Origin of the sequence: Chryseobacterium sp. WX (genome assembly GCF_029542485.1) — a bacterium.
Taxonomy (GTDB): domain Bacteria; phylum Bacteroidota; class Bacteroidia; order Flavobacteriales; family Weeksellaceae; genus Chryseobacterium; species Chryseobacterium cucumeris.
The window spans coordinates 3746894-3804564 of record NZ_CP120710.1; the positions used below are offsets into that span (position 1 = coordinate 3746894).

Annotated in this window: 38 protein-coding genes, 2 tRNA genes and 2 riboswitches (1 of these 42 cut by a window edge); of the genes, 30 read left to right on the forward strand and 10 right to left on the reverse strand. The window is 36.8% G+C overall.

Annotation, left to right across the window (positions count from 1 at the left end; genetic code table 11):
* From infB to pckA, 9 genes are all read left to right on the forward strand, one after another.
* Positions 1 to 2113 carry the 3' portion of a translation initiation factor IF-2 gene (gene infB, locus PZ898_RS16910; RefSeq protein WP_062673450.1) on the forward strand. Its footprint begins 875 nt before the window's first position, so 2113 of the gene's 2988 nt are visible here — the last part of the coding sequence; its start codon lies beyond the left edge, outside the window; it ends in the stop codon at positions 2111 to 2113.
* A 305-nt stretch (positions 2114 to 2418) separates the two neighbouring features.
* Positions 2419 to 5253, forward strand: coding sequence for a SusC/RagA family TonB-linked outer membrane protein (locus PZ898_RS16915; protein WP_062673452.1), 2835 nt, complete (start codon positions 2419 to 2421; stop codon positions 5251 to 5253).
* Between the two features lie 12 nt (positions 5254 to 5265).
* Positions 5266 to 6729 carry a RagB/SusD family nutrient uptake outer membrane protein gene (locus PZ898_RS16920; protein ID WP_277693813.1) on the forward strand — a complete coding sequence of 488 codons (1464 nt, stop codon included), beginning with the start codon at positions 5266 to 5268 and terminating at the stop codon, positions 6727 to 6729.
* 289 nt (positions 6730 to 7018) lie between these two features.
* Positions 7019 to 8956, forward strand: a complete 1938-nt coding sequence (locus PZ898_RS16925) for a putative porin (protein WP_277693814.1) — start codon at positions 7019 to 7021, stop codon at positions 8954 to 8956.
* 12 nt (positions 8957 to 8968) lie between these two features.
* Positions 8969 to 10555: a bacillithiol biosynthesis cysteine-adding enzyme BshC gene (bshC, locus tag PZ898_RS16930; RefSeq protein WP_277693815.1), complete on the forward strand. Its 1587-nt coding sequence runs from the start codon at positions 8969 to 8971 to the stop codon at positions 10553 to 10555.
* 38 nt (positions 10556 to 10593) lie between these two features.
* Entirely contained in the window at positions 10594 to 12567 is a 1974-nt protein-coding gene (locus PZ898_RS16935; RefSeq protein WP_277693816.1) for a LysM peptidoglycan-binding domain-containing protein, read from the forward strand.
* A 70-nt stretch (positions 12568 to 12637) separates the two neighbouring features.
* A complete protein-coding gene (gene fabD, locus PZ898_RS16940) occupies positions 12638 to 13513 on the forward strand; it encodes an ACP S-malonyltransferase (RefSeq protein WP_123278549.1) in 876 nt (291 codons plus the stop codon).
* A 9-nt stretch (positions 13514 to 13522) separates the two neighbouring features.
* The gene (locus PZ898_RS16945; protein ID WP_062673463.1) at positions 13523 to 14428 is read left to right on the forward strand and encodes a GYDIA family GHMP kinase; all 906 of its coding nucleotides are present in this window, start codon (positions 13523 to 13525) and stop codon (positions 14426 to 14428) included.
* A gap of 127 nt (positions 14429 to 14555) precedes the next feature.
* Positions 14556 to 16172: a phosphoenolpyruvate carboxykinase (ATP) gene (pckA, locus tag PZ898_RS16950; RefSeq protein ID WP_062673465.1), complete on the forward strand. Its 1617-nt coding sequence runs from the start codon at positions 14556 to 14558 to the stop codon at positions 16170 to 16172.
* A 50-nt stretch (positions 16173 to 16222) separates the two neighbouring features.
* Here the strand turns inward: pckA and PZ898_RS16955 are convergent, their stop codons facing one another.
* A complete protein-coding gene (locus tag PZ898_RS16955) occupies positions 16223 to 16663 on the reverse strand; it encodes a hypothetical protein (RefSeq protein WP_277693817.1) in 441 nt (146 codons plus the stop codon).
* Positions 16664 to 16737: 74 nt separating this feature from the next.
* On the reverse strand, positions 16738 to 17145 hold the full coding sequence (locus PZ898_RS16960) for a type II 3-dehydroquinate dehydratase (protein ID WP_062673468.1): 408 nt from the start codon (positions 17143 to 17145) through the stop codon (positions 16738 to 16740).
* Positions 17146 to 17388: 243 nt separating this feature from the next.
* Positions 17389 to 17487: riboswitch (SAM riboswitch) on the forward strand.
* Between the two features lie 83 nt (positions 17488 to 17570).
* Here PZ898_RS16960 and PZ898_RS16965 point away from each other — a divergent pair.
* Together PZ898_RS16965 and PZ898_RS16970 are read left to right on the forward strand one after the other, a co-directional pair.
* The gene (locus PZ898_RS16965) at positions 17571 to 20504 is read left to right on the forward strand and encodes a TonB-dependent receptor (RefSeq protein ID WP_277693818.1); all 2934 of its coding nucleotides are present in this window, start codon (positions 17571 to 17573) and stop codon (positions 20502 to 20504) included.
* Positions 20505 to 20522: 18 nt separating this feature from the next.
* The gene (locus PZ898_RS16970; RefSeq protein ID WP_277693819.1) at positions 20523 to 22016 is read left to right on the forward strand and encodes a RagB/SusD family nutrient uptake outer membrane protein; all 1494 of its coding nucleotides are present in this window, start codon (positions 20523 to 20525) and stop codon (positions 22014 to 22016) included.
* A 95-nt stretch (positions 22017 to 22111) separates the two neighbouring features.
* Here the strand turns inward: PZ898_RS16970 and PZ898_RS16975 are convergent, their stop codons facing one another.
* The 4 genes from PZ898_RS16975 to PZ898_RS16990 are packed head-to-tail and all read right to left on the reverse strand — an operon-like array spanning position 22112 to position 31073.
* Positions 22112 to 22786: a hypothetical protein gene (locus tag PZ898_RS16975; RefSeq protein ID WP_131797504.1), complete on the reverse strand. Its 675-nt coding sequence runs from the start codon at positions 22784 to 22786 to the stop codon at positions 22112 to 22114.
* 7 nt (positions 22787 to 22793) lie between these two features.
* Positions 22794 to 29726, reverse strand: coding sequence for an RHS repeat-associated core domain-containing protein (locus tag PZ898_RS16980; RefSeq protein ID WP_277693820.1), 6933 nt, complete (start codon positions 29724 to 29726; stop codon positions 22794 to 22796).
* Between the two features lie 6 nt (positions 29727 to 29732).
* The gene (locus tag PZ898_RS16985; RefSeq protein WP_062673478.1) at positions 29733 to 30200 is read right to left on the reverse strand and encodes a hypothetical protein; all 468 of its coding nucleotides are present in this window, start codon (positions 30198 to 30200) and stop codon (positions 29733 to 29735) included.
* Positions 30201 to 30206: 6 nt separating this feature from the next.
* Complete coding sequence (locus tag PZ898_RS16990; RefSeq protein WP_082798767.1) at positions 30207 to 31073, reverse strand: hypothetical protein; 867 nt, start codon at positions 31071 to 31073, stop codon at positions 30207 to 30209.
* Between the two features lie 364 nt (positions 31074 to 31437).
* On the opposite strand from PZ898_RS16990, the gene PZ898_RS16995 reads away from it, so the two are divergent.
* The 19 genes from PZ898_RS16995 to PZ898_RS17085 all read left to right on the forward strand — a co-directional run bounded on the left by PZ898_RS16995 (position 31438) and on the right by PZ898_RS17085 (position 55207).
* Positions 31438 to 31761, forward strand: coding sequence for a DUF6660 family protein (locus tag PZ898_RS16995; RefSeq protein ID WP_082798768.1), 324 nt, complete (start codon positions 31438 to 31440; stop codon positions 31759 to 31761).
* 147 nt (positions 31762 to 31908) lie between these two features.
* The gene (locus PZ898_RS17000) at positions 31909 to 36270 is read left to right on the forward strand and encodes a CusA/CzcA family heavy metal efflux RND transporter (protein WP_277693821.1); all 4362 of its coding nucleotides are present in this window, start codon (positions 31909 to 31911) and stop codon (positions 36268 to 36270) included.
* Positions 36271 to 36352: 82 nt separating this feature from the next.
* Complete coding sequence (locus PZ898_RS17005) at positions 36353 to 37582, forward strand: efflux RND transporter periplasmic adaptor subunit (RefSeq protein WP_277693822.1); 1230 nt, start codon at positions 36353 to 36355, stop codon at positions 37580 to 37582.
* Positions 37583 to 37713: 131 nt separating this feature from the next.
* Positions 37714 to 38595 carry a bestrophin family ion channel gene (locus tag PZ898_RS17010; protein WP_123278541.1) on the forward strand — a complete coding sequence of 294 codons (882 nt, stop codon included), beginning with the start codon at positions 37714 to 37716 and terminating at the stop codon, positions 38593 to 38595.
* A 16-nt stretch (positions 38596 to 38611) separates the two neighbouring features.
* Entirely contained in the window at positions 38612 to 39508 is an 897-nt protein-coding gene (locus tag PZ898_RS17015) for a cation diffusion facilitator family transporter (protein ID WP_277693823.1), read from the forward strand.
* Between the two features lie 17 nt (positions 39509 to 39525).
* Positions 39526 to 39945, forward strand: a complete 420-nt coding sequence (locus PZ898_RS17020) for a transcriptional repressor (protein ID WP_002983024.1) — start codon at positions 39526 to 39528, stop codon at positions 39943 to 39945.
* A gap of 45 nt (positions 39946 to 39990) precedes the next feature.
* Positions 39991 to 41973, forward strand: a complete 1983-nt coding sequence (locus PZ898_RS17025; protein ID WP_277693824.1) for a heavy metal translocating P-type ATPase — start codon at positions 39991 to 39993, stop codon at positions 41971 to 41973.
* Between the two features lie 404 nt (positions 41974 to 42377).
* On the forward strand, positions 42378 to 42740 hold the full coding sequence (locus PZ898_RS17030; RefSeq protein ID WP_062673489.1) for a hypothetical protein: 363 nt from the start codon (positions 42378 to 42380) through the stop codon (positions 42738 to 42740).
* Positions 42741 to 42951: 211 nt separating this feature from the next.
* The gene (locus tag PZ898_RS17035; protein ID WP_062673491.1) at positions 42952 to 43227 is read left to right on the forward strand and encodes a YHS domain-containing protein; all 276 of its coding nucleotides are present in this window, start codon (positions 42952 to 42954) and stop codon (positions 43225 to 43227) included.
* Complete coding sequence (locus PZ898_RS17040) at positions 43214 to 43891, forward strand: SCO family protein (RefSeq protein WP_123278799.1); 678 nt, start codon at positions 43214 to 43216, stop codon at positions 43889 to 43891. The genes PZ898_RS17035 and PZ898_RS17040 overlap by 14 nt, the downstream gene beginning before the upstream one ends.
* Before the next feature lie 189 nt (positions 43892 to 44080).
* Entirely contained in the window at positions 44081 to 44755 is a 675-nt protein-coding gene (locus PZ898_RS17045) for a superoxide dismutase (protein WP_062673492.1), read from the forward strand.
* A gap of 4 nt (positions 44756 to 44759) precedes the next feature.
* Positions 44760 to 45128, forward strand: coding sequence for a hypothetical protein (locus tag PZ898_RS17050; protein WP_065119602.1), 369 nt, complete (start codon positions 44760 to 44762; stop codon positions 45126 to 45128).
* A gap of 200 nt (positions 45129 to 45328) precedes the next feature.
* A complete protein-coding gene (locus PZ898_RS17055; RefSeq protein ID WP_123278539.1) occupies positions 45329 to 46159 on the forward strand; it encodes an MbnP family protein in 831 nt (276 codons plus the stop codon).
* Positions 46152 to 47201, forward strand: a complete 1050-nt coding sequence (locus tag PZ898_RS17060) for a cytochrome c peroxidase (RefSeq protein ID WP_277693825.1) — start codon at positions 46152 to 46154, stop codon at positions 47199 to 47201. The genes PZ898_RS17055 and PZ898_RS17060 overlap by 8 nt, the downstream gene beginning before the upstream one ends.
* Before the next feature lie 12 nt (positions 47202 to 47213).
* Positions 47214 to 48161 (forward strand): transporter, encoded by a 948-nt coding sequence (locus PZ898_RS17065; protein WP_277693826.1) that lies wholly within the window; start codon positions 47214 to 47216, stop codon positions 48159 to 48161.
* A 92-nt stretch (positions 48162 to 48253) separates the two neighbouring features.
* A riboswitch (cobalamin riboswitch) is annotated at positions 48254 to 48439 on the forward strand.
* 109 nt (positions 48440 to 48548) lie between these two features.
* A complete protein-coding gene (locus PZ898_RS17070; protein ID WP_277693827.1) occupies positions 48549 to 50582 on the forward strand; it encodes a TonB-dependent receptor in 2034 nt (677 codons plus the stop codon).
* Positions 50579 to 51712, forward strand: a complete 1134-nt coding sequence (locus tag PZ898_RS17075; RefSeq protein ID WP_277693828.1) for a DUF5074 domain-containing protein — start codon at positions 50579 to 50581, stop codon at positions 51710 to 51712. The genes PZ898_RS17070 and PZ898_RS17075 overlap by 4 nt, the downstream gene beginning before the upstream one ends.
* Positions 51713 to 51726: 14 nt before the next feature.
* Entirely contained in the window at positions 51727 to 52920 is a 1194-nt protein-coding gene (locus tag PZ898_RS17080; RefSeq protein WP_062673507.1) for a hypothetical protein, read from the forward strand.
* Between the two features lie 28 nt (positions 52921 to 52948).
* Positions 52949 to 55207 (forward strand): DUF5074 domain-containing protein, encoded by a 2259-nt coding sequence (locus PZ898_RS17085; RefSeq protein ID WP_277693829.1) that lies wholly within the window; start codon positions 52949 to 52951, stop codon positions 55205 to 55207.
* A 165-nt stretch (positions 55208 to 55372) separates the two neighbouring features.
* Here PZ898_RS17085 and PZ898_RS17090 read toward each other — a convergent pair whose 3' ends face one another.
* From PZ898_RS17090 to PZ898_RS17105, 4 genes are all read right to left on the reverse strand, one after another.
* Entirely contained in the window at positions 55373 to 56161 is a 789-nt protein-coding gene (locus PZ898_RS17090) for a T9SS type A sorting domain-containing protein (protein ID WP_082798770.1), read from the reverse strand.
* 224 nt (positions 56162 to 56385) lie between these two features.
* Complete coding sequence (locus PZ898_RS17095; protein WP_082798771.1) at positions 56386 to 57159, reverse strand: T9SS type A sorting domain-containing protein; 774 nt, start codon at positions 57157 to 57159, stop codon at positions 56386 to 56388.
* Positions 57160 to 57455: 296 nt separating this feature from the next.
* A tRNA-Glu gene (locus PZ898_RS17100) sits at positions 57456 to 57527 on the reverse strand.
* Between the two features lie 64 nt (positions 57528 to 57591).
* Positions 57592 to 57663: transfer RNA gene (locus tag PZ898_RS17105), tRNA-Glu, on the reverse strand.
* Positions 57664 to 57671: the final 8 nt, after the last annotated feature.

Below are 57671 nucleotides of genomic sequence, written 5' to 3' on the forward strand. Positions count from 1 at the left end.
TAATAACGGTGGACAGGGACAAGGTGGAAACCGCCAGGGTGGTCAGGGAGGTCAGGGAAATCGTCCTCAAGGTCAAGGTGGCCAAGGTGGAAACCGTTTTGGAAATAACCAGGGTGGTGGAAATCGTCAAGGTCAAGGTGGTGGCTTCAAAAAAGGAGGTCAGAACAACAGACCTGGACAAAGAGTTATGCCAGTTGAGCTAACTGATGAGCAAGTTAAAAACCAGATCAAAGAAACATTAGAAAAACTTACTAATAAAGGAGGGAAATCTAAATCTGCAAAACACAGAAAAGACAAGAGAACTTTCCGTAGAGAGCAGGATGAGCGTCAGCAGGAGCTTGAAGCACAAGACAGAACTCTTAAAGTAACAGAATTCATCACAGTAGGTGAATTGGCAAGTTTGATGAATGTTTCCCCAACTGAAGTAATTTCTGCTTGTTTCTCATTAGGTGTAATGGTTACCATGAACCAAAGACTTGAAGCCGATACCTTATTATTAGTAGCAGATGAATTCGGTTATAAAATTGAATTCTCAGATGCTGATCTTGAAGATACGGATGCAGAAGATGAAGTAGATACCGAGGAAAGCCTATTACAAAGAGCTCCTGTAGTTACTGTAATGGGACACGTTGACCATGGTAAGACTTCATTGTTGGACTACATCAGAAAAACAAACGTAATTGCCGGTGAATCCGGAGGAATTACTCAGCACATTGGTGCTTATAACGTGAAACTGGAGAACGGTCAGAGAATTACTTTCTTAGATACACCAGGTCACGAAGCCTTTACTGCAATGAGAGCGAGAGGTGCACAGATTACGGATATTGCAATTATCGTAATTGCGGCCGATGATGATGTAATGCCACAAACAAAAGAAGCAATTGCTCACGCACAGGCTGCAGGAGTACCAATGATTATTGCTATCAACAAAGTAGATAAGCCGAATGCAAACCCGGACAACATCCGTCAGCAGTTATCAGGATTAAATCCACCGGTTTTAGTAGAAGAATGGGGTGGAAATGTTCAGGCACAGGAGATCTCGGCTAAATTCGGTAATAACGTAGATGTATTGTTGGAAAAAGTTTTATTACAGGCTGAAATGCTTGAGTTGAAAGCGAATCCTGACCGTGCAGCAAACGGAGTTGTTATTGAAGCATCTTTAGATAAAGGTAGAGGTTATGTAGCAACAATGTTGGTACAGACCGGAACTTTAAGAGTAGGTGATTATGTAGTAGCAGGTAAAAATCACGGGAAAGTAAAAGCTTTGCTTGATGAAAGAGGAAAAAATCTAAAAGAAGCTGGGCCATCAATTCCTGCAACAATCTTAGGTTTGGATGGAGCGCCTACTGCAGGTGATAAATTCCGTGTGTATGCTGATGAAAGTGAAGGTAAAGCAATTGCCAATAAGAGAGAGCAGCTGCAGAGAGAATTATCAATCAGAACCAAGAAGCATACAACCCTTGAAGAATTGGGTAGACGTATTGCTTTAGGAGAATTCAAAGAATTGAACATTATCCTTAAAGGAGACGTGGATGGTTCTGTAGAAGCTCTTTCTGATCAGTTACAAAGATTATCAACAGAAGAAATCAGTGTTAAAATTCTTCACTCAGGTGTTGGACAGATTACAGAATCTGATATCAACTTAGCCGCAGCATCCGATGCTATTATCATTGGATTTAACGTGAGAGCAGGTGCTAATGCTAAAGAACTTGCAGATCGTGAGGAAATTGAAATCAGAACGTATTCTGTAATCTATAAAGCAATTGATGAGGTAAAAGAAGCGATGGAGGGAATGCTTTCTCCGGAAATTCAAGAGCAGGTGATTGGTAATGTTGAAATCCGTGAGGTTTTCAAGATTTCTAAAGTAGGAACAATTGCAGGTTGTATGGTTCTTACCGGAAAAGTAACGAGACAGTCTAAAGTACGTTTATTAAGAGACGGTATTGTTAAATTCGATGGAGAACTTGAAAGTTTGAAACGTTTCAAAGATGATGTTAAAGAAGTAACGAAAGGTTACGAATGTGGTCTGAATCTGAAAGGTTATAATGACATCGAAATCGGAGATATCCTTGAAGTATACGAAGAAGTAGCGGTCAAGAAAAAACTAAAATAAATATATCCTAAATATGTGAAAACCACTTTTTTATAAAGTGGTTTTTTTATTTTTCAAACTCGTTTAATTTGTAATCATTCTAAATAATTTTTTTTGAATTATTAATAATTTGTTAAAATGAATAAGGTCTGTAAAAAAATTATTTTTTATTGAATAAAAACTGTCTATTATTATTGAATCTTATTTGTTTTGTGTAAATTTTAAATGAAACAGTAAAAAAAATAGTCGTTTAAACGTTAGTTTAATTTGTGGATGTTAATATTTATTAACATATTTGCCCATTAAATATATTAAAATTTGTTAATATGAATGTTAAACTACGTGTATTAAGCGCCGGAGCTCTGTTTTTCCTAGGACAAGTAGCTTATGCGCAAAAAGCAAAGAAGGATACAGCTAGAGCTACTGAGATTGATGAGGTAGTAATGGTCGGGTTCGGACAGAAAAAATCTGTTAAAGAAGTTACTGGTTCTGTGAGTACAGTTAAAGGTGACAAACTTAATGATCTGCCAGTTTCATCTCCTGATAAGGCCCTAATGGGTAGAGTTACCGGGGTACAGACTGGAGCTGCTTCAGGACAGCCAGGGGGAATTGTAAACATCCGTGTTAGAGGTAATACTTCTGTTAATGGAAATAATAGCCCGATCTTTATTGTTGATGGAGTAAGAATTGCTTCAGGAGATCTTACAAGCTTAAACACAACGTCAAATATCTTGGCGAATTTAAGTTCTGATGATATTGAATCAATGACTGTACTTAAGGATGCAGTTTCAACGTCATTATATGGAGCAGATGCTGGTGCCGGGGTAATCATTATTACTACAAAGTCTGGTAAATCTGGTAAACCAAGATTTCAGTTCTCAAGTAATTATGGGGTAAATAAAACAGCTTTTAAATTACCAAATTCATTGACAAAAGATCAATGGCATGGCTTAGCAGCTCAAACAATGGCCAATACACCATCCGTATTTGGTTATGGATCTTATCAGGAAGCTTATGATGCCTTATTTGATCCAGACCAGGATCCACTAGGATATGCAGCTTATGGTAATGTAAATACTAATTGGCAAAAGGAATTAACTAGAAATAGTGCTAACCAAAGTGAAACAAACTTCTCAGTTAGCGGAGGAAGTGATAAATTCAAATATTACTCTTCTATCGGTATGTTCAACCAGGAGAGTATCTATAAAGGGAGTGATTTCAAAAGAGTGAATGCTTCCACTAAAATTGAATATAAAGCAACTGATAGATTAACAATTAATACAGATTTCCAGTTTTCAAACAGTAAAATGCGTACTTTGAACAATGGTGGAGATTTTGCTAACCCATTGATCGCACAGTACTTTAACCTTCCTGTTGATCCGGTAAGAAACCCTGATGGTAGCTGGTATTATGGAGTTAATAACTCATTGCCTTCTGGAAACTTTAACGTAGCAGCACTACAGGATATTAACTCTAGAAAAGCAAACACAAGCAGAGTATTTGCCAACTTGGGAGTAAATTATAAAATTCTTGATGGGCTAGTTTATAGAATGAATTTCGCACCTGAATATATCAACGTAGAAGAAGATGTTTACTTATCTCCTCTTCATGGTGATGGATACTCAGCGAAAGGTGATTTGACATCCAATGCAAGAAGATTTTTTAACTTCAACATACAGAATATCTTAGAATATTCTTTCAGAATTGGAGATAAAAATAAATTCGTTGCAAGAGCAATTCAGGAAGCTTATAAGTCTGATATGAGAGCTGTTAATGCTGAAGGACAAGTTGTTGCTCTTTCTTCTCTTCAGACTTTAGATAGTTTTGTTAAGCCTGTTGCAGCTGGTGGAACAAAAACGATTACTTCAAGATCTGGTTATGCAGGACAGGTAAACTATAACTATGACAATATTGTTAACTTAGATTTATCTTACAGAAGAGATGCAATGTCAAACTTCTTCCCAGGTCAAAAAGGAGGTAACTTCTATTCTGCGGGAGCGAGTGTTGACTTAGCAAGAATCTTTATCCCTGATAATGATTATTTAACATTGTTGAAACTTAGATCTTCTTATGGTAAATTAGGAAATCAGATTTCAGCGTCTCCTTATGCTACATACAGCTACGGTATCAATTATAATAACAATGCTGGTGCAAGTTATGGAGGTTTTTATAATCCAGGACTTAAGTGGGAAACTGTTAAACCTTTCAACGTAGGATTTGATATAGGACTATTAAAAGATCGTATATCGTTAACAGCTGAATACTATAACAAACAAACTGAAGATCTGATCTTTACTGTTCCATTATCTCTTGCTCAAGGTATTTCAGGTTACACAGATAATATCGGTACATTGGTTAACAAAGGATTTGAATTCAGTATCAATGCAGATATCCTAAAACCTGAAAATCCAAAAGGTTTTGCTCTTAGCATGGATGCTAACTTATCAACGCTTAATAATGAGTTGACTAAAATCTATGGAGGAAAAGATATCATTTCCGGAGCTACAATCTTAAGAGAAGGAGAATCTATCAACAGCTGGTACATGAGAAAATGGGCTGGTGTAGATCCTAATAATGGAGATCCATTATGGTACCTAAATGGAGTTGATGGTGAAACAACCAACGACTACAACAAAGCTCAAAGAGCTATTCAAGGTAATCGTTTAGCGAAATACTTTGGAGGTGTTGGTATTAAAATGTCTTATCAGAACTTCACAGTATCTGCACAAGGAACATATAGCTTTGGAGGTAAAGTATATGATGACTGGGCAATCTATACAATGAGTGATGGTCAGTACAGTTTATTCTATCCTGGATATGAGGATCAGCTAGATTATTGGACTCCAAACAATACTAATGCATTGAACCCAAAACCAATTTATGGTGGAAATAAACTTGCAAACAGAACGTCTACAAGATTCTTATATAAAGCAGATTATTTGAGATTAGCTAACTTAAAAATAGCTTATACTTTTGATTCTAGCTTCTTAAAAGGTTCAAACCTTAATAAAGTAACAGTTTACGTTATGGGTAACAACCTTTGGACACATGCTTATGATAAAAATTTAAGATATGATCCGGATATTGCACTTGCAGGAACAACAAACCTGAACTTGCCTCCTTTGAAATCTTATTTAGTTGGATTTAATGTTGAATTTTAAAAATTGAAAAAAATGAAAAAATACTTAATAGCATTTTCAGTTATTGCCCTTACTTCTACTGCGGTTACTTCGTGTGGTGAGGACTTTGTAGATACTGAATTTTTCCAAAGTAAACCTCAGGAAGATATTAAAACAATAGAAGAACTTCAGTCTTTTGTATTCGGAGCTTATGGTACTATGAGAGGTGCTTCTTATTATGGATGTGATTTTGTAACAATTCCTGAATTAAGAAGTGATGCAATGTATTCTAATAACCGTTCAGGATATTATAGTACAGTTTCAAACTATACAATGCTTTCTGGTGATGCTTACGCTTCAGGACCATATACTGCGATGTATACAACAATTGCTAAAGCAAACATCATTCTTGGAACTTCAAATAACCTAACTTGGGGAGAAACAGTTGATCCAGCACAGATTGCGTTGAAAATAAAGCAACTTAAAGGACAGGCTTATGCAGTAAGAGCTCAGGCTTTGTTTGATGCTTTAAGATTATTTGGGCAGCAATATTCTGGTGGAACTACCGGAGTTGTTGTTCCTCTTCAGTATAATCCTTCTGCAAATATGGCTCGTTCTTCTGTTCAACAGACTCAGGCTCAAATTGAAGCAGATTTTAATAGTGCATTAGCTAATCTTACGGGAAATGCTAATCAGGTTTATAGTGATAAAACTGTATTGAATGAATTCTCAGTTAAGGCTTTAATGTCCAGATATTATCTATATAAAGGAGATTATGCTAAGGTACGTTCGTTAGTAAACGATGTAGTAGCATCTGGAAAATATAGTGTAATTCCTCGTGATTCATATTTAACAAGCTGGACACTTAATAATGCAGCATCTAACTCAGTATTTGAATTAGCTGTTGGACCAATTGCTGCTTTAGGTTCTACAAGTATTCACTACAAAATTGCACCGGCTAACTCATATGTAAACATGCCAGTTAAGTCAGCTGTTGTATCATCTATTTCTGCTCAGGATATCAGACGTTCTATATTTAGTGCAAGTCAGAACGCTGCTGGAACTTATATTGCAGCAAAGTATCCTAATGATAATGGAGAAGATAATATCAGAGTTTCTAGATATGAAGAGATCATCCTTAATGGTATTGAAGCAGAACTTAACGGAGGTAGCGCTGCTAAAGCTCAGACATATTGGGAAATGATTTTGAAAAATAGATTAACTGATATTCTTGATGCTAATGGTAATGTAGTAACAAGTGTTGCAGCGCAAATTGCAGCTTTAGGACCAATTGATATGACTAAGCTTAAATCTGAAAGAAGAAAAGAGCTTGTTGGTGAAGGTTTCAGAATGTGGGATTTACTAAGATGGGGAGGACCTATTCCTAAAAATGCTACTAACGGTAACGTAACAGCTAACATTGCAATTGGAGATAACAAATTGGCATTCCCAATTCCTTTGGCAGAAACTAACGTTGCTGGAACTTTGGTAAAATCAAACCCTGGTTACGATAACTAATTATCAAATCAGATAAATAAATAAGAGCCGCCTTTTATAGGTGGCTTTTTTTATTGACAAAATCATTTTAGGATTTAAGTAAGCTCTTTATAAAATTAATTATATTGATTTTTGGGCTGTATTATAGTTTTTGCACATCAATTCGAAAACTTTTAAGATTTTTTTCAGGAAGGTTGCTATCATCAATATAATATTCATTGGGAATGTTATTATGGTTTCAAATAGCTATGAAAGAATCAAACAATTTTATGTCCTTTTATTTCTTATTTTTGCTGTACAATAATGAATAATGAAGTACATCCTTTTCATACTCTTCTCTTTAGGTTTTGTAGCCAAGGCTCAGGTCGTTAATAAAGCAGAAACAAAACCTCAGCCTAAAAAAGAAGACACTCTTGTAATAGATTCCGGGAAAAAAGATTCCCTGAAAATTTTCAAACCTACTATAAATGATTATCAGTATCAGACCCAGTTTTCTGAAAAGAAAGTTTTTGATACGGTAATGACTTTTGATAAGACCTACATCTTTTCGCAACACAATAATAAAGATAACTTCGGAAGAGTACAGCCTGCCAACATTGGTTCAGGATTTAATCCTCTTATATTTGAAGTTAATGATGAACAAAATCTTTCTTTATTGCCATTCAACAAATCTTACATGATTATTGGAGCAAATGATGTGAAATATTATGACGTAAAAACACCTACAGCTACATTCTTATATCATAATGCTATGCGAAACGGGGCGGCTCTAAAATCCACCTATACTCAGAATATCGGAAAAAGATTCAATTTTGCGCTTGAATATATGGGGCTTCGTTCACAGGGACTTTACAGAAACTCCTTGTCAGCTAACAACAATACTTTATTTTCAGGACACTATGTTTCAAAAAATGGAAACTATGAGCTTTTTGCCCATTATCTTCACCAGAATGTAAATAATCAGGAAAGTGGAGGGATTACTGAAGATAACCTGTTTCAGAGTGGAGACAGCAATTACAGTAACAGACAAAACGCACAGGTAAATCTGGCCTCTTCAAGTTCACAGTTTTCTTACAGAAGATATTATCTGAGCCATCAGTTTACTCCATTCAATTCTGAGAAATTTCCTTTCAGCATAAGACATATTATTTCTCATCAGGGAAACAAATATTACTATAACCAAACTGCTTTGGAGCCGTATTGGTATGACGCTCCTACAGATTTAGTAAATGGCTTTCCATTGACAACCAAAAAATATTCTGAGAATTTCAGCAATACCGTAAGTCTGATTTTTAATAATGAAAAATTCAAACTGGATGCCGGGGTACGTTATCAGATGATTAAATTCGGGATAAGAGATGTTGTTGCACTTAACAACGTGCCTTTTCCTGGTGAGCTGAAAGAAAACAGAATCGGAGCTGTAGGAAACCTGCAGGTAAAACTTTGGGACAAAATTCAGTTGAATTCGTTTCTGGAATTTTCAAACGGAAGCCAGTTTAAAAGTTATCTGAAGACAACCAATAATCTGAAGTTTGAACCTATCAAAGATTATTTCGTTAATGCCAAAGTAAACTTCCAGAGTGCCTATCCTTCATTCAATTATCTATTGAATACTTCTGTTTATAATAACTTCAATTATTATCTTGAAAATGCGAAGAATCAGTCTGTAATGGAAGTAGGAGGAAGCATCAATCTGAAATGGTTTAAAACAGAGATTTTCGCCAATTATTTCAGAATCGATAACTATACTTATTTTGACAGCAACGGAAGTCCGAAACAAAGTGACAATTCAGTAAATATATCTCAGATTGGAGGAGATGCTACTTTCAGCTTCAACAAATTCCACCTGAATACAAGAGTGCATTTCCAGAATACTTTAACGAATAAAGAACTACTTCCAATGCCGGGCTTCATCGGTAGAGCCAATTTCTTCTATCAGACCCAGGCTTTCAAAAAAGCAGCAGAAATTCAGGCAGGGGTTAAAGTATATTACTTCTCTAAATTCGCTTCAAGAGAATATTTCCCTGTTCTTAATGAATATATTCTTCCAAGAGCAGATTCATTTTCAATTGGAGGGCAGCCTATCGCCGATATTTATATTAATATGAAAGTGAAAAAAATGTTCTTTTTCATAGAAGGACAGCAGATAGGAACTGTTATTTCCAATAACAAAGCATATGCATTTCCACATTATCCGGTGTATGATTTCAGATTGAATATCGGAATTGTGTGGTATTTGTTCAACTAAAAACGATACAGGTTGAAAACAATTAATAAAATATCATTTAACGATATAGAAAGTATTCCTCAGCTGGTAAAAGATTTTTTAAATCAGAAGATTGAGGGGTTTGAAAATAATACATTTTCCTTAGATCATTTCAGGCAGCAGATTCATCTGAAGAAAGATTCTTTTACCTCTGAAAAAAGAAGCATTTTAGCTGATGTGTTTGAAGCACAGTTAGAAACTCTTTCTCTATCTTCAGAGCAGAAAGAAAACCTTGAGAATCTTAAACAGCCCAACACGTTTACGATAACAACAGGGCATCAGTTGAATCTGTTTTCAGGACCTGTTTTCTTTGTATATAAAATTCTTCAGACCATAAAAACATGTACTTATCTGAAAGAAAATTTCCCAGATTTTAATTTTGTTCCGGTGTATTGGATGGCTTCGGAGGATCATGATTTTGCAGAGATCAATCATTTTAAAACCGAAAATAATTATTACGAAACCAATGAGAAATCCGGAGGTCCGGTAGGAAGAATTGAAATCAGTGATACCTATTTTATTTCGGAATTTGAAAAAGAATTCAAAGATTCCATTTTCGGTACAGAGCTGATTTTAATGATGAAGGAAGCTTATAAAGCTGGAAACACTTTAACGGAAGCTATTAAAATTCTTGTCAACCGTCTTTTCTCAGAATTCGGACTTTTGATTCTGGATGGAGATTCTAAGGAACTTAAAAAACAGATGAAGGAGATTTTTAAAGATGAACTTCTTCATTTCAGCTTACAGAAAACTTCTGAAGATAAAGTCAAGTTTCTGACAGAGAAATATGGGAAGGTTCAGGTAAACCCTCGTGAAATAAATCTTTTCTACCTTTCTGAAACGAGAGACAGAATAGAATTTAACGGACACAAGTATAATATTGTAGATAAGCCTATCCAGTTTACAGAAGAAGAAATTCTTGTCGAATTGGAAAACCATCCTGAAAAATTCAGTCCGAATGCGCTAATGCGTCCGGTATATCAGGAAAATGTACTTCCTAATTTATCCTATATCGGAGGAAATGCCGAAATCATGTACTGGCTGGAATTGAAAGATTATTTCTCAAAAATTAATATTCCTTTCCCAGTTCTGATTCCAAGAAACTCTATGCTTTTCCTGAAAGAAAAAACATTGGGAAAAATTGAGAAACTAGATCTTAAAATAGAAGATTTTTTCCAGAACTTCTCAGTACTTACCAATCAGAAGGTTTTAAAAGATAATCCCATTGTAGAATTACTTGAAGAGAAAGAAGAATTATTGATTAGTAATTTTTCTGCATTGAGAGCTTCAGCAGAAACTACTGAGAAATCCTTCGGGAATATGGTAAAGGCAGAAGAAGTACGACAATTAAAGTCATTCAAAAGAATGAAAAAACGTCTGCTTCATGCTGAAAAAATAAAACAGAATGAGTTGCTGGAAAGACTTGAAAATCTGTTTTTAGATGTTCATCCTGCAAAAACATGGCAGGAAAGAGTGTATAACTTTAGCGTATTCTTTTCAGATTATGGCTATTCGTGGCTTGAAAATTGTTTGGAAGAAATGGTGGTTCAAGATTCAAAATTAATAATTGTTGCCATTTAATTTTAAAGAAGTATTTTTGTAAATTATAATTATCGAATATGATAAAGAGGTTTTTTATTCTATCCAGTTTATGTATGGTTTTGGGAGTTTCAGCTCAGAAATCACATACGGTTGTGCAAGGTGACAATCCTTACAACATTGCCAAAAAGTATGGAATGACTGTAGATGAATTGCTGAAGCTAAACCCAAAACATAAAGATGGCAAACTGGCGATCGGTGATGTTTTAACTATAAAATCAGATAAAGCAGCCACTCCGATTGTGACAAAAACGACTCCTGCAGAAAAAGTAACTTCAACAGCAAGTACTTCTTCTCTAGGTAAAATTGTTTTACTGCCAAAACAAACGATTTATGGCATCACAAAACAATATAGAATTTCTGAAACTGATCTGAGAAAACTGAATCCTGAACTGGATTCTCATATGAAGATCGGAGATGAAATTACTTTGCCTCTTGCCAGTATTAAGAAGTATGGTGGTGCTCAACAGGCTGTAACACCGGAAAAACACGTTGAAACTCCTGTAGAAAAAGCAACCGCAACAGCTGCTACATCTACATCTGCTAGCAATCCAGCAGCAGAAGGAGAATCTTATGTGATTCAGGCTAAAGATAATTATTACAGAATTACAAAACAGTTTGGCATTAGCCAGCAGGACCTTTATGCTTTAAATCCAGGATTGGAAGAAAAAGGACTGAAACCTGGGGATACCATTAAAATAAAAAGAACAAATACGACTGCCAATACTGATACCGTTGCAGAAACTACAAATCCAAAAGCAAAAATGGATTCAGGGAACGAAAAATCAACAGCTGCTTCCAATGTTGCAGTAGGTGATGATTATGTAACCTATACAGTGCAGCAGGGAGATACAGTATTCTCTATCGTTAATAAATTCGGTGTTTCTATTGATGAGCTTATCGCTCTCAACCCGGATCTTTCACACGGTTTGAAAACCGGAATGGTTTTAAAGATCAAAAAGCAGGATGCAGCTTATATAAAGAAAAATGGTGATGCTTTAAGCGTTATCCTAATGCTTCCTTTCGGGTACAGTACCAATGAAACTCAGTATAGAGCAATGGCACTTGACTTTTTGACAGGAGCTAAGCTTGCTATTGAAAGAAATGCAAGAGGAGGACAAAAACTGGATATCAAAGTTGTAGATTCAGGAAATGAAGCTTCATTCAAAAACTCTTTGACACAGATCAATCCTGATAATACAGATCTTATTATCGGACCTTTCTTTAAGTCCAATGTAATTGATGTTCTTGATTTTACCAAAAATCAGAAAATCCCGGTTGTAGCACCATTTGCTAACTCTCCGGAACTCTATAACTACAGCAACTTGATTATTGTCGAAACCAATAATCAGACCTATGCTGATAAGATTGTAGAAGAAGTAAAAGGTGTGTATTCAGATCAGAAGATATATATAGTGGCGGATGCTAAAAAAGAAGATGCCAACTATATCAAAGCAGGACTTGAAAAAGCAGTAAAAAATCCTAATATTATTATTGTTAATTCTCCGGCAGATATTCAGCCGGATCAGAATATGATGACAGGGCAGTCTGCACCGGTTATTGCCATTTTAGCGAATGATGATAATGCTGCAGGAGATGCTTTTGCCAACAGAATGATTGCTATTTCTAAAGAAGTACAGGGTATCAAAGCGTTCAGTATGTTCTATTCTCCTGTTTTTGAGAAGAAAGTGGATGAGCTGAGCCAGGCTAGTCTTGTATATCTGATGGATAGAAAGATTAACACAGACGGTAGCTTTGAGAAAGAAATTCTGGCAGCTTATAAAACTAAATACTGCAAAACCCCGCCAAAATATGCTGTTGTAGGGTTTGATGTGGTAAATGACATGTTGACCAGAGAGAATAAAAAAGGAGAAATCTTTAAGCAGATGAATAAAGTTCAGACTCAGCTTGCTACCAAATTTGAGTTTGTAAAATCTAAAGCTAACGGTGCATATGTAAATACAGGTTACAGAGTAATCAGGTTAGTACCATAAATGATTTATAGCACTTAGAACGAATATTGTTAACATTATAGTTATATTTGCATAATATTTAATTCAATACATGAAAGCACTTGTATTTCCAGGGCAGGGTTCTCAGTTCGTAGGAATGGGAAAAGAATTGTATGATTCTAGAAAAGATATTAAAGATCTGATGGAATCTGCCAATGAAATTTTAGGTTTCGACATTCTTTCCATTATGTTTAACGGTACGGATGCGGATCTTAAGAAAACAGAGGTTACCCAGCCTTCAATATTTATACATTCAGTAGCAGCATTAAAAGCAGTAAATGGTCTTGGTGCCGAAATGGTAGCAGGACACTCTTTAGGAGAGTTTTCAGCTTTGGTTGCCAACGGAGTTTTATCCTTCGATGATGGTTTGAAATTAGTTTCTGAAAGAGCGAAAGCAATGCAGGAAGCTTGTGATGCAAATCCAAGTTCTATGGCAGCTATCTTAGGATTAGACGATGCTAAGGTTGAAGAAATCTGTGCACAGATCAGCGGAATTGTTGTTCCTGCAAATTATAACTGCCCGGGGCAATTGGTTATTTCAGGAGAAACTCCTGCAGTAGAAGAAGCTTGCGCAAAACTGAAAGAAGCAGGAGCTAAAAGAGCGTTGCTATTGCCAGTAAACGGAGCTTTCCACTCACCATTGATGCAGCCTGCACAGGAAAGACTGGCCGCAGCTATCGAAAAGACAAAATTCAGAAAAGCAACTATTCCTGTATACCAGAATATCACGACAACAGCGGTAACCAATCCTGATGAGATCAAACAAAACCTGATCGCTCAGCTTACCGGTCCAGTAAAATGGACACAGTCTGTTCAGAATATGATTAAAGATGGTGCCTCTAACTTCGTGGAAGTAGGACCAGGAAAAACCCTTCAGGGATTGATCAAAAAAATTGACGGATCAGTAGAAGCTGCTTCTGCAATCTAAACAAAAAATATGAACGCGATATTTTCACCGGGCAAGCTTATGCTTACTTCAGAATATTTCGCAATAGATGGAGCTCTTGTCTTAGCGGTACCTACCAGGCTGGGACAAGAGTTTTTCTTTGAAGAAAAACAAGATGGAAAATCCCTTGTTCTTTGGGAAGCCTATCATCAGAATAAACTATGGTTGAAGGCTGTCATTGATTATAAAACCTGGCAGGTCTTAGAAACCAATATTCCATCAAGTGCTGAATTTATTACCAAAACATTACAGAATGTTCAGCTGCTTTCTAATAGTAAATTCAAAACTGATCTTACTTACCATTTAAAAACCAATCTTCAGTTTCCAGCGGATTATGGGCTTGGGAGCAGTTCTACGCTGATGAATAATCTTGCGGAATGGGCAGAGATTAATCCTTTCCATCTTAACTCTATCAGCTTGGGAGGAAGTGGATATGACATTGCAGTTGCAAAAGAAAAGTCCGCAGTGCTTTTCCAAAGTAAGCCTGAGATAAAATATGAGAAAGTAGATTTTAGTCCGTCCTTTAAAAATGAACTGATTTTTATTCATTTAAATCAGAAGCAGGATAGCAGAGAGGGAATCAATTTTTACAAGTCCAAAAAGAAGTCTCCGGAATTAGTTGACGAATTTTCAGATCTTACAAAAAAAATATTGTTATGTCATGAATTGGAAAATTTTTCCGAATTAATGATGACTCATGAACATAAAATTGCCGATTTTCTTGAAATTCTCACAGTTAAAGAAAGGTTATTCTCAGATTGCCCTTCATTTGTCAAAAGTTTAGGCGCATGGGGGGGAGATTTTGTAATGAGTGCCAAATTTGGGGACTATAAGAACTATTTTTGGGAGAAAGGTTTTACAACTATTTTTGAATGGGAAAATATAATTGATTTGTAATCAAGCAGTTATAATCCTGTTTTTTTATTTGCCATTCTGACTTATATCAGTATATTTAAACCACCTTTAACAAATAATTAATATTATTTTTGTTGAAAGCAATAAAGAAATAGAAAATATAAGTAAAATGAAAAACACTAAAATCATCCAGGATTTAGAGAAATTAGGGATTAAAGGAAACTATGAAGTAGTGTATAATCCTTCTTATGAAGAATTATATCAGGCTGAAGTTTCTCCTGAAAATCAGGGGTTTGAGAAAGCTGAGCTTACAGAATCAGGCGCAGTATCAGTAAAAACAGGAATTTTCACAGGTCGTTCACCTAAAGACAGATATATTGTTCAGGATGATGTTACAAGAGACACAATTTTCTGGGATGGTAAAGTAAACTTACCTACAACAGCAGAAATTTTCGGGTCTTGTAAAGAACTAGTGCTGAACCAGCTTGCAGAATCTAAAAAGATTTATGTAGTAGATACATTCTGCGGAACGAATGCGGATACGAGACTTAAAGTAAGATTTATCGTTGAAGTGGCATGGCAGGCGCATTTTGTTACTAATATGTTTATTCGTCCTTCTCATTACGAACTTGAAAACTTCGGTGAGCCGGATTTCACAGTAATCAACGGATCAAAGACTACCAACCCGAACTGGGAAGCTCAGGGATTAAACTCTGAAAACTTCATTATGTTCAACCTTACTGAAAAACTACAGATTATCGGAGGTACATGGTACGGAGGTGAAATGAAGAAAGGGATGTTTGCTATGATGAACTACTATCTTCCATTAAAAGGTATGGCTTCTATGCACTGTTCTGCTAACGTAGGAGAAAAAGGTGATGTAGCTTTATTCTTTGGTCTTTCAGGAACTGGTAAAACAACTTTATCGGCAGATCCTAAAAGATACCTTATCGGTGACGATGAGCACGGATGGGATAACAACGGAGTATTCAACTATGAAGGTGGATGCTACGCTAAAGTTATCGACTTATCTGCAGAAAAAGAACCGGATATCTTCGCTGCCATCAAGAGAGATGCTCTTCTTGAAAACGTTGTTGTTAACAATGGAGTAGCAGATTATACAGACGGATCTATCACTGAGAACACAAGAGTTTCTTATCCAATCTATCATATCAACAAAATTGTATTGCCGTCTAAAGCAGGTCATGCGAAAAAGATCGTTTATCTTTCAGCAGATGCATTCGGAGTACTTCCTCCGGTTTCTATCCTGAATGAAGATCAGGCGCAGTACCACTTCCTTTGCGGTTATACCTCAAAATTGGCAGGAACTGAAAGAGGAATTACAGAACCTCAACCATCTTTCTCACCTGCATTTGGTGAAGCATTCCTTACCTTACACCCGACAATGTATTCTAAAACATTAATCGGCAAAATGAAAGAGCACGGAGCTAAGGCTTATTTGGTAAACACAGGTTGGAATGGTACCGGAAAGAGAATTTCTCTTAAAGATACCAGAGCAATCATTGATGCCATCATTGACGGTTCTATTGATAATGCTCCTAAAACTCAGGTTCCAATTATGAATCTTGAAATTCCTACTGAATTGCCAAACGTTTCTACAGGTATTCTAGATCCTAGAGATACTTATGAGAGCGCTTCAGAATGGGAAGAAAAAGCAAAAGATCTTGCTTCAAGATATATCAAGAACTTTGAGCAGTATTGTGATACTGAAGAAGGTAAAAAATTAGTAGCTTCAGGACCTCAATTGCAGGAACAAACTATCTAATAGTTACCAATCAACATACAAAAAGCCTCATCAGTGATGAGGCTTTTTTTTTATTCATATTTTTTACAGTTTTCAATCAGTTCGTTCTGTTCATCCAGTTTTAGGACGGTTGATTTGATTGATTCTTCAGTGAGGTATTTTATAATCATAAAGTGTTTTGAAGAAAAGTAAGACTCTTTGTCCAATATTTTATCTAAATACTGCGGGGTAGTGAAGGTCATCCCATATTTTGTTTTGTCGGAAAATTCAATACTTACTTCTATAGCATCAGATTCAATATTTTCAATTTCATCATCAATATGAATAGAAGTTATTTCCGGTTCATTGTTTAAACTAAAATAAAAATCAGAATACCACCTCAGTCTTCCTTCGTCATTCCAGATTCTTATATTTTCCGCATTTTTTTCTTCAACGATATAGTTTTTTCTTTTCGTCAATTGTCCGGAATATATTCCAATGTCTTTGCAATAAACCTTATCTTTTATCTTCATAAATTACTCTGTTACTTATCCATAATTATCTGTAGAAATCTGTGCAATTCATGGGAAAAGGATAAGTAACAAAATTACTTCAAGCTTAATAAAGCCAGCCTATATCCATCCATTCCAAAGCCTGATAAAACGGCATCTGTATTGGCTGCCGTTACAGATTTCTGTCGGAATTCCTCTCTTTTATAAATGTTACTGATATGTACTTCTACTTTTGGCTTGCGAATGTTTTTCAAGCAATCAGCAATAGCATAAGAATAATGAGTAAAAGCTCCGGGGTTAATTACTAAGGCATCAAAATCATCCTCCTGAAGTCTGTTGATAAGTTCTCCTTCAATATTAGACTGGTAATATTTTAATTCATGGGTATGGAACTCGGATCTTAAATTTTCCAAATAGCTTTCCATAGAAACATTTCCATAGATTTCCGGTTCTCTTGTGCCTAACAGATTGAGGTTAGGGCCGTTGATGATCAAAACTTTCATACCATAAAATTAAAAACTTTTTTCAATTAAAGATCAAAAATTTCTGGACAGATTTAATTTGTTGTATTGAATTATTGATAATGATATTTGTCATGTTTAAGAAAGTGGCAAAGCTTGTAACTCTTTATTGTGATGGGTTTTATTAAAAAATTACGTTAATTTTTGAAAATTTATCATGAAAAATAAATAAGTCTACTTGTTTTGTAGACTAAAAGTTTTTAGCTTTGCAACCATATTTCGATCGGCTTATAAAGAAAGATGGAGGGAACTGACCCTGTGAAGTCTTGACAACCTACCCGTGGGGCAAGGTGTTACGTTCAGCCTTTTAAGGAAAAATAAGCATTTGGTTTATCGTATTTATCGATGCCCTTTGCTGATTTTTCTGCAAAGGGCTAAATTTTAATATATGATAACTAAAATTGATTATGATTAGCAAAAATTTATTCAATTCTAAAGCGTGGATACCTCCGGTTGCTGCTTTTTTTCTGGGAGTAACCAGTGTAAGTGCACAGAATTCCAGACCGAAAAAAGATAGCCTTCATGAAAAGGAGATTGATGAAGTAGTAGTGGTGGCTTACGGAAAAGCTAAAAGAAACAGCTATACCGGCTCTGTAGCGACCATTTCAAGTGATAAGATTAATAACAGACCTGTAACCAATATCACCAAAGCATTGGAAGGCCAGGTTGCGGGGATTCAGACCACCAGTGCATCAGGACAGCCAGGTGCGGTTTCTACCATCAGAGTCAGAGGTATTGGTTCCATCAGTGCTTCCAGTGATCCTTTATATGTAGTGGACGGAATTCCTTTTGATGGAAACCTGAACTCCATTAGCCCAAGCGATATTGAATCTATAAGTGTTTTAAAAGATGCTACAGCAAGTGCTTTGTATGGTTCAAGAGGAGCCAACGGGATTATTATCATCACTACAAAATCAGGGAAAAAAGGAGAAGCCAGAGTTAATTTTAATATCAGTCAGGGATTCTCAGGACGAGCTGTCAAAGATTATGAACAGGTAAACACGGAGCAATACTTTCAATTATATTGGGAAGCATTAAGAAACGGATATCAGTCCGGTAAAGTTTCTTCTCAGCAGGCTGCTCAGATGGCAACAGATAATCTTGTTTCTACCCTTGGAATTAATCCATATGGAACTGCTTATCCAAAACCGGTGGGAACAGATGGAAAATTATTGCTTGGTGCATCACCACTCTGGAATGACGACTGGAGAGATATTTTACAGAGAGTGGCATCAAGAAACCAGGTGGATCTTGATATCAGCGGAGGTAGTGATAAAAGTAATTACTTCTTTTCACTAGGGTATCTGGATGATAATGGGATGGCGATTGAATCCGGTTTTAAAAGATATAATACCAGATTAAAAATCAATTCGGAAGTGAAGAAATGGTTAAATGTTGGAGCAAACTTAAGCTATACCAACAGTATTCAGCAGGCACCAACTTCTTCAGATTCCAAGGCGAGCAATATCATCAATGCCGCAAGGTTTATTCCTTCTTTCTATCCTTATTATGAAAGAAATGCTGACGGAACTTACGTTTTAGATGCTGACGGAAATCCGATTTATGATTTTGGAAAGTACAGGCCCACAAATGCACTTCAAAATCAGAATGCGGCTGCAACTTTACCATTAGACAAAAACGAAAATAAAGAAGATAACTTTTCAGGAAAAGGATTCATGGAATTCACTTTCCTGCCGGAACTGAAATTCAAAACAAGCTTCTCAGTTGATTTGGTGAATTATAACGGTCATTATTATTCAAATCCATTACTTGGGCAAGGAGCGGAAATTGGAGGTTCAGTGACGAAAACCAATACCAGAACACTATCTTATACAACCAGTAATATCCTTACGTACGATAAAAAGTTTGGAAAGCATCACGTTAATGCACTGGCAGGACACGAATTCTACAAATACGATTATCAGACGATATCAGGAACAAGAAGTCAGTTTTCACTGCCTTATTACTATGAGCCGGATGCTGCTTCTTTGCTGGGAAGTTTCAGTGGAAACAGTAATAAATTAAGCTTATTGAGTTTCCTTGGAAAAGTAGAGTATGACTACAATAATACTTACTTTTTATCTGCATCGGGAAGAGCAGACAGCTCTTCGAGATTTGAAAAAGATAACAGATGGGGGAGATTCTGGTCAGTAGGAGGTTCATGGAAAATATCCAATGAGGAATTTATTAAAAGCCTGAATGTATTCAATCAATTGACATTGCGTGCCAGCTACGGAGGACAAGGAAATGATAAATTACTTAGACCTAACGGACAACCGCTTTATTATGCTTATCAGGAGCTGTACAGATTTATCAGCCTTGGTGGAGAACCGGGTACAACTCTTGAAAAGACTTCCACTAATAATGTGAAATGGGAAACCAACCTTAATTTAAACGTAGGATTGGAATTTGCTATTTTGAATAACAGAGTTAAAGGGAATATCGAATACTTCAAAAGAAAAAGCCAGGATCTTCTGTTTAATATGCCGGTGGCACCATCGTTGGGTATCAGTGATTATCCTGCCAATATCGGAACCATTCAGAATACAGGATTTGAATTTTCACTATTCACAACCCCTGTTAAAACTGAGGATTTCCAATGGAATGTTGATGTTAACCTAAGCACTTTAAACAACAAAGTAACCAAATTACCGGGAGGTTCTCTTGTGGTGGGAACAAAGTTATTAACGGTAGGAGGTTCTGTATATGATTTCTTTATTCCGGAATGGGTGGGTGTAGATCCAGGCAATGGAAAGCCATTGTGGAAAACAGTTTCTACCGATGCTAGTGGAAATTCAGTGGAAGGAACTACTTCGGAATACTCAAAAGCAACAAAACTATTGCAAGGTTCCGCATTGCCGAAACTGACAGGAGGAATCAGTACAAGCATTACCTATAAGAATTTTGACTTTTCAGGATTACTGACATTCAAAATCGGGGGTAAAATTTTAGATACAGATTATACTTCCATCATGCATAACGGAAGTGCGGGAGGACGTGCGTGGAGTTCTGAAATACTGAACAGATGGACACCGGATAATCCATATACAGATGTTCCCGCATTGAGCACAACAACGAATAACTGGACTTCAACGTCTTCAAGATTCCTGTATTCAGGTACTTATGCAAGACTTAAAAATGTAAGCTTGGGATATACACTTCCTGAGGATTATTTTGAGAAAATAGGATTGAAAAAATTCAGAATTTATATTCAGGCAGAAAACCTTCTGACCTTCTATAAACATAAAGGAATGGATCCTGAGCAGGCTTTGGACGGAACCACGTATTACAGATATCCTGCCATGAGAACCATCACTTTTGGTCTTCAGGCAACTCTTTAACCTTTTAAAATTGAAACAATGAAAAAATTAAAATACATATCATTTGTACTTATCGGATTTTTGTCGTTGGCAAGCTGCGAAAGCGAGCTGGATACAGCTCCTACTGATCAGGCCAGTAGTGTAGAAGTTTTCAAAACAGCCGAAAGTGCCGAAACAGTGGTAAACGGTACCTGGGCAAAATTTAATAATGACGGAACAACCTATGCCAATATCGGGTATTCCACTGTGTTGAGAGCCAGTGATGCCATGGGAAGTGATGTGGCAGTATTGACCAACAAATATGGTTTCGCTTCTACCTATGCCTTTACAGAAATGGTGAACAGTACAGCAAGCCGCCCGCTGTTTATCTGGACGATGTTGTATTCTACTATCAATAATATGAATAATGTGATTACAAGAATTGATGGAACAGAAGGTAGTCAGGAGAAAAAAGATCAGGTGAAGGGACAGGCAAAAGCATTACGTGCTTTCTGTTATCTGAATCTGGCAAGCTTTTATCAGTTCAGCTACCTGAAAGACAAATCAGTTTTGACAGCTCCCATTTATACTGAACCTTCCACAACAAGCACGGTAGGGAAGAAAAGAGCAAGTCTTGAAGAAATCTATACATTGATTAAAAGTGATCTTACGGATGCTGATAACCTGTTGAAAAGTTATACAAGAAATAATAAGGATAAGATCAACCGTGCTGTAGTGAACGGGCTTTTAGCAAGAACTTACCTGAATACCGGTGAATGGAGCAAAGCTTCGGCATCTGCGAAAATTGCAAGAGAAGGATTCCCACTGATGGCTCCGGAAAAATATAAGGATGGATTCAATGATATCAACAATGCAGAATGGATCTGGGGACACGGGCAGACGCAAGAACAATCAGATGCGAGCTATGCCTTCCACTATCTTGATGTATCTTCATCAGGAAGTTATTATTACAGCTTTATGGCAGATCCTTATTTTAAAGACCTTTTTGATACTAATGATATCAGATCTCAATTGTTTTCATGGGATGGACAGAAAGGAAGAGAAGGATTGCTGAGATATGCAAAGTTTAAATTTAAGCCAACCCTTATTGCAGATATCGTGTACATGAGAGCTGCAGAAATGTACCTGATCGAAGCTGAAGCCGAAGCAAGAAACGGAAATGTTTCTCAGGCAGTCACAGTATTGAATCAGTTGAAATCTGCCAGAAATGCTAATATTTATTCTGGATCATTTTCACAGAATGCAGTAGTAGATGCCATTCTGATTGAAAGAAGAAAAGAATTATTCGGAGAAGGATTTTCCCTTTCAGATATTATCAGAACGCAAGGGACAGTAGTAAGAAAACCTTTTGTAGACGCAGATGGAAAACCGATAAAAGTTCAGATCACTACACCGGACGGAACCGTGAAAACAGTAGACGGTAAAGGACATTCTGTTCTTGATTTCCCGGATAAATCTGCTTTTACACCCAATAGTAACTATTATTTATTCAGTATTCCACAAAGAGAATTTGAGAATAACCCGAATTTATAAAGTATAGTCCATAATTAGATTGATTTTTTTAAGCCACTGCTTTTGCGGTGGTTTTTTTGTGAAATAAAAATCCCCCAAATGATTGGGGGATTAAACTATGGATTATTGTAAACTTTATAAATCAAAGGGATCTTATTTGAATATATTTGCCCAGTAAATATGGTAAACTGTTGTTCCTTGTCTTTATTATGTAGTACACTGTAATATCTAAACATGATCTCCTGTGGGTTTTGTAAACTTACTTGGAAATAATAATCTTTGGAGTTCTCCATGTTAAAATACCTTCCCATATAACTTGGAAAATTAACTTTAGTACTGAAGGTTTTCTTTTCTTTGGATTTTATTATGATAATTTTTTTTGAAATTCTATACGCAATCTTCATCTCGTATTCATCGTATTCTTTTAAAAACTGCCTTCTGAATTTTTGAAATTCTTCTGAGCTTAGATCAAATTGAGGATGACAATTGGTTTTACTGGCTCCAAAAGAAAACATTGGTGATAAAAGTGTATTTTTTTCATAGAGATAATAATCAGGTAATCCAATGAAAAAGGGCTCTACTGTATATTCAGGATCTTCATTGAATTCCTCATTATCTAATACTAATAAATAGTTTTTTTGTGAATTATTAGTAATTGTGTACACAATATTATTTTGATCAAAATAGGAACTCTTTTTTATTGTATCATTTAAAATTTTTATTTCGAGGTCATTTTGTCCAAAGTAATAGTTTGAAGTTAAGAATAGTAATGCTATTAATATATTTTTCATATTTATTTTAGTAAAATCTATTAGATTTATACTCAATTTTATAAGTGGTTTTGAGTATGTTTTCATATTTCGCTAATCCTGCCTTACCATGAATAGTATTTCCCATTTCAATTTCCCAACTATATGCTTCAATTTCAGAAATATTAAATCCAGCTCTCCAACTTTTTTTAGTAAATTCTCTTATTTTGGAGGTCAAAGATACATTGTGATAGACATGAATCATTTCGTGTCCTAATGTGATGGCTAAATCCCAATTTGTTAAATTTAAACTTTTAGATATAAGTACATTATTGCCCTTAGTTAATCCCATGTCTAAACTTCGAGTATTCATATCTTCTCCTGGAATATATTCAATAGCTCTTATTACAGCTGTTTTACCTCCAAGTTCGAATAGTCTTCTTAGCTCAGGAACTGTATCAATCATTTTTTTTATTCCGGTATCAGAGAAGTCAGGTTTGCCGTCTAGCCCATATCCAGCTTTATCTAATTGTTCTTTTAAATTAGCTTTGAATGCTTTCATAGGTACTTGATGTAAATAATGATTAAGTCCTGCTACTATACCTCCAATTACAGCGCCTTTCCAGAAATTTCCTCCTGTTAATTCAGATGCAACACCACCTAAAATCATTCCTGATGCTACAGTGCCCGCTGCGCTATTAGCAAAACTACCAGCAAAAGCACCAAATAAAGAAGCTCCCCAGCTTCCAGAAGCACCACTTGCAAATCCATGTGTGAAGTTTGCCCCCTGCATTAATGATAAAGTACCTTGTGCAAAACCATGCACCAATCCCTGAGCCATAGCACTTGCCACTTTATCTGTTAAAGTTAGTACAGTCCCTGCGGTAGAAGTAAATGCGCTTCCTATTCCAAATGTAACGGCTCCACTTATACCTCCCCAAAACATGGATTTAAGAGCTCCTCCCAATTGCCATTTACCGCCACTTATCGCAACTCCTAAAGAATAGGCAGCCAAACCAACTGCTGTACCAATAACTGCTGCTGTAATAACTCCTGCTAAAAACACATGAGCTGCTGCCCAAGTTGCTCCCAAGAACCAAATAAATTCACCACTTGGATCATTAAACATTAATGGATTATTCAATACATACCCATACTTATTATAGTTTTGTGTATTGAATATATCTTGTATATTTTCGTCTGCATTTAAGAATCTCCTTAATAGTGGATCATACAACCTTCCATTCATATGGATAATTCCGACTTCAGCAAAATGTTCATGGCTGGTATAGCCTCTTTCCAATAACAACGCAGTGTTGTCAATGATATTTTTATCTGTAATAATAGCTCCGTTTCCGATCTGAAGATGGGTGAAATTACCCCATGAATCGAAGTGTCTTTGTTCCAATTTGTTTCCGGCTTCATCAGTGATAGCTAAAATACTTCCGATATAATCTTTATGCAAAAATTTGTAAGAACCGCTATTCTCCGTAAAGTTTTTTAAATATACAATATTACTTTCATAAGGAGTACCTCCAATATAAAGAATATGCTTTTCCTTTCCAGTTGTATTATCTTTTATCACTTCATAACTCCCATCCTCACTATAAAACTTAGTGAATTTACCGTCACCATCGACACTGAAATTACCTCCATAAGTTACTCTCTGTCTCATTGAAGATAATCCATACTGGAAAGCTGCATCTCCTTTCATCCCATCAATGAATACAGGGTCATTATTCTCATTATATGTAATGCTTTGTATTAAATCATTATTATAATTCTGTTCTCCGGTAGCATTTAATGTCATTCCTGTAGCTTGATAAATCTTAGCAGGGTTTTCAAACTTGATCGTTCCTACCTGGTCGTTTTGGGTAATTCTTCCTTTAACATCATAGACGTTTCTGTTCGTTGTTGGCTTGATTCCTGTTACTGGATTTGTCCAGTTTACCAAACGGTTATTGTCATCATAATCAAAAGACTCAGTAATGTTAAAATCTCCTCCGGTAGTTCTGCTCTTGAGTTCATTTTTGATGGCATCAAATGAATAAGATAATTGCAAGATACCTGGTTTTACCTGTGAGGAATGATTAACATTTGTCAGGAAACCATTGGTATCATAGATGTTATTAATATCTGTTGCTCCTAACTTGGATTTTAATACCTGTCCTTTGACGTTGGTTTCTTTAAGTTCCCACAATATCTTTCCTGCTGCCTTATCTTTAACTTGGTACAGCTCGCCATTCCAGACACTGTATACATTCTCAATCTGAACTTTAGTAAGGGTACCAGAAGAATAGAGCTGCTTTTCATAAGAGACTACCCTGGCTTTATCATCATAAGTAATTCCTTTTTGGATAAAATATTTTCCATTGCTGCTTTCTGAGGATGATATTAATCTTCCCTGTGGGTCATAAGAAATATTGTAGTTGTAAGCCTGTCCTTTGGAAGTTCCTGATTTGGAAATAAGTTTACCTTTGTTATCATATGAATACGAAATCAATTTATTGGTTGCTTGTCCACCGTCTGTTGAGGATAGCTCCTTTTGGGAAATGAGCTGCCCTAAACTATTATAGGTAAATTCTTTCGTTCCTTTTGGGCTTATTATTTTTTTTGGTTGTCCGAATCCGTCATATTCATATTGATATAATCCGTTGGAAGGATCATTGAATTCGGATTTCCTTCCCCAAGAATCGTACTTAGTGGTAACAATATTTTCAGCATACTGTGACTTTATTTGTTCGCCTGCTGCATTATAACTAAACTGAATTGTTCCGCCTTTATCGGTTGAGGAAATTATATTTCCTAATACATCGGAAGTTTTGGAGGTAGTTCTTCCATAACTGTTCAATTCTTTAATAGTTGTGATTAAACCAGAAACAGTAGTTTCCATTTTCTTCCCATTGAATGCTGTAGCAGTTGCTTTGGCAGGAAATACAGAATCGTCGTACTCTATTGTATTCCATTGATCTACCCCTTGTCCTTCATAGAAGGGTTCCGATTCTTTGATCTTTCTTCCTAATATATCATATTGAGTAGCTTTTAAAACCGAATTACCTTGCTTAAAAGCTTTAATGGAAGTCATGTATTCCTGCCCTAATATATTAGTATATTTCTTTGAAATATTTCCGTCGGGATCGTTTTGGGTAACAATAATATTGTCATTATTATCCCTTTCGTACTCATAGGTAGTTGTACCTTTTAAATTAGTTTTTGAAGTTAATATTTTACCCCATCCATCATAGGTATTTGTGATGATATTTCCTAATGGATCAGTTTGCGTTAAAACCTGTCCCCAGTTGTTGTAAGTAATAAGCATTTCTAATCCTAAATTATCGGTTTTCTTTACCACATACCTTCCTTTAGGATCATATTCACTTGTAGTGAATTGGGTTTGGGAATTAATACTATTACTTATGGTTTTTCCAGTAATATTTCCAAATCCATCATAATTATAGGTTTCCTGTAAATATCCTGTATTATCCCTATTCCATGTTTTTAGAGTCTTTACAAGATCATTTTCATAAGTATATTCTTCTTTTGCTGATTTGATGTCTCCATATACTTGGACCACATCAATCTTTGACTTTGGTCGTCCTATGTAATAATTGGGGCCTACTCCGGCTGGGTTGTGAGTGTATTCAGATGTTGATGTTGTGATAGCATATCCATTATTGACATTTGATATGCTTTGGGTGGGAAGATAATACTCTCCATAGGTTATGGTACTTTCAGTAATTGTGCTTGTTAAAAAGTCTTTAACCTTACTGATCTTAGGAGAAACTACTGTTACTATCTTTGGTTTATCAGAGTCTGCGATAGTAGTCATTATCTGTCCATTTAATAATTTATCTATTTTGTAATTAGTAGATTTAAAACTTAATAATTGAGTATTATTCTCTGAAATGTCTGTTGGGAATATTTGATTTTCATTATTCGTTCTGATAGACCATTCTTTTACAGGAACTCCTTCCTGTAAAGGATCCATCTCAGTACCTGACCATATTTTGGTATTCTCAAAGCCATCAGCATACCAGGAAGAACGAGCGGTTTGACGAAAACCGGCTACTCCTTTCCCATATAAATTAACAATGTATCCCCTATATCGGAAATCCTGTTTTCGAACAGTTTGGCCATCAGTTTGACGAAGTTGAGAAACACCAAAAGTCTGAGATAATCGATCCATTTCAACAAATGGATATTGTTCCTTTTTTATAGGGGCATAAATACTAGAATTAACAGAGGGGTCAAGTTCTTTATAATCTATATGATAATTTTGGGATCCTTGTGATATTAATGAGATATTTTTATCGGGATTGAGACTATAATGTCTATAACTTATGATTTTTCTTTCATTATTACCATTAATTCCTTTTACCAGAAATAATATTTTGGAAGAAGAACTATTAACTCTGAAGTCTCCAAATATAGGACTTACCACTACTTCATTCCTTACTGAACTAAAGATTCTTTTTTTTGTAAATGACCATTTAAATTGTGAATTATTTGGGTCGTATGAAGTTTCACCATAACTATCAATGTACCATGATGAATGATAGGATCCATTACTTGGAGTAATATCGGGTCCAAATGACACATGAGAATTGATAATCTCACTTTTCCCATCATTATCCAAATCCATTAATTTTGGAATTGTATATGAATAATTATCAGTATTGCCAGGTGTATAAGGAAAATAAGGCATAAGACCTTGAATATCTTCTTGTAGCCCATTGCCAGTATTTAAATAGATAGCCCATCCTTGAAGACGGTTTATGTAATGTTTACCAACAGGTAGTAGAACTTCAATATTTCTATCACCATTTAAATCACCAAATTGTAGCCCATCTGGAAATCCTTTAATGGAAATTGTTTTCTTTAAATTAAGAGTGTAATTATTCCCTACCTTTTTTAATTCATATTGTTTTAAATCATTTAAAAGTGCCTCAGTAGTAAGAGATACAGGCGAAGAATCATTACTTACTGAATTAGTGGCTTGGGTATAAAATGTTACATTAACTTTCGAGTCCGTTGGCTCAAGAAACATAATGTCCTGTTTTCCATCATTGTCAAAGTCCATAATACCTCCTTTACTCAAAATGTTTTTAGAAGTAGTTCCTTGGATGATACTAATGGTATTATTTTGTATATTATAATTATCTACAACAATATATCTATACCCTAATGTCTTACACTGCCATCTTCCTTTTGGTGGATCGGGTGTTATAACAACATATTTACATTTTTTGTCTTCTATTGGTAATACTAGTTCAGATATCCCATCTGAATCAATATCTACTTCTTTTAATACTGATAATCCGGATTGATTAAGCCCTCCAAGGTATTCAGGATCAGTTTCCGGTGGATATAGAGAGCTGTCAAATAAATAATTATTACTTTGTATCGTTTTTGAGTATTCAAATACTAGAGGATTGTTATATGTATTAATAACAGATGCATCACTTTTGATTGAGTAATATGCTAATTCTATATTTCCCGTAGATGGAGGGTTAGATCCTACATTTGCTTTTGTTATTACTAGTCCTTGTCTTGGCTTAATAAAATTATCTGTTGATTTTATATTAACTGTAGTTAGGTAACTGCTTGGCCAAAAAAGACTTGTAGCGCCTAAATAAACAAAAGAAGAATTACTGTTGTTTAGAGTATTAAAATATAAGTAATAACCTTCTGGGCGAGAGTTCTGAGCTGGTTGCCTGACAATAAAATCTACAAGTCCATCACCGTTATAATCTCCTGTTGTGATAATATCATCATACTCCCCAAAATCAAATTCATTTGAACCTGTAAGTAATGGGTTTGTTGATAATGTTATAGGATTGGCTTCCTTTCCTTCCGAGTTGATTTCAATAATCTTTTCAACAAAATCATAATTAATTTTATTGTTAGAATCATTATTAACAATATTTTGTGTTCCAGAATATTGAATTGAATAACTTTTGAATGGAGAATCATTAGTCTTAACTTTTATTTGATCTAATATTTTATCCTGCTTGAATAATATTCCTTTCACATAAGATGTCTCAATATTCTTTCTGGGTAAATAAGCAAATTCAATGGTATTAAAATTAACTTTACCTAAGGTTTCATTCCCTCCCCAGCTAATACTCGAAAGTATGGCTACATTATTAGAACTGTTCTGACTATAATTATAGACAATATAATTTCCTTTTACATCTTTCCATTTAACAATATTGTATTCTAGCGGTGTTCTGGCTGTACTACTTCCCGAAACAGTAGCCCCATACCAGGCCTGGGATCCGTCCTCAAAAGTTATTTCCCAATATTCAGGTCCTTGCCATGCTTGCCCGGTTATAGATCCAACAGATTTTATTTTGAGGTTAGAATACTTTTCGGTTACATATTCTGCACCATCCTTGCCATATTCTCCGGATTTTAGTACTAATCTCTGCCCATTGAAGCTATAATAATCGGAATAATCCAATTGTATTCCTTTTACTTCTCCATCTTTATCAATATTTTTTCCAACTCTGGAAATAGAGGTAACACCTGAAATGTTCCAGCCATATCCTGCTATTCCATTAGAAGAACCGCTGGTATACATAAGATTAACTTGTGGTGCTACGCTTTTCACTCCTGGCGGCAAAGCAATAGGTAAAGTAAATTGCAATTGCCCAGCTCCATTGACCTCAATATTTCCTTTGGTGTCATGAAAACTTTTGCCATCTGGAGCTGTTGTTCCATAGGGATTATTAGCCCCCGCATTTGAGTCAGTTGGTCCTCCGCCAGAATTTTCTGTCGCAGGTCCTATTTTAGCTATAAAAGGATTTGAAAGAGTTGCTTTAGCCTGAAATCCCTGAGCAAGTACTACTACTTGTGGATCCTGAACCGTTCTTGAGGTACTCTCTGCCTGATACAGTATGGTTTGTGAAAAGCCTAATACCGAACATAATGACAGGATGAATGATGAAAATATCTGTATTTTCTTATCGTAAAGTTTCATGGTTATCTATCGTTTGGTGATGTTTTTACTGAAAACTCTGCCGTCTTTTAGGGTAAAGCGAACAACATACACTCCCCAGTCATAGCCCGTCATATTGATCTTAACCTGGCGGTTTAAGTCTGGGATATTCTGTTGCTGAAATTTCCAGTGAACTGTACTGTGCTGATACAATGAAACGGATTCTATAAGCCCATCCACTTCCTCTGTCCAGTCTATGGTAAGATAGTCGTTGACAGGAACGGGGTAAAGGCGTATTTGTTTCAAGAATGTTTTCTCATCAATAACAGGAGCTTGTCTGGTAACAGCTGCTACCTTTGACTCTTTTGAAACAATCTCTTCAGCCTTTTTACCAGCAGCGTCGATTCCCCTGTATCGCTGGTTTCCGGCCTCATCATATTTGAAATACACTTCGGTTTGGGAAAAGCCGAAGAATCCTATCATCAGGGATGATAGTGAGAGTAATTTTCTTTTCATTTGTGGTTATTTTTGTGTTGATAAGAGTTGCTGAACCTGCTGTTCCAGTTTTTCAATTTTCGCAGATTGGGCTTTCAAAGCTTCATTTTCATCCTTAAGATGTTTCAGTTGATCTGACTGTTGCTTTATTTGTTTATTCTGATCAATTGAGTACAATGTAAGTTCTTCTATTTTTTGTAATAGTTTGATCTGGAATTCGCCTACATTTACACCCTCCTTTTCCATTACTTTAGCAGAAGCAATTTCAGGAAGGTGCTTTTTTTCTTTGATATGTTTTTCAACTTCTTCTAATTTTGGGAGATCGTATTTTTCATCAAATACAAAATCAGCAGTAGGAGTTAGGGTTACTTTTAGTTCTTTGGCTTCAAGTTTACCTTGTAACGAAGCATTTCCATTGGGCATAATAGCCATCTGTACTTTCTTGTTTGTAATAAGGTTAATCGCTCCGAAATCTGGGGATGAAATCTCATTTTCAATATTAAAGTCACCATAACTTCCATATCGGAAGCCAATACCAGTATATGTAGAATTTAATTCCAGATTTGCAGTTGAGTGGTACTTGATGCTAACCATTGCGCTACCTCCTGTAGGTCCGGAAGAGGAAAATTTCCCAATAACCAAATTTTGACTATTTGTATTCTCTTGAGCTATATGCAATTTAGTGTCGGGATTTGTAGTTCCTATTCCAATATTCCCATTAGACTTAATTCGAAGGCTCTCAATATTATTAGACTTCAGAACCAAGGGTTGATTATCTGTAGTTCCAATAAAATTATTGGATGAGTTTGTCCCTGAATTTCCTGTGATATTCCAACTTTGAGCAAATGTAAATGATGACACTAGCAGTGCAATCGAAAATAATTGTGTTTTCATAATTGTTAATTAATTTTTTTTGTAAAACTATAATCAAAGGACGACAAATAATGTCGTGTTTAATAGAAATTCTATTAATGAGAAATTATTGATTTTTTCACTTGCGAATTTAAGAAAAAATACAGCTTGGTCTTATTAATATTTCGCTGTTTTAATTGTTTTTAATGAAAATAATTTAGATTTGTGATTTATTTAATGATTATTTAGTTTTTCTATTATTTTGTTGGGATAATTGTCTATATGATGATTTTTTTTAGTTGAATCCTTTCTGTTGCAATAAATTGCAGCAAAAAACTATGCTTTTATGAACTAGTCCCATGGCAGGAGTTCTCAATTTTAGAAAAAAATCTCTACCTTTGTAACAATGAACCTCTTAAGATGGATATTGGCAATTTACTTCATGGCACTCTCATTAATGCCGTGTGCTGATGTGTCTCATCCGCTGAATTCAGGAGATAATAAGATTGCATTAAGCATTCATGGTGTTCATTCTACAGAAAAAGGAGATATCTGTTCTCCGCTGTGTGCCTGCAGCTGTTGCCAGATAACAGTTTCAGCATTTAAAATGGATCCTTTATTGGAGATTCCCGAGCAGATTCCTGCTTATTTTTCAAAGAAGATTTTATTCCACAAAAACGACTTTGCTTATCAGGTTTACGATCCTATCTGGCAGCCTCCTAAAATTTAATTTTTATTGATTTTCAGAAAGTTATGCTTTCTGATACTTATTCGTGCTTGAAACTTTGCAATACCATTGCAGAGTTTTTCAGGATATTTTTGCTGCAGTATTTTATACTGTGTGCATTCACTTTTCAATAAAAATTAAATACAAATCGTGTTAGATAAAATTATAAAATTCAGTATCAAAAACAAGGTGATCATTGGATTGATGACGTTGGTGCTGATCATCTGGGGAACATGGAGTGCCACCAGATTACCGATAGATGCTGTACCGGATATCACCAATAACCAGGTACAGATTATTACCGTATGTCCTACATTGGCAGGACAGGAAGTGGAACAGCTGGTGACCTTTCCTATTGAACAGAGTATTGCCAATGTTCCCGATATTCAGGAAACAAGAAGTATTTCAAGATTTGGGCTTTCTGTGATTACAGTAGTGTTCAAAGAAAATGTAGATGTTTACTTTGCGAGACAGCTTATCAATGAACAGCTTAAAAATGCTGTAGAAGAAATTCCCAAAGGTGTAGGAACTCCCGAGCTGGCTCCCGTAAGTACGGGTCTTGGAGAAGTCTATCAGTATATTCTTCACCCTAAAAAAGGAAGCGAAAAGAAATACAATGCCAAAGAGCTCCGTACCATGCAGGACTGGATCGTTCGCAGACAACTGAACGGAACACCGGGAGTAGCGGAAATCAACAGTTTCGGAGGAGAATTAAAACAATATGAAGTGGCTATTGATCCCAATCGCTTAAAGGCAATGGGAACAAGTATCACTGAAATTTTTACAGCGCTCGAAAAAAACAATCAGAATACAGGAGGAGCTTATATTGATAAAAAACCCAACGCCTATTTCATCCGTGGAATTGGTCTGGTTACCTCTTTGGAAGACATTAAAAACATTGCGGTTAAAAATGAAACAGGAAGCGTTCCGATTTTTATAAAAGATGTTGCTGATGTTCGTTTAGGAAGTGCCGTTCGCTACGGAGCCTTGACTTATGATGGAAAGGTAGATGCTGTGGGTGGAGTAGTCATGATGCTGAAAGGGGCTAATAGTAATGAAGTGGTCAGCAATATCAAAGCAAAAATTCCGACCATTCAGAAATCTCTTCCTGATGATGTTATTATAGAGCCATTTCTGGACAGAACAGACCTTGTAGACAGAGCCATCAATACCGTACAGAAAAACCTCATCGAAGGAGCACTGATCGTTATTTTCGTTCTTGTTATTTTCCTGGGAAATCTGAGAGCCGGGCTTATCGTGGCTTCGGCCATTCCGCTTTCCTTGTTGTTTGCTTTGGGAATGATGAACGTTTTTGGGGTAAGTGCCAATCTGATGAGTCTTGGAGCTATAGACTTCGGATTGATTGTAGATGGAGCGGTAATTATTGTAGAAGCTACTTTACATCATTTGGGTGTCAGAAAATCTGTCCGTGCTTTGACACAGTCTGAAATGGATGAAGAAGTATTCCTTTCTGCCTCAAAGATCAGAAGCAGTGCGGCCTTCGGAGAAATCATCATTCTTATCGTATACATCCCGATTCTTACTCTTGCAGGTGTAGAAGGAAAAATGTTTACTCCAATGGCAAAAACAGTAGGATTCGCCATTCTGGGAGCATTGATTCTTTCTCTGACTTATATTCCGATGATGAGCGCTTTGTTTTTATCTAAGAAAATATCCCACAAAGAAACCTTCTCTGATAAAATGATGAACCGTCTGCAAAAGGTATATCAGCCCTTATTGCAGAAAGCTATCAAAGTAAAATATATTATCGTGTCAGCAACGGCTGTAGTGTTCCTTATCTCTGCTTTTATCTTTAAAAATATGGGTGGGGAGTTTATCCCGCAGCTGCAGGAAGGAGATTTTGCATTCCATTGTATTTTACCGCAGGGAAGCTCACTGAGTCAGAGTATAGAAACCTCCATGCAGGCATCAAGAATTATCAAACAGTTTGATGAGGTGAAAATGGTCGTTGGGAAAACCGGTTCTGCTGAGGTTCCTACAGATCCTATGCCTCCTGAAGCAACCGATATGATCGTAGTATTAAAACCGCAAAGTGAATGGAAAACCAAGAAATCCTACAACGAACTCGCGGATGAGATCAGTGAAAAACTGGAAACCATTCCAGGAGTGTTTTTTGAGAAAAACCAGCCTATTCAGATGCGTTTCAATGAGTTGATGACCGGGATCAGACAGGATGTGGCGGTAAAAATCTTTGGAGAAAATCTGGATTCTTTGGCAGTGTATGCTGATAAAGTAGGAAAAATCATTCAGACGGTAGATGGAGCTACGCCGCCTCAGATTGAAAGAGTAAGTGGTCTTCCACAAATCAATGTTCAGTATGACAGAACAAGAATAGCCAATTACGGATTGAATATCGAAGATGTCAACAATGCAGTAAGTACAGCCTTTGCAGGAAAAGCTGCCGGACAGGTATTTGAAAATGAAAGACGTTTTGATCTGGTTGTCCGCCTGGACAGTCTTCACAGAACAGATATTTCAGATGTGAATAATCTGATGATCACTTCTGCTACCGGAGCCCAGATTCCACTCTCGCAGGTGGCGAATATAAGCTACAAATTAGGGCCGGCACAGATCAGCCGTGAACAGGGAAAACGTAGAATCGTTATTGGCTTCAACGTGAAAGACCGTGACGTGGAAAGTGTAGTGAAAGATATTCAGTCAAAACTGGAGAAAGTGAAACTGCCTTCAGGATACTACTTTACCTACGGAGGTCAGTTTGAAAACCTGCAGGAAGCAAGCCAACGTCTGATGATCGCTGTTCCGGTATCATTACTTCTGATTTTTATGCTTCTGTATTTTACTTTCCGCTCATTCAAGCAGGCTGCATTGATCTTTACAGCTATTCCTATGAGTGCGATTGGTGGTGTATTTGCCCTTCTGGTAAGAGATATGCCTTTCAGTATCAGTGCCGGAATTGGATTTATTGCCCTTTTTGGAGTAGCAGTTCTTAACGGAATTGTTTTGATAGGAACATTCAATCAGTTAGAAAAAGAAGGCGAAACGGATATTCTGAAAAGAGTATTTGAAGGAACAAAAACCAGATTAAGGCCTGTATTGATGACGGCTACTGTAGCTTCACTAGGATTTTTACCAATGGCTATTTCCACCGGAGCCGGAGCTGAGGTACAGAAACCTTTAGCGACAGTAGTGATTGGTGGTTTGGTAACTGCAACATTCCTAACATTATTCGTTTTGCCGATGCTGTACATTATTTTTAACACAAAGATTTTGAAAAGAAAGAATAATAATACGGGAATTATTACTGCCGTTTTGGTGGTAGGATTTATGATGGTGGGACAGACTTTTAACGCACAGTCCAGACCAATTTCCGTAGAACAGGCGGTAGAACAGGCAGTGAACAATAATTTAACCCTGCAGTCAAAAGACCTAAGTATTAAATCTGCCGAAGCACTAAGGGCAACTGCAAAAGAACTTCCGAAATTGAGCTTTGAAGCACAGCTTGGTCAGTACAACAGCCCAAAGTTTGACCAATCGTTTGCGATCTCACAGAGTATTCCTTTTCCAACATTGTTTAAAGCAAGAAAAGATTTAATCAATGAGAATATTAAAAGCAAGCAGATTGATAAGGAAATTACAGCCAATGAACTGATAAAGCAGGTTCGTACCTATTATTACCAGATTGAATATCTTCAGTATAATAAAGCCCAGCTGACCAGTCTTGATCAATATTATGAAGAGTTTATCAGAATTGCAACCGTGAGATTTAAAGCAGGTGATATCAAGAAAATTGAGATCAGTACTGCAGAAACCCAGAAAGGGGAAATTGATCTGCTGCTCAGACAAAATGAAGTCTATCTGAATAATGCCTATAAGAATTTAAAAACTCTGATGAATACTTCGGAAGATATTGAGGTTTCGTTTAACAAAGATTATGCTCCTTTAAAAGCAGAAAATGTCCTCGACAGTGCTATGGTTGCCAACAATCCTACGGTAAAAGCTTTTTACCAGGAAATGGAAATCGCCGAAAAAAACAAGAAAGTTGAAAAATCACTGGGGCTGCCAGATTTCAGTTTGGGATACACCAATCAGTCTTTGATAGGTCTGCATACCATTAACGGACAGGAGAATTTTTATAATTCAGGAAAACGTTTTCAGTCAGCAACAGTAGGAGTAGCAATACCGTTAACATTTGGAGCGACGAAAGCAAGAATTCAGGCGCTCGAATATGAAAAACAGGTCGCTGAAACCAATGCTAAAATGCAGCAGAAACAGCTTTCTGCTCAGTTGGAAAATGCCTTCAGTCAGTATCAGCAGGATTTACAGCAGTATGATTACTATACAAGCCAGGCATTGCCTAACGCAGAGAAAATTGTAAAAGCAGCTCAGCTAGGATATAAAACAGGAGAAATTTCCTATGTGGAATATCTTTTTGCCCTGCAGACTGCCACAAATATCCAGTTGAAATATCTGGAATCCATCCAGCAGGTGAACCAATCTGTAGTTACTATTAACTCCATTATAAACAAATAATATGAAGTCGCTGCTTATAAAACTTTATGCCGTATCAATAAAAACAATGGCATACAGCATCAGACAAAATACATTTTTACTTATGAAACTCAAATATAATATCATCCCTCTCGCCCTGATCTCAATCTTACTAACAAGCTGTGGAAAAAAAGAAGTTTCGGAAGAAAAAACTCCTGAAAAAACAGAACAGAAAGAACAGGCTCACGAAGAAGCTCCACAAACAATAGCTTCCCTTACAGAAGAGCAGATGAAGTCTGTAGGAGTGGCTTTAGGAAATGTAGAAATGAAAGAGTTGACATCTACCATAAAAGCTAATGGTTTGCTGAGTGTACCCAACAGCAATAAAGCAACCATCACTTCTCTGTATGGAGGAATCATCAAAACCATCAATATTCAGGTGGGAAGTATCGTAAAGAAAGGACAGGTCATTGCCACCATTGCCAATCCGGAATATATCCAGCTTCAGGAAGATTATCTGACTACCAACAGTAGAATAACCTATGCAGAACAGGAATACAGAAGACAGAGAGAGCTTTTTGATAATGATGCTGGGGCGAAGAAAAATCTTCAGAGTGCCGATGCGGAACTTAAAACCTTAAGAACAAAAAGAGCATCTCTTTTGAAACAGCTTCAGATGATGGGAATAAGCCCTGGAAAAGTAAGCAATGGAAATATGAAATCCGGTTTGGTGATTACAGCACCCATCAGCGGAACAATCAGCAGTATTACCGCACAGATCGGAAGTTATGTGGATATCTCTTCTCCCGTTGCTACAGTGATCGATAACGGTTCTATTCATCTCGATCTTCAGGTTTTTGAAAAAGATCTTCCTAAAATGAGAGTAGGGCAGATTGTTCATTTTAAACTGACGAACAATCCGGAAACCGAATATGATGCAAGAATTTACAGCATAGGATCTTCTTTTGAAAACGAAAGTAAAACCATCTCTATGCATTGTGAAGTGATCGGAAACAAATCCGGTCTGATTGATGGAATGAATATCACCGGAATTGTAAGCCTTGATAAAAGCACAACTCCTGCAGTTCCTACAGAGGCCATTGTAGAAGCAGATGGGAAATATTTTGTATTTGTCCAGACCGATAAAAAAGCGGAAGAAGAACACAAAGAAAAAGGAAAACCTCATCCGAAAACCTTAAACTTTGAGAAAATAGAAGTGGTAAAAGGAACTTCCGATATGGGATATACCGCGATAACTCCGGTAGGAAATATTCCTGACAATGCAAAAATAGTAGTGAAAGGAGCATTTTTTGTGAATGCAAAACTGGTAAATTCCGGCGAACACGAACATTAATGAAAGTTACCGGAACCAGTAAATTGTCGATTTTAATCCTTACATTAGAGCTGTTTACGTAATTTTTTATTGAATGAAAACGGCTGGAAAAGTGAAAATGATCTCACCGAATTTTAATAAATAACCCGATTATGTTATTAAACAAAAAAATATCAGTCTGGTATTTCATCCGTGAAATAAAAACCCAAATTCTGTTGATCGGAATATTTGCCGTCACTATTGGTCTTTTGGACGAATTGCCATGGTTTCGCAAGATCTCATTGCCTTTAAATATTCCGGCACTCCTGGGAACAGCAGTATCATTGCTGCTGGCCTTCCGTACTTCCCAATCCTACGAAAGATGGTGGGAGGCAAGAACAGTTTGGGGTGCTGTTGTCAACGATTCCAGAACTTTTGTGAGACTGATCATTCAGTTTATGCCGGCAGGAGAAAATAAAGTAATAAAAAAGTTTGCCGAAAGACAGATCATCTGGACTTATGCACTTGGAGAATCACTGAGAAAACTTCCATTTTCTGAAAAAGTTCAGCAGTATCTGGATCAACATCAGATCAAAGCAGCCAACATTCCCAACGCAATTCTGGACGAACACTCCAGACAGCTGAAAGAAATTGCAGCTTCCAAAGGACTTACCGATTTTCAACAGATGCAACTCAATGATATCATTACAAGACTATGCGACAGTATGGGAAAATGTGAAAGACTGAAGAATACAGTCTTTCCACGCTCATACAGTGTTTTAGTTCATATTCTGATCTATGTTTTTGCCGCCATCCTTCCGTTTGGACTCGATGATTCGCAGCTGTTGGTAGAAATTGCCATTACTTTCCTGGTTCCGGTGACATTCATTGCCATTGAAAAAACATCCATCATTATGCAGGATCCGTTTGAAAATAGTCCTGTAGATACACCCATGACTTCTCTGGCACAGACCATAGAGATCAATATCAGACAGATGATCGGTGAGCAGAATGTTCCCCCAAAAAAAGAAAATACATCTTATTATGAAATGTAATTAAACCATACACAATATGGAAAGTAAACCAACACAAACCGTTTCTGCAGGAAGCAGACATAAAAAGAACCTTCTGATTGTTCTCTGCCTTAGCGGAACCTATCTCATTGCTGAGGTAATAGGAGGAATCATTACCAACAGTCTTGCATTGTTGGCTGATGCAGCTCATATGCTGACCGACGTGGTAGGATTATTGCTGGCATATATTGCCATTAAAATAGGAGAAAGAAAAGCAGATCCTTCCAGAACATATGGTTATTATCGGACAGAAATATTAGCAGCCGTAATCAATGCAGTGGTGTTATTGGCCATTTCGATCTATGTTTTGTTTGAAGCCTATCAGCGTTTTCAGAATCCGCCGGAAGTACAAAGTAAATCAATGCTGATTGTAGCCGGAATCGGATTGATCGTTAATATTGTCGGAATGATGATTCTCAGAAAAGATTCAGAAGGTAGTCTCAATATGAAAGGTGCATACTTTGAAGTACTTTCAGACATGCTTACTTCAGTAGGAGTAATGATAGCCGGAGTAATTATGCTGACAACAGGCTGGTACTATGCCGACCCGTTGATTTCAGCGGCAATAGGACTGTTGATCTTTCCAAGAACATGGAGGCTGTTGAAAGAAGCCATTAATGTTCTGCTGGAAGGAACCCCTAAAGACGTGGATATTCATGCCCTTCGTCAATCTTTGGAGAAAATTCCCGGAGTGAAACATGTACATGATCTGCACGTATGGTCACTCACCTCCAGCGTCAATGCAATGAGCGCTCATGTAGTAAAAGATGCGGGATATTCTCAGAATCAATTATTAAAAACATTGACAGATACTACGGTTAGTAACTTTAAAATCAGTCATACCACTTTTCAGATCGAAGAAGATGGCTATGAAGAAAATGAAGTCCATCTGTAACCATTTAAAAGCGTACAATGAAAAAAGATATAGAACACAAACTCATTGATAAAAATACCAAACCCACCAGTATGAGGATTTTGGTATATGATTTTTTAAGTTCTCAGGAAGCTGCTTTATCCCTTTCTGAAATAGAAAATCATTTTGATAATGCTGACAGAATCACCATCTACAGAACCTTGAAAACCTTTGAAGAAAAAGGAATTGTTCACAGCATTCAGGAAAATACAACCACAAAATACAAACTCTGCGAAGACGATTGTGATGAAAAAACACACAAAGACTGGCATCTGCATTTTTACTGTAAAATATGCAAGCAGACTACCTGCAAAGAAGATATTTCTTTCCCTGAAAATATCCAGACCAATTTCAGGATTGACGAAATAAGACTCTTTGCCAAAGGAATCTGCGAAAACTGTCTTGAAAGTTTGCAATAGCATTGCATCAGTCTCATCTTTACATTTGTATAAAAATATTCAGTTATGGAAAAATGCTGTAGTACAACCCCGGAAAAACCAGATACAAAAGGACACAAACATAACCATGCAGAAGGAGACGGACATGACCATGACGGACATGATCACTCTCATGACTCCGGAGATCAGGCGGTCTTTCAGATGTTTCTGCCGGCCATTATATCCTTTATCATCTTATTATTGGGAATTGCCTTTGATAACTATATAAAACCTGCATGGTTTACAGGCTGGGTACGGTTAGTATGGTTCCTGGCAGCTTATATTCCTGTAGGATTTCCGGTATTGAAAGATGCTTATAAAAGTATCATTAAGGGAGATGTGTTTTCAGAATTCTTTCTGATGAGCATTGCAACCATTGGTGCTTTTGCCATCGGAGAATATCCTGAAGGAGTAGCGGTAATGCTGTTTTATGCGGTAGGAGAAGTATTCCAGTCTATGGCGGTTACCAGAGCCAAAGGAAATATAAAAGCATTATTGGATCAGCGTCCTGATGAGGTAACGGTTATGGAAAATAATCAGCCCAAGACTATGAAGGCTAAAGAAGCTAAAGTTGGAGACGTCATACAGCTGAAACCCGGTGAAAAACTGGCACTGGATGGGGAATTGCTTTCAGATTCGGCTTCATTCAACACGGCAGCTTTAACGGGAGAAAGTAAACCCGATACCAAAAATAAAGGAGAAATAGTCCTTGCCGGAATGATCAATATGAACAGTATTGCTCTGGTAAAAGTAAATACCGCATATGAAGACAGTAAACTGAGTAAAATCCTGGAATTGGTTCAGAATGCTACGGCCCAAAAAGCCCCTACAGAATTGTTCATCAGAAAATTTGCGAAAGTATACACGCCCATCGTGGTATTTCTTGCCGTTGGAATTTGTTTACTGCCCTATTTCTTTGTGAGCGATTATCAGTTTAGAGACTGGCTGTACAGAGCATTGATATTCCTTGTGATTTCCTGTCCTTGTGCCCTTGTTATTTCCATTCCATTAGGATATTTCGGAGGAATTGGTGCTGCTAGTCGAAACGGAATCTTATTCAAAGGAAGTAATTTCCTGGACAGTATTGCAGAGATTCAGAATGTGGTAATGGATAAAACAGGAACCATGACGGAAGGCGTATTCAAAGTTCAGGAAGTAAGTATGAGCCCTGAATTTAATAAAGAAGAAATTCTTCAGCTGGTTAATGTTCTTGAAAGTAAAAGTACCCATCCGGTGGCAACAGCAATTCACAATTATGTTGGAGAAATCAATCACAGCATTCCTTTGGAAAATGTAGAAGAGATAGCTGGTCACGGATTGAAAGCGACTATTAACGGAAAAGAACTTCTGGTTGGGAACTTTAAGCTGATGGATAAGTTCAACATTCGTTATGATCTTAACCACTCCAATATTGTATATACGGTAATTGCGGTGGCTTATGATAAAAAGTTTGCAGGCTATATCACTATTGCAGACAGCATCAAAGAAGATGCTAAGGAAACCGTAGACAAGCTGCATAAAATGAATGTGAAGGCAACAATGCTGAGCGGTGATAAAAGTACCGTTGTGAAATATGTAGCAGATCAACTGGGTATCGACAATGCATTCGGGGACCTGTTACCTGAAGACAAAGTAAACAAGGTTAAAGAAATCAAAGCCAGAAACCAGACGGTAGCTTTCGTAGGAGACGGAGTGAATGATGCGCCTGTAGTGGCTTTAAGCGATGTTGGAATTGCAATGGGAGGTTTGGGAAGTGATGCCACCATTGAAACTGCAGATGTAGTAATTCAGGATGATAAACCAAGTAAGATCCCAATGGCCATCAATATCGGAAAACAAACTAAAAAGATCGTTTGGCAGAATATTGTCCTTGCCTTTGCTGTAAAAGCTGTTGTTCTCATCCTGGGAGCCGGTGGATTAGCAACCATGTGGGAAGCTGTGTTTGCCGATGTAGGAGTAGCATTGCTGGCTATTTTAAATGCGGTGAGAATCCAAAGAATGAAATTTTAACAAGCAAATAATAAACACAACTCAATTATATTCAATAAAAGCTCTGCTGAATCTCAGTAGGGCTTTTGTTTTTAAATTTTATCGGAGATAAAATCCTTGCGTCTTAAAACAGTAAGCATTTTAAAAAGAACTTGAGACTTTGCGATTTCCAACAAAACAAAGAATATAAAAAGCTCTGCCAAAAACATCAGCAAAGCTTTTATCAACAAGATTAAATTGTATATAAAGAACTAAATTTTTATTTAGGTCTAAAGTCTTACTCAAAGTTCGGGATAAAATTATTCCGGTGACAGGCACAGTTTTGTGATTTTTATAGGTAACAGTAGATAAGCATAATGACATTCATCATAAATCTGTTATAAAACAGTTTTGAAGTAGTATATTTGTAACAGAGAACAAAATCGTTGAGGTTATTCATTTCCATATTCATCATTTTTACCGTTGCATTACGTCCTGTTTTGCCATTGGTAAATTATGCCGTGAATTATGATTATATTGTGAAAAACCTTTGTGAGAAGAGAAATGTACCACAGTCAACCTGTAAAGGAAAATGCTACGTGGAAAAAGAGCTGGCTAAAACAGAAAAACAGTCCAATAGCTCCCAAACCATAAAGATTGCTGGATTAGATGTTTTTATTTCTCACGATATCCTTTCCTTCTCCGCTCATTTGAATTCGGAATCACTTTCTGAAATTCCCGATTCAAGTTATTTTAATTCTCATTCTTCAGAATACTTTTCAAGGATTTTCCATCCTCCGTTGGTTTAAATTTTATTATAAACTATATTTTTAGTTTATAAGATGGGAGTTTCTAAAGCTTTCATTAGTAAACCATTAAAGATACATTCTATAATTCAAATGAACCATTGTAAGCAATAAGAAATACATCAGTTCTTCTTGAGAATTGTTGTGCTTTTTTCAGACTTGTATATGGTATCATAACTTTATTTAACATTATTAATTTCAATTTAACATTAAAATGAAATCTCCTATAATTTTGACTGCCTTGCTGTCAGTATCATTACTGTCGTGTGCCAAGGAAACTCCTCAGGTAAAGCATGCAAGCCACATGGACTCCTCGGGGAAGAAAATAGAAAATGTACAGGTAGTGAACGAAGAAGATCCTGTCTGCCACATGAAAACTGCCGGATCTATAAAAGATACTGCTGTGTATAAAAATAAAACGTACGGTTTTTGCAGTGTCTCCTGCAAAGGTGAATTCAAAAAAAGTCCTGAAAGATATGCCCAAAAATAAAAAGACCACAAATAAAAGTAAAGTGATCATACCCATTGCGGTATTTGCATTGCTTTTCCTGGGAATAGGTGTGGGAATGGGGTATTTTAAAAAGAACCTTTATACTGTGATGAAAGTTCCGGACTTTGAACTTACAGATCAGAACAGTAAAAAAGTTACCAATAAAGATATGCTGGGAAAAGTATATCTCGTAGAATTTTTCTTCAGCAAATGTCCTACGATATGCCCGGTGATGAATACCAATATGAAGGCCATCCAAAACCAGATTAATGATCCCAACTTCGGCATTATCTCCATCAGTATTGATCCGGAAAATGATACGCCTGAAGCTTTGAAAGAACATGCCCAAAGAATTGGTGCAAAATCTCCGAACTGGCATTTCCTGACCGGAGACCGTACCTATATTGGAAAACTTGCGGATCAGTTTAATATCTACGTAGGTGATAAAGAAGATGAAGGAGAAAGCCTGAACCACAGCGGAATGATTGCTCTGGTAGATCAGGAGGGGAATATCCGTTGTAGATACAACAAGGAAAATATGCCTATTCTCTATTATTCAGGACTGAATTATGGAGATCCGGAAGGTAAAACACCTATGCTGACAGGAAAATATCACCCAGATAGAGAAATTCTTATTGAGGATATTAAAAAATTATTGAAATAGGGAAGGGGGGAAGCCGGATGTCTGAAACTGGAAGTTATTCCAGACTATGAAGCTCTAGCAGTTTTTTGAGATGGCTGTAAAAGGAAATAGAAGTTGAAAAAGTTAGGCTATAACATCAATTACTTCCAGCATCGATTACCGACCTCCCACTTAAAAAGAAAACATTGTTCAACCATAAACAAAAAAATTATGAAGATTTTGAAAATAGCTGCTATAACTGCAGTTTTCGCAGCCCAATTTACAATGGCTCAGTTTAAGCAGACGCCTCTTCCTTATGCTTATAATGCTTTGGAAGGAAATATTGATGCCCAAACGATGGAAATTCATTATTCAAAACACGGTGCAGCATATGCTGCTAACTTGAATAAAGCCATTGCAGGAACTCCACAGGAAAAAGAAACTTTGTTTCAGATTCTTTCCAATGTTTCAAAATTGCCTGCTGCTGTAAGAAATAACGCAGGAGGACACTACAACCACGAATTGTTCTGGACGGTTCTTACACCTCAGAAAAATACACAGCCTTCAGCAAAATTAGCAAAAGCTATCACTGAAACTTTCGGAAGTATGGATGCTTTTAAAGAAAAAATGTCTAAGGCAGGTGCAGACCGTTTTGGTTCAGGATGGGCCTGGCTTTCTGTAGGGAAAGATGGGAAACTGTTTGTTTCCTCTACTCCTAATCAGGACAATCCTTTGATGGATGTTGTAGAAGAAAAAGGAACTCCAATCTTCGGCATTGATGTATGGGAGCATGCTTATTATTTAAAATATCAGAATAAAAGAGCAGATTATCTTACCGCGATCTGGAATGTTACCAACTGGAAAGAAATCAGCAGAAGATATGATGAAGCGATAAGCAAGAAATAATCTGATGAAAATATTGTACAGCATACTTTTTACCTTCTATATGGTGCTAAGACCTTTAGTGCCCGTGGTAGAGTATGCTGTAAATTATGATTATATCGTTAAAGTTCTCTGTATCAATAAAACCAGACCGGAGGTTCACTGTAACGGAAAATGTTACCTGAGTAAAGAGCTCGCCAAAGCCAATGATTCAGAATCTTCACCTTTTCAAAAAATAAAAAACTCAGGACAGAAAATTCTTGATACCTATATTCTTCCTGAAACTACAACGGTCAACACTACGGAAAGACGTCAGTTTTTCAGTTTCAATTTCACTTACGAAACAGCTTATTCTTTTCTGTTTCTTACCCATATTTTCAAACCACCGGTTTTTTAAGTTAAACTATCACTATTCAACCAAAAAAGTCACAAAAGCTTACTCAATTAAAAATCAAAGATTTTTAAAAAGTTTAAGTGCTCTTCTGAACATAATACGTATCACTTAATAAACTTAAGTGTAAGAACTTTTGTGCTTTTTGTGGTAAAAAAACAATGCTGTTACAGCCATTCAAATTAATTTAACTTAAAAAATCAACAATGAAAATTTCTCAATTTTTATCACTATTCTTTATTGCCTTTACTGTATTCTCTTTTACAGCCTGCGAAAGCAGCAGGGATGATGAGAACCCACAGGATACTACGCCTGGAAAACTTCAGATCAAATTTGAAAACGGATTTAACAATGTGGGAGATATCGTTCTAAATCAGACGGTTCAGACTTCTGCTAACGGACAGAAACATAACTTTTCTGCTTTGAAATACGTCATCAGTAATATTGCATTGATAGACGAAAACGGAAACGAATTTAAATACAACGAAAATAATCCTGACAAAGGAGCTTTTATCGTAGATCAGGCAGATGCGGTAGCCGGAATTGTTTATCTTAATCTGGATGGCGTTCCGAAAAACAATTACAAAAAAATAAGATTTGGATTAGGTGTGAGTCAAAAAGCGTATTTGCTGGGACAGGACGGACAGGCTGAATTCTGGACAAAAGCCAAGCAGAAGGGAATGTCCTGGTCATGGGCTGCCGGTTATGTATTTGTAAAACTGGAAGGGAAATACGGTACAGATTCTCCTTCAAAAGAATTTATGAATCACACAGGAAATATGGGAAATACTGCAGCCAACAATACTCCTGATCTTTATCGCGAAATTACACTGAATCTTCCGACAACAGCAAGGGTAACGACAAAAATTCGTCCTTCTGTCCATATTCTGGCAGACCTGAACCAATTTTTGAGCGGAGATAGGACACTTACACTTACCACAGCCAATGATATGCTGATGGGTTCAAACCAGCACCTGGTAGATGTTACCAATAATCTTACAAAAATGTTTAAAGTAGACCACGTTCACAATGATTAATTTTTTTGTTAAAACGATACTGGTTCTGCTTGTATTTGTATTGAGTTGCATTTCATGTTCTGATGAGGTGATTCAGCCATTGGAAAAAGATGAAGCCTACAATCTGGAGTTTCCTTCTTATTTTCCGGAAATGACTTTTGATACATCCATTAATCCGATGACCAAAAATGGAGTGGAGCTGGGACGAAAATTATTCTATGAAGGCAGACTTTCAAGAAATAATACCATTTCATGCGGTTTCTGCCATATACAGGAAAATGCTTTTACCCATCACGGTCATACGGTAAGCCATGGGGTAGACGACAGAATCGGAATCAGGAATGCACCGCCCATCCAGAATATGGCTTTTTTGAAAAGATATATGTGGGACGGAGTGATTCACAATCTGAATGAGCAACCCATCAGCCCGATTACCGACGTCAATGAAATGGACAGCTCCATACCGGAAGCTATTTCGAAAATAAAAGATGATCAGAAGTATAAAAAACTGTTCAGAGAAGCTTATGGAGACGAAACCATTACCGGCGAAAGAATTTTAAAAGCATTATCACAGTTTATGGCTTCTTTAATTTCTGCAGATTCAAAATATGACCGGTTCAGACAGGGAAAAGAACAGTTGACTTCAATAGAATCCCAGGGAATGACATTATTCAATCAGAAATGTGCTTCCTGTCATAGCGGAGAGCTGTTTACGGATGAGAGTTTCAGAAATACCGGAATGTATTACAATACAGAATTCAAGGATGCAGGAAGATACAGAGTGAGCCTGAATCAGGTAGATTGGATGAAATTCCGTGTTCCGAGTCTGAGAAATGTAGAATATACCGCACCTTATATGCATGACGGAAGGTTTTATACATTAGATGCGGTTCTTAATTTCTATTCGGATCAGGTAGAAGATAATGTCAATCTTGATCCACAGCTTAAACAGAATGGTCACATAGGAATTGCCATGTACAGTCAGGAAAAACAATCCATCATTGCGTTCCTGAAAACATTATCAGATAAAAGTTTTATATCCAATCCAAAATTTGCAGAATAATTTATAAAAAACATGAAGAAGATTATATTGATAGTAAGTTTGATCGTGTTTAGTCAGTATCAGGCAAAAACCATCAGAGACAGTGCTTATGTTGGTCCCGAAACGCTTAACAGATTCGATTTTGATGATGATTGTGATGCGTGCGGCTGTGCAGCAGGAAATGGATCTTCCGGCTTTGAATCTTTGCTGAATCCACAGTTTATCGGAATCAAATACTTTGCACAACATTACAAAGCCAAGGAAAACTTATTTGTAAAAGACCTCACGCAGGATCAGTATTTCAATACCCTGCAGCTGTGGGGGAAGATTCCACTGACTAAAAAACTAAGTGTTTATGCAAGTCTGCCCTTCCATTTCCATGAAAAGAAAACGATGCAGGGAGATATTAAAATCAACGGTATAGGAGATCTGAATCTGATGGGAATTTACCAGCTGATGAGCTCTAAAGATAATTTCCATCATCTGAGCGGAGGTTTGGGAGTGAAAATTCCACTGGGGAAGTTTGATGAAAAAGGAGCATCCGGTGTCAACCCAAGCTTTCAGTTGGGAACCGGAAGCTGGGATTATCAGGCCGCTTTGAATTATAAGTTTCAGAAAAATAAAGTAGCCGTACTGGTTAATACAGATTACACCATTAAAACAGAGAACAGGAAAAATTACCGTTTTGGAAACCAATGGAACTATGCAGCAACAGGCTTTTATCAGGTTGCAGGAAATGAAAAGTCCATTTTTTCTATAAAAACAGGGGTTCAGGGTGAAGTCTACGCTCAGAACAAACAGTTTGATGAGGCACTGCCGAATACTGCTGGTAGCGCTTTGTACGGAAAACTGGGATTTGAAGCCTCTCACAAAAAGCTGAGCCTGGGAAGTGAACTTATGCTTCCCATGTACACGCATCTGGCGGGAGGAGATATTGAAGCTCAATCAAGATTCAGTGTTTTCCTGAATATTGGCATTTAAAGCGAAACCCTTATTGAAATCATGTTAAAGCTCCTTCGGGAGCTTTAATTGTTTATAAATCATGATTTTAGTTGGGGATTAGGAATAATTATTTATCTTTGCCGGAATTTGGTGAGCCGTAAAAAGCTCTTAAAAGGGAATCCGGTGAAAATCCGGGACAGACCCGCTGCTGTAAGCTCCGCACCAAAGTTTTTGAAGAATATATCCACTGTTTTTTAATGGGAAGGATTTCAAAAATGGAGTAAGTCAGAAGACCTGCCAGACAATAATCGTTTGACGCTTTCGTGGAATAAAGCTTAGGACATCAATGATTCTGTGCAGTGACAGCTGTGCTTTGTCGTTGTATTCTTATACCCCATTAGCGTCTTCATTACCCTAAATGAGCTAATGGCAGCAAAACTAATTACTTCTGCAATTCATAAAGCTGTTTTCACAATATTAGTGTTAACATCTCAACTTGTGTTTTCCCAAACTAATAAAAAAGACAGTCTTCAGGAAGAGACCATTAAAGGAATCAATCTTTATAAAAAGAATTTTAAAGAAATCCTTCCGGCACAAACGCTGCAGGGAGAACAGCTGGAAAGACTAAACAGTCATTCCGTTGCAGATGCACTGCGGTATTTTTCAGGCGTTCAGATTAAAGATTACGGAGGATTGGGTGGTTTGAAAACCATCAACATCCGAAGCATGGGAAGCCAGCATGTAGGGGTTTTTTATGATGGAATTCAATTAGGAAATGCTCAAAACGGACTGGTGGATCTGGGAAGGTACTCTTTGGATGATCTGGAAGAAATATCGTTGTATAACGGACAGAAAAGTGAAATTTTTCAGCCAGCAAAGGACTTTGGCTCTTCTGGGTCTATCTATTTACAGCCTAAAACACCCGTATTTAAAGGAAATAGAAAAACCAATTTGGTGATAAGAGCAAAAAGTGCATCTATTGATCTCTTTAATCCTTCATTCCGGTTGGAACAGAAAATTTCAGACAGGGTTTCTGCCAGTTTCAGTGGCGAATTTATGCAGAGTGACGGAATTTACAGATTCCGTTATGCCAAGAAATATCCTGATGGGCAACAAGCCTATGATACCATTGCAAAAAGACAGGACTCAGATATCAAAGCAAAACGTTTTGAAACTTCTCTCAACGGAACTTTAAATAACGGAAGCTGGAATATCCGTGGCTACGGTTATATTTCAAACCGCGGAATGCCGGCACCTATTGTTAACGGGCGCTTTGAAGGAAGAGGAGCGAGGCTTTCCGATGAGAATTATTTTGTACAGGCTAATCTGAGAAAAAAACTGTTCCCGAAATTTGAAACACAGCTTAAAGCAAAATTTGCTTACGATTACACCCATTTCATGGACACAGTTCGTTCGCAGTCTATTATTTATACCGATAATACCTACATCCAAAGGGAACTTTATCTTTCCTCTTCCAATATTTACTCAATCACTCCCAATTGGGATGTCAGCCTGAGTGGAGATTTTCAGTATAATAACCTGGATGCCACTCTGGATAATTTTTCTTATCCTACACGTTACACTACATTGGTAGCATTGGCAACAACCTATCAGTGGAACAGATTCAAAATTTTGGGAAGCCTTTTAGGAACCTTTACTTTTGAAGAAGTAAGAAAAAATAAAAGACCGGGAGATGCCAGAGAGTGGACACCTGCGGTGTTTATGAGCTATCAGCCGGAAAAAATTCCGGAGCTTACTCTAAGGGCTTTCTATAAAAGAATTTTCAGACTTCCGACCTTCAATGATTTGTATTATACCAATATCGGAAATACCTATCTGAAACCGGAATTCACCAATCAATATGATTTAGGATTTACTTATCAGAAGAATTATAACAACCGTTTCTTTAAAACATTTTATGCTAAAGTAGACGGTTACTACAATAAAGTACAGGATAAAATTGTGGCAGCTCCGAACGGAAGCATGTTCCGCTGGCTGATGATGAACCTTGGACTGGTTGAAATCATTGGTGCAGATGTGAATGTACAGACTGAAATGCAGCTTGGAAAAGTAACCCTCCGACCTTTGCTTTCCTACACCTATCAAAGCGCGAGAGATATAAGTGATCCGGAAGACACGTTTTATCGCAATCAGATTCCTTATGCCCCATGGCATAGTGGATCTTTCAGTCTTATGGCAGATTATAAAGACTGGAGTTTCAATTACAGTGCAATGTACGTAGGAGAAAGATATGACGTGAATCAGGATAACATTCAATACAATTATGTGCAGCCCTGGTATACGCACGATTTGTCTGTTCAGAAAAAATTCAACTGGGCGAATCATCAGTTTAAAATAAGCCTTGAGATGAATAATATTTTCAATCAATACTATGATGTTGTCCTCAATTATCCGATGCCCGGAAGAAACTTTAAACTTATTCTAAACTTCACCCTATGAGAAAACTAAACTTTTATTTTTTATTTCTTGTATTAGCTTTTCTTACTTCATGCCGTACAGATGAAATTATTGTCCGTCAGGAATTGGTAGAAGGGCTTCCTTCAGAAAATACAGCAATAAAAGGCTTCTATATGCTCAATGAAGGGAACATGGGGAGTAATAAATGTACCCTTGATTTTTTTGATTACACCAAAGGAACCTATTACCGGAATATCTACGCAGAAATCAATCCCAATGTCGTAAAAGAGTTGGGGGATGTTGGAAATGATATCAAAGTTTATGGAAGCAAGCTCTATATCGTTGTCAATGTTTCCAATAAAATTGAAGTTCTTGATGCCAAAACGGCCAAACGTATTACCTCTATTCCATTACAAAACTGCCGATACCTTGCTTTCAAAAACGGAAAAGCTTATGCCAGCAGCTACGCCGGACCTGTAGCGATTAACCCGAAAGCACCGAAGGGGAAAGTAGTGGAAATTGATACGGCTTCTCTTTCCATCCAGCGTGAGGTAGTGGTAGGATATCAGCCGGAAGAAATGGAAATTGTGGGTAATCAGTTGTTTGTGGCCAACTCCGGAGGATATAAAGCTCCCGATTATGACAATACTGTTTCGGTAATTGATCTGAATACTTTTACCGAACTCAAAAAAATAAATGTTGCCATCAATCTTCATCACATTAAAAAAGATAATTACGGTGATCTCTATGTAACCTCAAGAGGAGATTATTATAATGTTCCTTCCAGTCTTTATCTCATAGATGCAGCCACGGGAACGGTCAAGAAAGATTTCCATCTCTCCGTGAGTGAAATGACAATCGTAAATGATAAACTCTATTTCTATGGAAATGAATTCAATTACAACACCCACAGCTATAAAAAGACATTTGGAATCATTGATGTAAAAACAGAACAGATCATTGCCAACAGAATTTTTGACAAAGAATATGAAGATGCCATTAAAACCCCTTACGGCATTGCCGTAAATCCCATCACAGAAGATATCTACATGACAGATGCCAGAAATTATGTATCCATGGGATTTTTGTATTGCTTTGATAAAAACGGACACTTTAAATGGAAAACGGAAGGGGGAAATATCCCTGCCCACTTCGCTTTTTTATACAAATAACCAAACTTTAAAAAATGAACAGAAATAGCTTTACTTATTTGAAAATCGGATTTCTATCCTGCTTCCTTGTAGGAGTGATAGCCTGTAAACATGATGATGAAAATGAATTTACATTTAATGGACTTGATGATTCCTATACCATTGAACGTTTAAAGGTTTTGAGTATTCCTACCAATGCTTCAGGATCGGTTACATGGAGTATTAATGACTCTATTATCTCTCAGAATTCAGAACTTGAATTCATCAGTCCTACTGCAGATGCTTATCCTTTGACTTTGAAGATTAACAATAAAGGAAACGAGCAGGTTTTTCATTCTAAAATAATCGTTACCAAAGAAAAAACACCTTACAGTAAATATATTTCTAAAGTATTGGAGTTCCGTCCTGCCGTAGGGCAGTTCATGAACGAAATTCCGGAATATCTACCAGGAAATACTACCGCGAATATGCTTCAGAAAGCCAACGAATCGTTGGTAGGAGGTAATTCCACCATGATCAGTCTTGGTGGCTATGGCGGATATGTAGTGTTTGGTTTTGATCATACGATTCCCAATCTGAATGGACGTGATTTTAAAGTACTGGGAAATGCATTCTTTGGAAATGATGCTGCGGATCAACGTTCAGGATCTTGTGAACCGGGAATTATTATGGTGGCCTACGACAGAAATAAAAATGGGAAGCCTGATAATGATGAATGGTACGAAATTGCTGGCAGTGAATATTTCAAAAATGCTACAGTGAAAGACTACAGCATAACCTATCATAAACCTAACGAAAATAAAATACCTGTACCCGGAACTGAATTCTGGCAGACCGACGTGGAATATATAAAATGGAGTGACAATCTGGGGAATCAGGGCTTTAAAACAAAAAATACGTTCCATGCGCAAAGCTATTATCCTTTATGGTTTACCGAAAGTTCTTACGGGTTTTCTGGAACAAGACTGGCAAATAATTTCTACGATCAGAACGGGGACGGATCCTATTGGGTAGGAAAATCATATGAGTTCGGATATGCAGACAATGCTCCGAATAATGATGAAGCCTCCAATATCGATATTTCCTGGGCGGTAGACAGAAGTGGGAAATACGTGAAACTTCCGGGAGTAGACTTTATGAAAATATATACGGGAGTTAATCAGGAAGCAGGATGGCTGGGAGAAGTTTCTACAGAAGTGGCAGGAGCTTACGATTTACATTTCAAATAATAATACAATCTATTTAAATTAATAAAAAATGAAAAAGTTTTATCTTTTTATGATGCTTTTTCTGTTCGCATGCGTATCGAATGCACAGATAAAAGTTCAGGGTGTACCCAGAAATGATATTTCAGGGATCAGCAAGCTTAATACCACTACCATTAGTTTTTCTGATATTCAGTATTGGGTAGGATCAGGAACCAATCAGGCTGCTTTTGTAGTACAGTGGAATGACAGTAAGAATCCTGATGCCATGGTCTGGGGATTCAAATGGAACGGGAATGCTACTGGAGAAGATATGCTGAAAGCTATTGCTAAAGCAGATCATAGATTATACACTTTGTTGTATCAGGGAACACAGTTTGGATCAGCAGTTGGAGGAATTGGATTTGATCTGAACGGTCAGGGAACTAATGCACTGATCAAAAGCGGAAATACCACTTATCCTTTATATCCGGTAAATGGTTTTGTGAATACAACTGCTTATGATTTTGACAGCTACACGATTGTAGATGCGGCTAATGATCACTGGCAGTCCGGATGGACGGTTAACGGGTATTGGTCATATTGGGTAAAGAATCCTGCAGATGCTGATTTCGGGTATTCCAGTGTTGGAGCTTCTTCACGTGTATTGGAAAACGGTTCCTGGGATGTCTGGAATTTCAACGTAGGATTTAATCAAACTCCGGTTTCTTCCACTATTACTCCTGTTTCTCCGTATGTTGCTTCCAATAACTTTACCAATGGATATTTCATGGTAAATGAAGAATGGTACGGACACACCAACGGTTCTGTAAACTTCATTGATAATAACGGCCAGATTAATTACCGTGTCTACAGTAATGCAAACAATAATCAGGCTTTCGGTGCAACTACACAATACGGAACGATCTATGGTGATAAATTCTATTTCGTTTCAAAACAAGCTGCTGATGGAGGAGATACTCAATATACTCCTGGAGGTAGATTGGTCGTAGCCAATGCGCAGACCATGCAGAAACTTGCCGGTTTCAATAATATCGGAGGTGGTGATGGTAGATCATTTGTCGGAGTAAATGAACATAAAGGATATATCGGAACTTCCACTGGAATTGTTACTTTTAATATTGATAATTTACAGGTAGGTTCTCTAATTACCGGTACAGGTGGAAACGGGCAGATCGGAAATATGATCCGTACTTCACAATATGTTTTTGCTGTTAAGCAAGGAGTAGGAATTTTAGTGATTAATCCTAATACTGATACGATTGTGAGTACTGTTGCCGGAGGTTTCTATTCAGTTACTCAGGCTAAAGACGGAAGCGCATGGGGAATTCAGGATCAGAAGCTGATCAGCATCAATCCTACCACTTTTGCAACACAAGCTTACAATATCCCAACTACAAAGTATATCGGAGACTGGGGCGCATGGAATGCCGGAAGATTCACAGCAAGTAATAAAGAGAATGCTTTATACTGGATCAATTCAATAAGCAGCTGGAGCTCAGGAACACAGATTGTAAGATTCGATGTAACTACGAAAACATTTAATGAAAATTTTGCTGCCATTCCTGGACAAACAGGTCAGTTTAAACAAATTCCGTACGGAGCAGCTCTTCGTGTAAACCCTGTTACCGGAGAATTGGTTCTGAATACCACAGAAAGCGGATATGGTGCACACTACCAGAAAAACTGGATTCATACGTATGATATGACCGGTTCGCTTATCAATACAAAAACACTTAATGACTATTATTGGTTCCCTTCATTGACGGTATTTACCAACAATTCAGTTCCTGTTGTTAGTAGTGTTTTCCCTTCACAGGTTACTGCCGGAAACACAACAACAATTGATCTGAAAGCAATCGTTTCTGATGCTGATAATTTGGCTGTGTCAGTAGTAAAGTCAATCAAATCAAACAGCAATCCTACAACAGTTTCTGCTGTAATTAATGATAATGATGAGCTGGTTTTGACGCCGCTTGTTTCAGGTACATCTGACATTGTGATCAGTTTTAACTCAAATGGTAAGCTTGTGGAAAAAACACTTACAGTAAACAGTACAGCTTCCACTTTGGCAACCGCTGAGGTGAAGAAACTTGAATTTGGTATTTATCCAAATCCGGTTACTGATATTCTTACTATTAAAACCAAGGAGAAAATCCAAAATGTTTCTATTTATGATGCATCAGGAAGAATTGTTAATGCTCAGTTGAACAACGGACAGATCAATGTAAGCGCACTTCCAAAAGGTATTTATATTTTAAAAGCTACGACGGATAAAGCCGTTTATCAGCAAAAATTAATTAAAAACTAATAAGAGTTTAGATCGTAATCTTGTTAAATAAACCTCTGGTCAATGTTGATCAGAGGTTTTTATTTGTCCTTCAGTATGATTTTATATGGGATAGGTTCATTAATGGGATATAAAAACCCGGCAAGCTTGGAAAGCTTGCCGGGTTCGTTCTCTTATGTATCTTTTTTATTTGATAATCACTTTTTTAGAGTATGTTTTTCCTTCTTTTGTCTGAAGTTTCATAATATATACTCCCTGTGGTTGTTTGGTTTCAAAAGAATTGGATGTCAGTTTAGAACGGAATACTTCTTTTCCTGAAGTATTGGTAAGAGTAACCTCTGAACCTTCAGCAGAAACATTTTTATCCAAAGTAAATTGTCCATCCTTGCTATGAGCCATGAAATTGATGAAAGGATCTTTGTATTGGTAAGCATAGTATACTCTAAGCTCTCCACCAATATTCAATAATCCTGAGTTAACATTAATTTTGATACGGTCAAAAGGAATGTTCATGGTCATCTCAATTTCACCTTTGCTTGGATCGCCCGCTCCAAGATTGATCAGTTTTGTAGCAAGACTTGTGTAATCATTATTGGAAACATCTCCATTAAATGTTTCAATAGATACCCCGCCCAATAGCTGTGCAGATAGAGGAGTTCCATTTGAACCTATCGCAAGAACAAGTTTATTGGTATTGTTCGCAATATTGGTTGTAGGGAAAATCAATGTCTGTTCTGTTCTTGCAAGAAGACCCACTGAAACCTGTAAAGTAGAGTAGTCATTCTCGTTGCTTCCTACAGCATTTTGAGGATTTAATACACCACAACCCAGGCATACTCCAAGAACCTGATTGGTTTGGCTGCTTGCATAAGTTTTTACAATTTGTGCAGAAGACATTGCGCTTGTTAAAAATAGGAATGATGCCAGGATTGCAGCTTTCATTGTGCGTTGGCCAAATAATAAATAAGTTTTCATATGTAGAAAAATTTTGGGTTTTAGCTTTTTTGTAAATTTATAAATAAAATGATTATGTTGATTATTTTATTTCATAATTATGTGATTTGTTAATAATTTATTGATATTTGTAATTATGGATTTAATTTTATTTAATAATTACAGGTTGTATTTGTCTGAGAATGAATGAAAAAAATACGGCAGCTTTAAAAGTCTACCGTATTTCTTGTATCGCTTATTGAATATTATTTGATTAAAATTTTTCTGGAATACGTTTTCCCTTCTTTGGTTTGTATATTCATAATATAAACACCCTCCGGTTGTTTTGACTCAAATGTATTTGATCTCAATGTGGAACGGAATACTTCTTTTCCCGAAGTGTTGAACAAAGTAATTTCCGAACCATCTAGAGGAACATTCCCGCCAAGAATAATCTGGCCGTTTTGACTATGAGCCATAATGTTCATTAAGGGATCCTGGTAAGCGTAATAGATTCTGAAGCCACCACCAAGGCTGAGAACGCCACCTGTTAATCCGATTCTTATCCCATCATAAGGTTTTGTAGGTTTGAATTCTACCGTACCTCTGTTAGGAGTTGCACCCAGTTTAAGAAGACTTACATCAATTGTTCTTCGGTCGTCATTAGAAGTGCCTCCATTCATGGTTTCAAGCGTTACTCCGCTTAATAACTGTACTGATAATGGGATATTATCTGTTCCGATTCCTACTACCAGCCTAGTATCTGATCTCAGATCTGGGAAAATCAACGTTTGCTGGATTCCTCCCAATAGTACTGTGCCCAATACCATTGTTGAATAGTCGTCTTCATTGTCTCCTACTGCATTAAGCGGATTATCTATACGACATCCAAGGCAGGCTACACCGAATACCCCTGAGCTTTGTGCATGGGCATAAATTCTGTTTTGTGCCAATGACATGGCGCTGGCAGAAAATAAAAATAAAGCCATCAATCCGGCTTTTAAAGAAGAAGAACTTCCCGAAAATAAATTGAATTTCATGTTATATATTTTAGAATGAATAGTTTTATTCAAATTTAAGGATTAATGAAAGAAGTATGAAATAATATTTCCATTATTGGTGATATTTTTAATGAAATTTAATATACTTCACTGGCTGTGATGAATGACATAAGAAGTTTTGTCGGTGAGATATGTTGACTGAAAAAACGTTTTCGCTCGATAGAGTAGGTGTAATAACTATAGAAAGCTTAAACCTGTTGATTCTTTTGGGAAGAATTTGCTGAAATAGTAATGTATATAGAAACGAAAAAAGGACTTTCGAAAAAGTCCTTTTGTAGCCCGTAGGGGAATCGAACCCCTCTTACCAGAATGAAAATCTGAGGTCCTAACCGATAGACGAACGGGCCCTCTATCTTCCATTACCGAAGTAATGTGTTAGCTTTTTGTTTTTATGAGTATCAACTCTTATTGTAGCCCGTAGGGGAATCGAACCCCTCTTACCAGAATGAAAATCTGAGGTCCTAACCGATAGACGAACGGGCCGGTTAGAT

Excerpts from the sequence above, each read along its gene's own strand:
- PZ898_RS16915 (WP_062673452.1), top strand. The coding sequence starts at position 2,419 with ATGAATGTTAAACTACGTGTATTAAGCGCCGGAGCTCTGTTTTTCCTA.
- PZ898_RS16920 (WP_277693813.1), top strand. The coding sequence starts at position 5,266 with ATGAAAAAATACTTAATAGCATTTTCAGTTATTGCCCTTACTTCTACT.
- PZ898_RS16925 (WP_277693814.1), top strand. The coding sequence starts at position 7,019 with ATGAAGTACATCCTTTTCATACTCTTCTCTTTAGGTTTTGTAGCCAAG.
- PZ898_RS16935 (WP_277693816.1), top strand. The coding sequence starts at position 10,594 with ATGATAAAGAGGTTTTTTATTCTATCCAGTTTATGTATGGTTTTGGGA.
- fabD (WP_123278549.1), top strand. The coding sequence starts at position 12,638 with ATGAAAGCACTTGTATTTCCAGGGCAGGGTTCTCAGTTCGTAGGAATG.
- PZ898_RS16945 (WP_062673463.1), top strand. The coding sequence starts at position 13,523 with ATGAACGCGATATTTTCACCGGGCAAGCTTATGCTTACTTCAGAATAT.
- pckA (WP_062673465.1), top strand. The coding sequence starts at position 14,556 with ATGAAAAACACTAAAATCATCCAGGATTTAGAGAAATTAGGGATTAAA.
- PZ898_RS16955 (WP_277693817.1), bottom strand. The coding sequence starts at position 16,663 with ATGAAGATAAAAGATAAGGTTTATTGCAAAGACATTGGAATATATTCC.
- PZ898_RS16960 (WP_062673468.1), bottom strand. The coding sequence starts at position 17,145 with ATGAAAGTTTTGATCATCAACGGCCCTAACCTCAATCTGTTAGGCACA.
- PZ898_RS16965 (WP_277693818.1), top strand. The coding sequence starts at position 17,571 with ATGATTAGCAAAAATTTATTCAATTCTAAAGCGTGGATACCTCCGGTT.
- PZ898_RS16970 (WP_277693819.1), top strand. The coding sequence starts at position 20,523 with ATGAAAAAATTAAAATACATATCATTTGTACTTATCGGATTTTTGTCG.
- PZ898_RS16975 (WP_131797504.1), bottom strand. The coding sequence starts at position 22,786 with ATGAAAAATATATTAATAGCATTACTATTCTTAACTTCAAACTATTAC.
- PZ898_RS16980 (WP_277693820.1), bottom strand. The coding sequence starts at position 29,726 with ATGAAACTTTACGATAAGAAAATACAGATATTTTCATCATTCATCCTG.
- PZ898_RS16985 (WP_062673478.1), bottom strand. The coding sequence starts at position 30,200 with ATGAAAAGAAAATTACTCTCACTATCATCCCTGATGATAGGATTCTTC.
- PZ898_RS16990 (WP_082798767.1), bottom strand. The coding sequence starts at position 31,073 with ATGAAAACACAATTATTTTCGATTGCACTGCTAGTGTCATCATTTACA.
- PZ898_RS16995 (WP_082798768.1), top strand. The coding sequence starts at position 31,438 with ATGAACCTCTTAAGATGGATATTGGCAATTTACTTCATGGCACTCTCA.
- PZ898_RS17005 (WP_277693822.1), top strand. The coding sequence starts at position 36,353 with ATGAAACTCAAATATAATATCATCCCTCTCGCCCTGATCTCAATCTTA.
- PZ898_RS17010 (WP_123278541.1), top strand. The coding sequence starts at position 37,714 with ATGTTATTAAACAAAAAAATATCAGTCTGGTATTTCATCCGTGAAATA.
- PZ898_RS17015 (WP_277693823.1), top strand. The coding sequence starts at position 38,612 with ATGGAAAGTAAACCAACACAAACCGTTTCTGCAGGAAGCAGACATAAA.
- PZ898_RS17020 (WP_002983024.1), top strand. The coding sequence starts at position 39,526 with ATGAAAAAAGATATAGAACACAAACTCATTGATAAAAATACCAAACCC.
- PZ898_RS17025 (WP_277693824.1), top strand. The coding sequence starts at position 39,991 with ATGGAAAAATGCTGTAGTACAACCCCGGAAAAACCAGATACAAAAGGA.
- PZ898_RS17035 (WP_062673491.1), top strand. The coding sequence starts at position 42,952 with ATGAAATCTCCTATAATTTTGACTGCCTTGCTGTCAGTATCATTACTG.
- PZ898_RS17040 (WP_123278799.1), top strand. The coding sequence starts at position 43,214 with ATGCCCAAAAATAAAAAGACCACAAATAAAAGTAAAGTGATCATACCC.
- PZ898_RS17045 (WP_062673492.1), top strand. The coding sequence starts at position 44,081 with ATGAAGATTTTGAAAATAGCTGCTATAACTGCAGTTTTCGCAGCCCAA.
- PZ898_RS17050 (WP_065119602.1), top strand. The coding sequence starts at position 44,760 with ATGAAAATATTGTACAGCATACTTTTTACCTTCTATATGGTGCTAAGA.
- PZ898_RS17055 (WP_123278539.1), top strand. The coding sequence starts at position 45,329 with ATGAAAATTTCTCAATTTTTATCACTATTCTTTATTGCCTTTACTGTA.
- PZ898_RS17060 (WP_277693825.1), top strand. The coding sequence starts at position 46,152 with ATGATTAATTTTTTTGTTAAAACGATACTGGTTCTGCTTGTATTTGTA.
- PZ898_RS17065 (WP_277693826.1), top strand. The coding sequence starts at position 47,214 with ATGAAGAAGATTATATTGATAGTAAGTTTGATCGTGTTTAGTCAGTAT.
- PZ898_RS17070 (WP_277693827.1), top strand. The coding sequence starts at position 48,549 with ATGGCAGCAAAACTAATTACTTCTGCAATTCATAAAGCTGTTTTCACA.
- PZ898_RS17075 (WP_277693828.1), top strand. The coding sequence starts at position 50,579 with ATGAGAAAACTAAACTTTTATTTTTTATTTCTTGTATTAGCTTTTCTT.
- PZ898_RS17080 (WP_062673507.1), top strand. The coding sequence starts at position 51,727 with ATGAACAGAAATAGCTTTACTTATTTGAAAATCGGATTTCTATCCTGC.
- PZ898_RS17085 (WP_277693829.1), top strand. The coding sequence starts at position 52,949 with ATGAAAAAGTTTTATCTTTTTATGATGCTTTTTCTGTTCGCATGCGTA.
- PZ898_RS17090 (WP_082798770.1), bottom strand. The coding sequence starts at position 56,161 with ATGAAAACTTATTTATTATTTGGCCAACGCACAATGAAAGCTGCAATC.
- PZ898_RS17095 (WP_082798771.1), bottom strand. The coding sequence starts at position 57,159 with ATGAAATTCAATTTATTTTCGGGAAGTTCTTCTTCTTTAAAAGCCGGA.